Below are 54,443 nucleotides of genomic sequence, written 5' to 3'. Positions count from 1 at the left end.
GTAGAAGGTGCCCTTCCCATCATCGCGGCTGGGCTGAGCTGCGGCGATGGGCGCCGAACTGGTGAGTCGTCTCACAAAACCGTACGACCGATCGGTCTTTTTAATAGCCTGGCTCCATGACCGGAACGGACGGGCGGCTGGCCCGCGGCGAGCGCACCCGCACCACGGTGCTCGACGCCGCCGTGGCGCTGGCCAGCGAGGCAGGGCTCGACGGCCTGTCCCTGGGCCAGCTCGCCGACCGGTTGCACGTCAGCAAGTCAGGGCTCTTCGCGCACTGGTCCTCCAAGGAGGAACTGCAGCTCGCCGCGATCGAGCACGCCCGCGACCAGTGGGCCCGCCGTGTCGTCGGCCCGGCCCTGGACCGACCGCGCGGCCTGCGCCGCCTGTTCGCGCTGCACGAGTCGCGCCTGGCCTTCTACAGCGAGCGGGTCCTCCCCGGCGGCTGCTTCTTCGCCATCGCCGAGTTCGAGTCCACCGGCCGCACCGGCACGGTGCCCGACCGGCTCGCCGAGGTGCTCGCCGAGTGGATCACGCTGCTGGAGCGGCTCGTCACCGAGGCCGTCGAGCTGGGCGAGCTGCCCGCCGACACGGTGCCCCGGCGGCTGGCCTTCGAGGTCGACGCGGCCGGGGTCGCGGCGCTGCTGCACTCGCGCCTGCTGGCCCGCAGCCTCGACGACGCCCGCCAGGCCGTGCTCGCCCGCCTGCGCGGCCTCGCCACCGACCCCGACCTGCTGCCGTACGACTGAAAGGCCCCAGATGACCACCGCCACGCTCGACACCACCACCGGCACGGTCCGCCGGGCCGTCGTCCATATCGACGACCTCGACATCGTCGGCATCATGCACAACGCCCGCTACGCGCTGATCCTGGAGCGGGCCATGTCGGAGTTCTGGGCCGAGCACGGCTACGGCTTCCGCGACGGCGTGCCGAGCAGCCCCGACATGATCGCCGCGGTGCGCGAGTTCACCATCACCTACCACGCACCGGTACGCGGCACCGGCCCGATCCTGGTCCACTTCTGGCTGGACTCGATGGGCGAGACCAGCGCCGTCTACGGCTTCCGCTTCCTGTCCGAGGACGGCGGCACCGTCTTCGCCGACGGCCGCCGGGTCATGGTCAAGATGGATCGCACCGGCCGCCCCGCGCCGTGGACCCCGCAGGGCCGCGAGATCGCGAGCAGCCTGCTGCGCTGAGTTCCGGGGAGGGGCGGCGCGGGCGGCCCGCTTGCTGCGATCATTGCCGCGTGCGCCTCCCCTCGGCTGTACCCGCGCTGCTCGCTGCAGTCTTCCTAGTGGCCGCATGCGGTGCAGAAACGGACAAACCTGCCTTCGTGGCCGCATCCCCGAGCAGTGCCCCCGCATCGGCCACGCCGGCTCCGTCGGTGACGCCGAGCCCGTCCGCGTCACCGAGCGCTCGGCCGGGACGGCCCGGCCAGACCAAGCCCGGCCTGCTGCCGCCGGTGGTGAACCACGGGCCGCGCACCGGTGACCTCGTCGCGCTCACCTTCGACGCGGACATGACCGACAGCATGCTCGCCCAGCTCAAGAGCGGCCGCGTCAAGTCGTACGCGAACGTCCGGATCATCGAGATGCTGGAGCACGACAAGATCCCGGCCACCTTCTTCCTGACGGGCAAGTGGGTCCAGCGCTACCCCGAGCTGACCGAACGCCTCGCCCGCAACCCGCGCTTCGAACTGGCCAACCACACCTACGGCCACCAGGCCTTCACCGCCGACTGCTACACCTTGCCGCGCATCCCCGCGGCCGCGATGACCGAGGACGTCGCGAAGACCTTCAAAATCATCGAGCGGTACGGCGGACGCCAGACCCGCTACTTCCGCTTCCCCGGCCTGTGCCACGACCGGGCGGCGCTGCGCGCCATGTCCCCGCTCGGCCTGACCGTCGTCGACGGCGATGTCGTCAGCGGCGACCCGTTCGCCACCGACTGGCGGCCGATCGTGAACGCCGTGCTCAAGAAGGTCAAGCCCGGCTCCGTGATCATCCTGCACGTCACCGAGGCCAACGCCCGGTTCACCGACGAGGCCCTGCCGCACATCCTCAAGGGCCTGGCCGAGCGCGGCCTCAAGCCGGCCACCCTGTCCGAGGTGCTCGCCGGCTGACCTGGACGGGGGACCACACCGGCGATCGATGTCCCGTACGCTCCGGCCACCACTCGTGATCGGAGCAGCCCATGACCCGCGCCGTCTTCCGGATCGGCGTATGCGCCGCAGCCCTCAGCGCGATCGCCGCTCTGGGCGCCGCGTGCTCGCCGTCCGTGGCAGAACCGTCGGTCGCGGCCTCGCCGTCGCCGTCCGCTCGCCACGTGGCACTGCCCCTCGACCTGGACGGCAAGCGGATGATGCTCGTCGCCGACAAGGAGGACTGGGGCAAGGACCTGCAGGCTGCGCTCGCACGCACCTTCCCGGAGGCCGAGTCCGCCGTCGGGGCGGCGTACAAGATCGTCGGCGGTAAGGAGACCGTGCTGGCCGGGGTGGTGGCGACGCAGGTCGCGGACCGGCAGGCAGCCCTCGTCACCGCGCTCGAATCGCTGCGTCCCGTCGCCGGCCTGCGCAATCCCGGGCTGACCGTGGGCCGGACGGTCAGCGTCGACGCCGTCGGACCGGCCGCCGAGATCGAATGCGGCCTGGCCGACGGCGGCGGCGCCGACTTCCCGGTGTGCGCCTGGGCCACGGACACCGTCCTCGGCGTCGTGGTGTTCACGTACAAGAAGCCGGCCGCGCAGATCGAGGCGGAGTTCCACCGCATCCGGGCGGCCCTGGAGGCTTCGGTGGCCTGACGGCCGCCCCCACGAGTCCGCGCGGATGTCGTAGCGTCCCCCCATGGGGGCGTCGAGGTGGCTGCGCGGAGGTCTGGGTGTCCTGGCCGGACTGTCACCGGCGCTGGTGATGTTCCTGGTGGACCGGTCGCAGTTCGGCAACTGCGCACAGGCCTGGTATCTCAGCGCCGCGTTCCTCGGCGTCGTCCCGTGGTTCATCGTCTTCCTGGGCAGCGTGTCCACGCTCTTCGAGACGGACTCGCCGAAGTCCCGCGACGTGGCGCTCGGCGCGCTCGTCGGCGTACTCCTCCTGGCAGCCGCGTTCGCGACCGGCTTCGCCACCGACACCGCCCCGCCCGGCGTGCCCACCACGCCCTACTGCCACGACAACTCCACCCCGGCGGGCCGGTGACCATCCTGGCGTTCGGCCCATGCGCTTGCGGATCACCTGGTGGACCGTGCTTTCCTCGTAGCTGAAGTTCCCCCGTGACGGACAGGAGACCGACGTGGCCGAGACGACGGTGGCCGAGGTGATGGCCGAGCTGGCGGCGCTCGAAGACCCCAAGGCACGCCAGGTGAACGAGAAGCACGGCGACGACCACGGCGTGAACCTCGGCAAGCTGCGCGACCTCGCGAAGCGGCTGAAGACGCAGCAGGAGCTCTCCCGGCGGCTCTGGGACACCGGCGACACCGCGGCGCGGCTGGTGGCGCTCCTGATCTGCCGCCCGAAGGCGTTCGAGCGTGCCGACCTGGACGCCATGCTGCGCGAGGCGCGCACCCCGAAGGTACACGACTGGCTCGTCAACTACGTCGTGAAGAAGAGCCCGCACGCCGAAGAGCTGCGGGCGGCCTGGTTCGCCGACCCGGATCCCGTGGTCGCCAGCGCCGGCTGGGCGCTGACCACCGATCGCGTGGCGAAGAAGCCCGAAGGACTCGACCTGCCGGGGCTGCTCGACACCATCGAGGCGGAGATGAAGGACGCCCCGGACCGCCTGCAGTGGGCGATGAACCACTGCCTGGCCCAGATCGGCATCGAGCACCCCGAGCACCGCGCCCGCGCGCTCGACATCGGCGAGCGCCTGGAGGTCCTCAAGGACTACCCGACCCCGCCGAACTGCACGTCCCCGTTCGCCCCCAGCTGGATCAACGAGATGGTGCGCCGGCAGCAGGACAGGTAGGGCAGGCGCCAGGAGCAGCTCAGCAGACTCCTTCGAAGGTCAGCTTGCTGCTGACGGGCTTCGTACGCCACATCGCACGCAGTTGTCGGTACTGGTCGACCTCCGCGCGCGCTTCAGCGAGATCGGCGAGGCGTTCCGGTCCGACGGCGCTGAAGCTGAAGTCCGTGTCCTGGGTGTTCAGCTCGTCCATCCCGGCGAACTCGGCGTGATCGCTGAAGCACATCTCAAGATTGAGTTGCCAGTACACCGGGTACGGGTCATCGGGCCCGTCGGTGGAGACTGCGAACTGTCGCGTGAAGTTCAGCGAGGGCAGGCCGTCGGTCCATTGGTTGCGACCCCACTGAACGATGAAGCCGTCGGCATCGCCATCGGCGTCTGTTCCGCTGACCTCCGTCTGCAGGAATTCGGTGAACGACTGCCAGGCAGCCTCCACGTCGGCGACCGCATCGGGCTCGACGCCGTGCCGCCGCAGCACATCGGCGAACGCGTCGGCGCTGTCACGCCAGAAGAAGGACATGGCAGACCGTACCAATGGGCAGGCAGGCACAGCCGGAGGGAGCGCGTGAAGGGAATCGGACTCACCGGCAGCCTGAGAGTCGGCCAGATCAAGGTCTCTGACCTCGGCCCGTCTGCTGGAACGCGGACCCGAGCGGTCTGGATGACCCCTCCGTCACACAGGCTCGAGGCTGCGGATGGCCTGGCGTTTATCCTGGTGCGACATGTCCTGGGCCGGAGGAGGGTTGCGCGATGACGGTCTTCGTCTGCCTTCGGTGCAGGGAGGTACTCACCGAAGAACTTAGTGAGGTGCCTTTTCAGGAGCTGTCCGAGCCGACAGCACCCTGTGATCTTGAACCGGGGCAAACATGCCCGCCATGGCTAGCACGGGGCATGTTCGCTGTCGATCCGGATCCGTACGGCCCTCCGTTCGTTCCGCACGCCACGAACGATCACTGGCTGATCTCGGCCGGTCCTTCGTGCACAGTTTTGATCAACCCTGACGATCTGCTGGTGCGGCGCGCGCATCCTGATGTTCTTCGCCGGGTCGGCTGTTGCGGCCCCTCCGGCATCGACGGTCCTAACCTCGTCTGCGGCTGCGGGGCTGAAATCGCGACGGAAGTCGCGGACTGCTGGACCGGCCAGGTGATCCGCTTGGAGCCGGCGGCTGTCATGAGGCCGTCGTAGTTCCCGCGCTGCCATCGGACTGCGATCTCGCACGCTGGTGCTTGGCGCCATCCGACGAGCGGGCACCGTCGCGTGCCCACGTTCACCCTGATCCATGGTGGCTCATGGCGCGGTCGCGGGCGGAGCCGTGACGAGGCAGTGGCCCTGGATGGCCTGCTAGATCATCGTGGATGCTGGAGCAAACGAAAGCCCAGGCGCGGAATCGCTTCCGACCTGGGCATCCTCGTGTGGAGCGGGTGAAGGGAATCGAACCCTCACTGTCAGCTTGGGAAGCTGATGTTCTGCCATTGAACTACACCCGCGAGCGGCCACCACTGTACCTGACGTCACGGGTCGCGTGCACGTAGGTAACCGCGGCAGTTCGCCACGGCTTTCGCCTACGCGGCCACGAGCTGCAGGAACGGTTTGCGGGGCCGGCGTTCGTGCGCCGGCCCGCTCCTGCCCGCCGCCGGGTCGCGCCAGGTGTGCGGGTGTGCGCCCGCCTCGTGCCGGTGCAGCAGCGCCGACTCGACGGTGAGTTCGTAGAGCCGCCAGTCGAGGGTGGGCGCGGCCCGGTGACTACGGGCGAGGTGCTCGACGGTGGCGATGCTGGTGACGGGGTGGGCGCGGCCGCTGACGTACGCCTCGACGTCGCTGTCCTCGGCGGGGAAGGCGTGCAGGGCGTAGCGCCCGTCGCGTTCGAGGTCGCGCCGCTTCGGTGAGTCGATCACGAAGCAGTAGAGACCCTCGTCGGTGACGATGGGGGAGACGGGGTGCACCCGTGGCCCGCCGTCGGCCCGTACGGTCGCCAGGTAGCCCATGCCCGGCCCGTACTGGTGCAGCAGGGCACGGATCGACGAGGCCAGCCACGGTGTGGCGGCGGCGAATTCGGTCCAGGTTGCCATGGGGTGGACTTTATCGAACACATGTTCTAGTGCGCCATCGAGACACGCGGTGCGTCCCCTATCGAGTGATCGATGCCGGAAGAAGCCCTCGTGGCCTGCGTGGGAGTGCAGAATTCCGGCCGTTCGGGTGGGCCGCGGCGGCGAAGGGGCATGCCGGGGACGGTAGGCTCGCCTGCGTGTTGCTTTCCGACCGGGACCTGGTGGCCGAGATCAAGTCCGGCCAGCTGCAGCTGGAGCCGTTCGAGCCGAGCCTGGTGCAGCCGTCGAGCATCGACGTCCGGCTGGACCGCCTGTTCCGGGTGTTCAACAACCACCTGTACACGCACATCGACCCGGCCGAGCAGCAGGACGAGCTGACGACGATGGTCGAGGTGCAGGACGGGCAGCCGTTCGTGCTGCACCCGGGCGAGTTCGTGCTCGCCTCCACGCTCGAGGTGGTCACCCTCGGCAACCAGCTCGCGGCGCGGCTGGAGGGCAAGTCGAGCCTGGGCCGGCTGGGCCTGCTGACGCACTCGACGGCGGGCTTCATCGACCCGGGTTTCTCCGGGCACGTGACGCTGGAGCTGTCCAATGTGGCGACGCTGCCGATCCGGCTCTGGCCGGGCATGAAGATCGGCCAGCTGTGCGTGCTGCGGCTGTCGTCGGAGGCCGAGCACCCGTACGGCTCCAGCGTGAACGGCTCGCGGTATCAGGGCCAGCGCGGCCCGACGGCGTCGCGCTCGTATCTCAACTGGCGCACCTGGCCGACCGCCTGAGGGCCGACGCGCCTGCGTTCGGCGGAGATCCGGCGCACGCTGCCTGTTTCCAAAACCAGCCAAACAGTTTCTGAAAAATCGTGAAAGAGCGTCTCGTCCGACCGTACAGAATGCGGTCCGCCGACGAGACAATCTGAGCGGTGTGGCGGAGTTGATCAGGCATGCTGGTTGCCGTACGCATTCCACTTGCCCTGTCGGGCGGCCGCCCGCTAAGCCCTGGATTCCGCGCCGGACTCGGCGCGGCCTTCGTGCTGCTCTTCTTGATCAGCGCGGTGGAGCTGGCAGACGGCCGCGAGGCGCGCTTCGTCGGCCTGATGGCGACCGTGCCCTTCCTCGCCGCGGTGTTCGCGCCGTGGCAGGCGGTGCTGCTCGCGGGCGGTGTCGCGACGGCGGTCGGCACGGTCTTCGCCTTCTTCGGCATGAGCCAGGACGATCTGTCGGCGTTCATCAACGTGATCGGCATCGGTCTGGCGACGGGCATCGCGGCGCTGGTGGCGGTGGTCCGGCAGCGGCAGGCCGAGCGCATCGCCGAGCTGGCCAAGCTCGCCACCATCGCCCAGCAGGCGGTGCTGCGCCCACTGGGCCCGAAGGTGGGCACGCTGGCGGTGGCGGGCCGGTACATCTCCGCGACCGCCGCGGCCGACATCGGCGGCGACCTGTACGAGGCGCTGGACACCCCGTACGGCGTGCGTATGATCATCGGTGATGTGCGGGGCAAGGGCCTGGACGCGGTCCGTACGGCGAGCATCGTGCTGGGCTCGTACCGCCATGTCGCCTTCGAGCGGGCCGACCTGCGCGCCATCGTCGCCGACCTGGACCGGGCCGTGGCCCGCAGCGTGGGCGACGAGGACTTCGTCACCGCGTGCCTGGTCGAGGAGCGCGGCGGCACGCTGACGATCGTCAACTGCGGCCACCCCGCGCCGATCCTGATCCGGCGCGGCGAGGTGATCACCCTTGATCCGCCCTCGCCGGCGCCGCCGCTGGGGTTCATGCCGGTGGTGCGCAGCCGCGTGGAGCGGCTGGAGCCCGGCGACCGGCTGCTGCTGCTGACCGACGGCCTGGCCGAGGCGCGGCGCGACGGCGAGTTCTTCCCGATCACCGAGCGGGCCTGGAAGCTGCTCGGCCACGGCACCGTCGGCGACGGCCTGGCCTCGGTCGAGTCGGCGCTGCTGGAATGGGTGCACAACCGGCTCGACGACGACATCGCGCTGATCCTGATGGAGTACGCGGGCCCGTCCCAGCCCACCCTGTCCCCGGTGCCGAGCTGGGAACTGGGCGCGACGAACTAGGCGACCGAGGTCGTGCGGTTGCGGCGCACCGTCAGCGTCAGCGAGGGCAGCGCGCTCGGGGCCCGGTGGCGGCCGATGTAGCGGACCGGGTAGCGCGGCTCGAACATCAGCTTGCGCAGGTTCTCGATCATTTTCTTCCTCCCCTGTGGCGGGCGGGGCGAGGGTGCCCGCGCGTCACCCGGAAGAACGACGTCGATGCGCAAAGGTTGCGGCACCCCGGCGTGGTGCCTTGCTTGTGTCCGTTTTATTCACTATGTCCGCAAGGCGCCGGGCGGATAACTGGTGAAGTTTCACCTGGTTGTGATGTGAACTTCTCGGCAGTTCGCTTGCCGATGGTTACTGACGAGTAATACAGTCGTACTTACTGGTCGGTAACTGAATGCGCTGAGGGCGGGAAGAATGAGCCACTACCAGAGCAACTTGCGGGATCTTGAGTTCAACCTGTTCGAGGTCTTCGACACGCCCTTCGGCGAGGGACCCTTCACCGAGGTCGACGCGGACACCGCGCGCAGCGTGCTGAGCGAGATCGACCGCATGGCGCGCGTCGACCTGGCCGCTAGCTACGCCGACGCCGACCGCAACCCGCCGGTGTACGACCCGGCGAACTACACCGTGACCATGCCGGAGAGCTTCAAGCAGTCCTTCCAGACCTGGATGGACTCGGAGTTCTGGCGCCTGGACCTGCCGCCCGCCCTCGGTGGCAGCTCCGCCCCGCGCACCCTGACCTGGGCCTTCGCCGAGCTGGTGCTGGGCTCGAACGCGCCGGTCTGGATGTTCGGCTCCGGCCCCTCGTTCGCGCACGTGCTCTTCCTGGAGGGCACCGACGAGCAGAAGAAGTGGGCCGAGCTGTTCGTCGACAAGAAGTGGGGCTCGACGATGGTGCTCACCGAGCCCGACGCGGGCTCGGACGTGGGCGCGGGCCGCACCAAGGCGGTCAAGCAGGAGGACGGCTCCTGGCACATCGAGGGCGTGAAGCGCTTCATCACCTCGGCCGAGCACGACATGTCCGACAACATCATCCACTACGTGCTGGCCCGTCCCGAGGGCGGCGCTGCGGGCACCAAGGGCCTGTCGCTGTTCGTGGTGCCGAAGTTCCACTTCGACGCCGAGACGGGCGAGCTGGGCGAGCGCAACGGCGTCTTCGTCACCAACGTCGAGCACAAGATGGGCATCAAGGTCTCCACGACCTGCGAGACCACCTTCGGCGGGCACGGCGTGCCGGCCAAGGGCTGGCTGGTCGGCGAGGTGCACGAGGGCATCCGGCAGATGTTCCTCATCATCGAGAACGCCCGGATGATGGTCGGCACCAAGGCCATCGCGACGCTGTCGACCGGCTACCTCAACGCGCTGTCCTACGCCAAGGAGCGCGTGCAGGGCGCCGACCTGCTGCAGATGACGGACAAGAGCGCGCCGCGCGTCGCCATCACCCACCACCCGGACGTACGCCGCTCGCTGCTGCTGCAGAAGTCGTACGCCGAGGGCCTGCGCGCGCTGGTCGCGTACACGGCGTACTGGCAGGACCGGGTGTCGATCGCGACCGCCGCCGGGGACGAGAAGGCCGCCAAGCGGGCCTCGAAGATCAACGACTTCCTGCTGCCGCTGGTCAAGGGCTGCGGCTCCGAGCGTGCGTTCGAGCTGCTCGGCTCCGAGTCGCTGCAGATCTTCGGCGGTTCGGGCTTCCTGCAGGACTACCCGCTGGAGCAGTACGTCCGCGACGCGAAGATCGACTCGCTGTACGAGGGCACCACCGCGATTCAGAGCCTCGACCTGGTCTTCCGCAAGATCGTGCGGGACAACGGCCGGGCCCTGATGTCGGTCGCCGGGGAGATCCAGGAGTTCCTCACCAACGAGGCCGGCAACGGCCAGCTCAAGGAGGAGCGCGCGTCGCTGGCCGCCGCCCTCGGCGACGTGCAGGCGATGCTCGGCACGTTCACCGGCTGGCTGGCCGAGTCGCAGGGCGACGACCCGCGGGCGCTGTACAAGGTCGGCCTGCACTCGCGCCGCCTGCTGCTCGCCATCGGCGACCTGGTCGTCGGCTGGCTGCTGCTGCGCCGCGCCGAGGTCGCGCTGCGCAAGCTGTCCGGTGAGCCCGGCACCGACCAGGCGTTCTACACCGGTGTCGTGGCCACCGCGCGCTTCTTCTCGCGCGAGGTGCTGCCGCGGCTGGGCTCCGACCGGCGCATCGTCGAGCTGGCCACGCTCGACGCCATGGACCTGGACGAGGCCTCCTTCTGACCCCACGGGGTGCGGCCCCGGCCGCGCCCCGCACCCATCCCACGAATAGGTGAACGGCGTCCCCTCCGCACGCAGGGGGCGCCGTTCCCGTCTGCGCCGGTCAGCCGGGTGCCCGGGTGGTTATCGCCGAAGTTGGGATGCGCAACCGCGCCGCTTGCGGCAAGCTGAGCTCATGGCCCCGCTGTCCGGCGCCGGAACGCGCCCACGCACTCTGGTGCTGCTGCGTCACGCCAAGGCCGACCGCCCTGCGGGCCTGGCCGACACCGACCGCCCGCTGACCGACCGCGGCCACGCCGACGCGGCCGCGGCCGGGGCCTGGATGGTCAACCACGGCTACGTGCCCGACCTGGTGCTCTGCTCACCGGCCAGGCGCACCCGCCAGACCTGGCACTCGGTCGCGGTCGCGCTGGCCGGCGCCGGGTCGCCGGTGGTCCGCTACGAGCGCCGGCTGTACGAAGGCTCGCCCGACGAGCTGCTCGCCCTCATCCGGGAAGTGGAACCCGAGTTCCGCACGGTCCTGGTCATCGGGCACAACCCGACCATCTCCCAGCTCTCCGCACAGCTCGACGCGGGCGGTGGCGAGGTCGACTCCGACGGCCTGCGCACCTGCGGCATAGCCGTCCACCAACCCGAAACCGACTGGCCCGACACCGACACCGCCAAACTCGTCGCCGCCCACACCGCCCGCGCCTGACCCGACCTCCACCCCGGCGCCGACCCCCACCCCGCGCGCAACTCTTAAGGAGTCGCGGTGTTCGGGGGTCGTCAAGGCCGCGACTCCTTAAGAGTTGCGGCAGGTGAGGGGGTCAGGCGAAGAGGGCGAAGTAGATGGCGATGTGGTGGGAGATGGCGGCCAGCAGGGTGCAGGCGTGGAAGAACTCGTGGTGGCCGAAGACCTCGGGCCACGGGTTGGGGCGGCGCAGCGCGTAGAAGACCGCGCCGACGCTGTAGGCCAGGCCGCCGACCAGCAGGAGGACCAGGGCGGTGACGCCGCCGTTGCGCAGGATGTCGGGCAGCACGGCGACGGCGACCCAGCCCAGGGCGAGGTAGAGCGGGGCGGAGACCCAGCGCGGCGCGTGCGGCCAGATCAGCGACATGGCCGCCCCGCCCAGCGCGCCCGCCCAGACCAGTGCCAGCAGCAGCGCGGCCTTCCCGGACGGCAGCAGGAGCAGGCAGAACGGGGTGTACGTGCCCGCGATGAAGACGAAGATCATGGCGTGGTCGAGCCGCCGCATGAGCTGGTAGCCGCGCTCGCTCCAGACCCGCCGGTGGTAGAGCCCGCTGACGCCGAACAGCCCGCACACGGTGAGGCTGTAGACCGCCACGCTGGTCACGGGTGTGCCGCCGGGCCGGAACGCGGCGATGGACACCAGCACGACGCCGCAGACCAGGGCGACGAAGAAGGCGTACGCGTGCAGCCAGCCGCGCATCCGGGGCTTGCCGATGTCGACGGGGCGCAGACGTCGCGGGGCGGCCGTGTCGGTCATGCCCCTAGGCTACGGCACCGTAGGTTACTGGCGCGTAGCCCAAGCGGGTGAGGCCGGTAACATCTGCGTCGTGCTGGTCAGGAAGTACGGCTGGGACTCGCTGCTGCTGGAGGTCGACGACCCGGCGGCGTGGTTCCGCGCGCTGCGCGCCGCCCGCGAGCGCGGCGAGCTGACCTGCGAGGAGATCGTGCCCGCGGCGCGCACCGTGCTGCTGCGCGGGGTGCGGGGCGAGCCGCGCTGGACGGATCTCGCACCCGAGGCCGCACCGCCCCCGCCACCGTCCCGGGTGGACGTGCCGGTGCACTGGGACGGGCCCGACCGCGACACCGTGGCAGCGGCGTGGCGGGCCGACCCGGCGCAGGTGCTCCGGGAGACCGGGTTCACGGTCGCGTTCTGCGGGTTCGCGCCCGGGTTCGGCTATCTGACCGGGCTGCCGGAGTGCCGGTGGCTGCCCCGGCTGGCCAGCCCGCGGGCCCGGGTGCCGGCCGGATCGGTGGCGCTCGCGGGGCCGTACGCCGGAATCTATCCGCGCAGCTCGCCCGGCGGCTGGCAGCTGGTCGGCCGCACCGAGCTGGTCCTGTTCGACCTCGACCGCGATCCGCCCGCGCTGCTCACGCCGGGCACCCTGGTGAGGTTCGTCGATGCTTGAGGTGCTGAGGCCAGGTCCGCTGGCCACGGTGCAGGACCTGGGCCGGGCCGGCTACGCCGAACTCGGGGTGTCCCGGTCAGGCGCGCTCGACCCGGCGGCGCTGCGGCTGGCCAACCGGCTCGTCGGCAATCCCGAGAGCTGCGCCGGGATCGAATTCACCTACGGCGGCGGGGTCCTGCGGGCGCACGTGTCCGTCTGGTGCGCGCTTACCGGCGCGCCCGCCCCGGTGACGGTCGACGGCCGCCCGACGCCCTACGGGGTCGCCTTCGGGCTGTCCGCAGGCTCGTGCGTCGAGATCGGACCGCCGCGTCACGGTATCCGCAGTTACCTCGCCGTGTCGGGCGGCATCGCGGTTCCGGGGGTGCTCGGCTCGCGCAGCACCGACACGCTTTCCGGCATCGGCCCCGAACCGCTGCACGCGGGCCAGACGCTTCCCGTCGGCCAGGCGGGCCCCGGCGTCGAGCGAGCGCCGGCCGGTGTGCCGTCCGGCCAGGCAGCAGGGCGTGGCGCACCGGGCTCGGCCGTGGCCGGCGGCGCGGGACCGCTCGCGGTCGACTTCGTGCCGGTGTCCGCGCCCGCGGACGAGATCCGGTTGCGGGTGCGGCTCGGGCCACGTGACGACTGGTTCGCCGACCCTGGTGAGCTGCTGCGCAACGGGTACACGGTGGGCCAGGGTGACCGGATCGGGGTGCGGCTGGACGGGCCGCCGCTGACCCGGGCGGTGACCGGGGAACTGCCCAGCGAAGGGCTGCTCGCCGGGGCGATCCAGGTGCCCGGCGACGGCCGGCCGCTGGTGTTCCTCGCCGACCACCCGACCACCGGCGGCTACCCGGTCGTCGGGGTGGTGCACCCCGCCGATCTCGGGCTGCTCGCGCAGGCGCGTCCAGGCACTACTGTGTTCCTCTATGGATCTCAACGCTGATCTCGGTGAGGGTTTCGGCCGCTGGGAACTCGGTGACGACGAGGCCCTGCTCGACCTGGTGACCAGTGCCAACGTCGCCTGCGGCTTCCACGCCGGGGACGCGGCGACCATGCGCCGCACCTGCCAGCTGGCCGCCCGGCAGGGCGTCGCGGTGGGCGCGCAGGTCGGCTACCGCGACCTGGCCGGCTTCGGCCGCAGATTCATCGAGTACGACCTCGACCAGCTCCGCGACGAGATCATCTACCAGGTCGGGGCGCTGCAGGCGCTGGCCGCGGCCGAGGGCGCCCGGGTGCGTTACCTCAAACCCCACGGCGCGCTCTACCACGCGACCGCGCACATCGACGCGATCGTCGAGGCCGCGCAGGCGACCGGCCTGCCGGTGCTGTGCGCGCCCGGCTCGCCGCTGGCCACCGCGGCCGGGGACGCGGTCGTGCCGGTGTACGCGGAGGGCTTCGCCGACCGCGCCTACCGGGCCGACGGCACCCTGCTCCCGCGCAGCAAGCCCGGCGCGGTCATCACCGACCAGGAGGAGGTGGTGGCCCGCGCCCTGCTGATGGCGGTCGACCAGCGGGTCATCGCCCTCGACGGCACCGTGCTCCCGCACGCCGTCGACTCCATCTGCCTGCACGGCGACACCCCCGGCGCGGTCGCCCTGGCCCGCGCCGTCCGCGAGGCCCTCCAATACGCAGACGTGCGCCTCCGGCCCTTCCTGCCCTAGGCGTCGAGGCCGCGGAGGATCAGGGGGAGGCGGTCGGGGGCGTCGGGGGTGATGACGACGGGGACGCCCCAGTCCTGGCGGGTGAGGTGGCAGGCCGGGAACTCGGCGTCGGCGTCGCAGGTCGCGGCCTGGGCCACGACCTGGAGCACGCCCTGCGGCACGGCCGGGTTGAGGACCAGCTTGCGGGACAGGTCGGTGGTCACCCCGGCGCCCTCCAGCAGCAGCTCGGCGGGGGAGGCGGACACCTCCAGCCTGGTCGGGTCGCCGAAGCTGCGGTCCAGCTTCTGGCCCGGCGCGGGGGTGAAGATGACGTCCAGCGTGACCGTGCCCGGGGCCAGCGGCGACGGCGGCCGCTCGACCTTGTGCCGCCCGCCGTCGACCACGCCGGCCGCCGCGGGGGCGAGCCGGACCAGCCGGTGCGCGGCCGACTCGACCACGATCACGTTGCCGGCCGCGTCGAGCACGACGTCGCTGGGCTCGGCCAGGCCGCTGTCGACGGTGGACACCGTGCCGTCCTGCCAGCGCCGGACCGCGCCGTTGTACGTGTCCGCGATCAGCACCGAGCCGTCGGGCAGCGCGCACACGCCGAGCGGGTGCTGCAGCAGTGCCTGGTCGGCCGGTCCGTCCACGTGCCCGAAGTCGAACAGGCCCTGCCCGACGGCGGTGTGCAGCTGCCCGTCCTCGATCCAGCGCAGCGCGCTGGTCTCCGAGTCGGCCAGCCACAGCCTGCGGCCGTCGGGCGAGGTGGACAGGCCGGACGGCTGGGCCATCCACACCTGGTCCAGCGCGCCGTCGCGCAGCGCCTCGACGGTGGTGCCCGCGTACAGGCCGACGGTCCGCTTCACCGGGTCGAACCACCACAGCGTGTGCGTGCCCGCCATGGCGACGATCACCTTGCCGTCGTACCAGGCGACGTCCCACGGCGACGACAGGTCCATGGACCGGGCGTCGTGGGCGTGGTCGTCCAGGCTGGAGCGCCACTGCCGACCGGTGCCGGCCACGGTCGTCACGGCCAGGTCGCTCAGGCGTACGCCACGCAGCAGGTGGTTCACCGTGTCCGCGACGACGACGTCGTAGCCGACGCGCGCCGCGATGTCGGCGGGCAGCAGGCACAGGCCCTGCGGCTCGGAGAAGCTCGCCTCGGCCGGGCCGCCGTCGGCACGCCCGCGCCCGCCCGTGCCGACGCGGCGCAGCACCGCCGACAGGTCCTGGTCGAGGACGGCGAGGCTGTGCCGGGCCGAGTCGGAGACGAGCACGGTGCCGTCGGGCAGCGGCAGCGCCTTGCCCGGGAAGCGCAGCAGGGTGTCGCTGGGCGGCGGGGGCACGAACGGGCCGTCGCCGCGGTGCAGCGTGCCCTTCGCCTCGTGTACGGCGATCAGCTCGTCCAGCAGGCGGCGCAGCCCTTCGGCGTGGCCCTCGCCGGCCATGTTCGCCACCACGTAACCCTCGGGGTCGATCACCGAGAGCGTCGGCCAGGCCTTGGCGGCGTACTGCTGCCACATGTCCATGTCCGGGTCGTCGAGCACCGGGTGGTCCACGCCGTACCGCTCCACCGCGGCGGCCAGCGCGTCCGCGTCCCGCTCGTGCTCGAACTTCGGCGAGTGCACCCCGATGATCACCAGCACGTCGGCGTACTTCTCCTCGAGCGGGCGCAGCTCGTCGAGCACGTGCAGGCAGTTGATGCAGCAGAAGGTCCAGAAGTCCAGGATCACGATGCGGCCGCGCAGGTCGGCCAGCTTGAGGTCCTTGCCGCCGGTGTTCAACCAGCCTCGTCCGCGCAGCTCCGGCGCCCGTACCCGCATACCGCCATTCTGCCCGATCATGGGGCGGCCGACGCAGGGGCGGGGTGGTGACGTGCCCTACCGCCGCGCGGTCAGGCCGGAGCGGGCTCCAGCACGCCCGGCGCGGTGGTGGCGGTCCGGCCGTCCTGCTCCGGCGTGATCAGCTTGTGCAGCGACAGGGCCACCAGCGACGCGGCGATCGTGCCCGCGGCGACCAGGACGATCCACACGCCGCCGAGCCCTGCACCGAGCAGCGGCCCGGCGCTGACCGGGGCGACGATCGCGGACATGCCCCACACCATCGAGGAGAGCGCGTTGTAGCGGCCGCGCAGCTCGTCCGTGGCGAGCACGTTGACCAGGGCGGGGCTCACCGGGGAGAGCATCGTCTCGCCGACCGCGAAGATCGCGCCGAACAGGATCACGATCGCGGCGCTGAGGACCACGTTGCTGCCGTCGATGTAGCCGGCCAGGCCGAGCACCAGCCACGCCGTGCCGAACACGCCGCCGACCGCGGCCAGCGCCCGGCTGCGGCTGCGGCCCTGCAGCTTCTTGATGACCAGCAGCTGCGCCAGCACGATGACGACCGTGTTGGCGGTGAACGAGTACCCGATGATCTGCGGGGTGACCCCCGCGATCTTGGTCGCGAAGCCGGTGAAGCCGACCTCCAGCTGGGCGTAGCCGGACACGGTCAGCAGCACACTGAAGATCATCAGGCGGCGGAAGGGCTTGTGCCGCAGCACCTCGGCGTATCCCCGCTTGCGGCCGCTCTCGGTCACGGTCGGCGTCTCGACCAGCCGCCGGCCCACCTTCGGCATGGACAGCAGGATCAGGAACGGCCCCGCGTAGCAGAACATGTCGAGCACGTAGATCAGCTGGAAGGTGCCCGGCCGGGCGGTGTCCACGATGCTGCCCGCGGTCGCCGAGCCGATGCCGATGCCCAGGTTGAGCAGGGCGAACTGGAGGCCGAAGACCCGCTGCCGCTCCTGCTCGCCGGTGATCGAGGTGAAGACCGTGTTCATGCCGGCCCAGATCGTCGACGCGCCCAGGCCGCTCAGCGTCAGCGCCACCGCCGCCTGCCAGGTGGTGCCGACCAGGGCCAGCGAGCCGACGCCGACCGCCTCGATGAGCAGCGCGGGCATGACCACCCGGCGCGCGCCGAACCGGTCGATCAGCGAGCCCGACAGCGGCGCGACCGCGAGGGTGAGCAGGCCGAACCAGCCGATGAGCAGGCCGACCGTGGTGCCGGAGAGGTGCCGCACCTCGGTCAGGTAGATGAACAGGAACGGCAGCGTCAGCCCTCGGCCCAGCGCGGAGAAGAGGGTGCCGACGAGCATCCGGCGTGCTTCGGGCCTCGCGGGCAGGGCGTCGCGCAACATGCGGCCAGTGTGCTGTGCGGGTGTGACGCCGGGCGAACGAAATAGAAGGCCCTGTGGTCAGTGCCACAGGGCCTTTCGCTCGTTACGGGTACGCCGTCGTCACGGGGTCGGCGTGGCCGCGGGCTCCGACGGAGCCGTGGACGGCTGGCCGCCCTCGGCGGAGTTCGGCGCCAGGCACAGCACCTTGCTGTCGACGGTGACGTGCGGCTGCGTCTTGTCGCACTCGTCCTTGCTGCCGGCGACCGAGACGACCTTGTACGTCTGCGGCTCCGTGCACGCGGCCGCGACGGCCACGTCGCCCGACTGCTTGAGGCAGTCGCCGACCCCGAACGCCGGAGCCGGGTCCTCGCCGCCGAGCAGCTTCTGCGCGCCGATCAGGACACCGAAGGCGAGCGCCAGCAGCAGTGCGCAGCCGACCACCACCATGACGATCACGCGGCCGGTGCGGACCGGCTTGATCTCCAGGGCGCCGGTGCCGGTCTCCTCGGGCTTGAACTTGTCGAACTTCGACTGGTCCTGCGCCAGCGGCGGCGGCGAGTCCATCGGCGGGCGCTGCCCGGGCACGATGCCCGCACCGGGCGGGGGACCGGCCGGCCGGGCCGGCGGCTGCATCGGGGCACGCTGCGGCGGGCCGGGCGGGGTCGAGGGCGGGTTGCCGTACACCGAGGGCGGCGGGCCGGCCGGAGCAGGCGGGGCGGCCGGGGGCGCCGCAGCGGCCGCCGGAGGAGCTCCGGCGGGCTGGAGCAGGTCACCGAACGCGTGCTGGCGGGGCTGGCGCTGGGCCAGCGGGGAAGCGCCACCCTGCGGCGCGGCCTGCTCGGGAGCGGGCGGAGCGGGCTGCTCGGCCGGGCGGGCCGGCGCACCGTACACCGTGGACGAGCGGGCGATCGGCGGGGCGGCCTGCTGCTCGGCCGGAACGGGCTGGGCACTGGGCACGGTCACCCTGGCGGTGGCCCGCGCGGGTCCGGCTGCGGGCTGCGCCGGCGGCGGGGGAGGCGGTGACACCGGCGCGGCGGCCGGAGCCTCCTCGGCGGGCGCGGACACGGCGGCAGAGCCGTACACCCGGCCCTGGGGCTTGGGCATCGCGGCGGAAACGTCCTCGGCGGGGCTCACCCGGCTCGCGGTCGGCACCGAGACCGAGGCGACCCCGGCCGAGGCGCGCGCGACCGACGGCGGCGGCGTGACCGGGATGGCGGGCGGCGTGCTGACCGGCGTCGTCGGCGCGGGCGGCGAGCTGACCGGACCGGCGCTCGGCGGCGGGCTCACCGGGGCAGCGGCCGCGACGGGCTCGTACGCGGGAGCCGCCGGTGCGGGCTCGTACGACGGTGCGGGCTCGTAGGACGACGCGGGTTCGTACGACGGCGCGGGTTCGTAGGACGAAGCCGGTTCGTACGACGGCGACGGCGCGGGCTCGTAGGACGAGGCAGGCTCGTACGACGGCGACGGCGCGGGCTCGTAGGACGAGGCAGGCTCGTACGACGGCGACGGCGCGGGCTCGTAAGACGAGGCGGACTCGTGCGACGGCGACGGCTCGTACGACGGCGACGGCTCGTAGGACGAAGCCGGTTCGTACGACGGCGACGGCGCGGGCTCGTACGACGAGGTCGGCGTGTACGGCGCGGGCTCGTACGGCGGCGGGGCCGGCTCGTACGCGGGCGGCGGCTCGTAGGCCGGTGCCGCCGGGGCCTCCGGCTCGGGGTCCATCAGCGCGGCGACTGCGGGCGGCGGGGTCCACGGGCCGGCCGGTGCGCTGGGCTTGGGCGACTCGCCCGCGGCGAACGCGGCCCAGGAGCCCGACGCGGTGGCGGGCTCGGCCGGGGCCGGTTCGAAGGCGGGCGCGGCCGGCGGCTGCTCCTGCGGCTTGCTGAAGTCGGAGTAGTCGGGCCAGGCCGGCTCAGCGGCGGGCGCGGCGGCGGCCGACTGCCAGGGCTGCTCGGCGGGGGCGGGCTCGGCCTGCCACGGCTGCTCGGCGGCGGGCGTGGACCAGTCCTGCGCCGCGGCCCACTCCGGCTGCGCCTGCGGCGTCGACCAGTCGGGTTCCGCGGGGGGCGTCGAGGTGACGAAGGGCTCGTGCGCCGCGAACGACGACGACATCTCGTGGCGTACGCCGGGGATCGGCACGACGGCCGGGGCCGGCACGTACGGCGCTCCGTCGCCGGCCGGCGCGGCGGCCGCGGGCTCGGCCGGGAAGCCGCTGAACGCGGGCGGGGCCTGGTCGGCGACCGAGTCCGGCGGGAACGACTCCTCCGGCGCGCTGCCGTACGGGGTGAACACCGGGAACTCGTCGGGTGCCGGCGGCGCCTCGAACAGGCCGAATCCGCTCTTGCGCTCGGCTGCGTCAGCCGGCGGCCAGCCGGGCTGCTGCGGTGCCTCGGACGTCATACGCGCACGCCTCCTTCTCTCTCGCCAGCCCTGGAGACGCCGCGCGGAAACAACGCAGGGGTCATGAGCCGAGGGGTGGCGGCCGTGCCCACCGTACCGGTACTCCCGCGCGACCGGAATACGGGAGGTGGGTTCACATCGCTTGGCCAGTCACGGCCGGGAACACATTGCGGCCCCTGTCGCCGGATGGCGCGACAGGGGCCGCAACGCTCTTGGAGGAGGAGAAAAGTTTCAGTGCAGGCGGACGAACACGGCTGCCATGGGGTCACCGAGTTCCGCGGCGCGGCGACGCTGCGCGCGCTCGGCGTGGGTGCGCTCGAGGTGGATCTGCTCGGCGCTGCGGCTCCGCGTCCGCATCTTCTTCATGATGCTCATACCAACTATTACATCGTATGGAGCCCTGCTAACTCCAACGATTATTCGGTGAGCTGCGCCACCAGCCGACGATTCGTAGGTGAACACCTCATGTTCGCGGGGTGATCGCCGCCAGCAGCTCGGGTTGCCGGTGGTCGAGGATGTCACCGGCGGTGAGCAGGCCGAGCCAGATCGCGCCGGCCGCGTACGCCAGCCCGACCGGCAGCGCGAGCACCGCCCCGACCGACCCGCCGAGCAGCACCAGCAGCAGCACCGGCAGCGCCAGCACCATGCCCGCGAGCCACGCCGCCATGGCCAGGAAACTCTTCGCCACGCCGGTGCCCGTGTTGATCGCGAACGGGTTCTGGTTCTCCGGCAGGGAGTACGCCGCCCACACCGACACGTGCATCGCGCAGGCCAGCCCGGTGCCGTACGCGGCGAACAGGGTGCCGACCATGACCGGGAGCAGCAGCAGGTCCCCGCGCAGCACCGCGTTGAGCACGGCGAGGCCGAGCAGCAGCGGCACGATGTACCAGGAGTACGCCACCGTCCTGGCCCGCAGCTCCAGCCGGCCCGGCACCCCGGACACCACGTGCATCGCGTACGCCGTGCCGTCGTAGCCGAACTGGTTCGCGATGCCGAGCCCGGCCAGCGCGCCGACCAGCACCATGGAGCCGCCGTTCACACCCTGCGCGACGGCGTTGCCGCCGGCGCCCGGGCCGAGGTTCATGACCACCGGCAGGAACACCCCGATCACCGCGAACGTGATCAGGCTGGCCCGCCGCCGCACGTCGCGCACCCAGTAGCGCAGCTCACGGACCACCATCGCGCCGTACGCGGTGCGCGGCTGCCGGGCCCGCCCGAAGAACCGGGCGACCGGGGCGCCGGTGGCCGCCCGCACCCGGACCTCGCCACCCCCGGCCGTGCCGACCATCGCCGACTCCAGCGACCGCGACCACCACCACGCCAGCAGCAGGATCGTCACCACGGTGACGGCCAGCCGCACGGCGACCGCCGCCCAGCGCCCCTGCACCGCGTCGAGGCCCACCACGTACGGTGCCGCCAGCGGGGTCCAGCCGAGCACGTCGGCGAGGGCGGCCAGGCGCTGCGTGCCGACCTGCTGCGCCCCCGAGGTGAGCAGGAACTGCAGCGGTCCCAGCGACGCGGCGAGCACCGCGAGCACCACCGCGGCCAGGTCGCGGGTCCGTCGCGACCGCAGCGCACGGGAGAACCCGCTGGTCACGGCCCGGCTCACCACCACACACAGCAGCAGCCCGAGCAGCACGCCGACGGCGGCGACCACGGCCGGCAGCGGGCCCCCGGCGATGCCCGCGCCGATGGCCAGGCCGGAGGTCGCCAGCAGGGTGCCGAACGCGGGCACCCCCAGCAGCGCCGCGATCAGCAGCCCGCGCAGCAGCACGGTCCGGGGCAGCGGCAGCATTGCGAAGCGGCCGGGTTCCAGGGTCTCGTCGACGCCGAACCAGACCAGCGGCATCAGGATCCAGCCGAGCACCAGCGCGGTCCCGCCGAACGCGGGGATCACCGCTGCCCAGTCCGGCCCGTCGGGCAGGTACGGGACCAGGAAGAACAGCGCCGCCATCGATCCGTAGCCCAGCGCGCAGAGCAGGCCGATCACGAACAGCGCGATCTTGCCGGGGCGGCCGCGGAAGCCGTTGCGCAGCACCCGCAGCTTCAGGCGGGCGAAGGTCAGAGCCATGACAGCTCCGAGCCGGTCGAGGTGCGCCCGCCGACCACCGCGACGAACGCCTCCTCCAGGGAGCGCCCGTCGCGTACCGCGTCGAGGGTGCCGACGGTGCTGATCCGGCCGTTCGCCATGATCGCGACGTGGGTGCACAGCCGCTCCACCACCTCCAGGACGTGGCTGGAGAAGATGACGGTGCCGCCGCCGGCGACGTAGCGGGTGAGGATGTCGCGGATGGCCGCGCCGCTGACCGGGTCGACGGCTTCGAACGGTTCGTCGAGCACCAGCAGCCGGGGCGCGTGCAGCAGCGCGCAGGCCAGCGCGATCTTCTTCTTCATGCCGGCCGAGTAGTCGATGACCAGGGTGCGCCCGGCATCGGTCAGCGCCAGCACGTCCAGCAGCTCGGTGACCCGGGCGTCGATGACGTCGGGCGCCATGCCACGCAGCAGGCCCTGGTACGTGAGCAGCTCGGTGCCGTCGAGCCGGTCGAAGAGGCGTACGCCGTCGGGCATCACGCCGATCAGCGACTTGGCCCGGACCGGGTCCTGCCACACGTCGTGACCGAGCACCAGCGCCCGCCCGGCGTCCGGCCGCAGCAGGCCGACGGCCATGGACAGGGTGGTGGTCTTACCGGCTCCGTTCGGCCCGAGCAGGCCGAAGAACGAGCCCGCCGGCACGGCGAGGTCCACGCCGTCCACGGCGACCTTGGTGTCGAACCTCTTGACGAGCCCCTGCAGGGCGAACGCGCTGTCCTCGATCACGCGTCCGACTGTAGACGCGCGGTGCCTGCCCGTCGCCCCTCGCGAGAGGCGACGGGCAGGCGTGGATCACTTGCTCGCGTTGAGCCGGTCGGACTCGTTGCAGGACTGGCGGGCGGGCAGGATGTACATGTCCTTCAGCTGCTCGGCGGCCTGGGCGCGGCCGAGGTTCCACGAGTACCACTGATCCGGGTCGGCCTTCAGGTCGCGGATCACCCAGCTCAGCGCGCAGCTGCGGTAGGGCTCCGGCAGCTCCGCGAGAGCGGGTACCGCGTCCGGGCCGAGCGCCCGCAGGTACCAGAAGTCGAGCTTCTGGAAGCGCTCGACGTTCTGCTCGGCGATGAAGTGCTCGGGGTTCGCGGCACCCAGGAACAGCAGCAGCCCGGCGAAGCCGGCCACCGCAGCCCGCGGGAACCAGGCGGCCCGCAGCTTCCACCCGGCCAGCGCGATCAGGATGAACACGCCGCCCAGGTAGAGCTCGACCGAGCCGAAGAACAGCCGCTCCCGGGTCCAGCCGTAGGTGTTCTGGTAGAGCCACATGCGCCAGGCCGCGGAGCCGACGATCACCATGCTCAGCAGCACGAGCGCGCCGAGCAGGGTACGCAGCAGGATCCGGTCCTGCCGGGTCTCCTTCACCGCCCAGCGTGACACCAGCCCGATGACGATCAGGGTCAGCAGGGTCACCACGAGCAGCTGGTTGAAGCCCTGCACCGCGTACTCCGAGAAGGTCAGCCCGCTGGTCTTCTGGATGTAGGCCTTGTCGCCGAAGAAGAAGCGCAGCTGCACCACGACGAACGCGCCGAACAGCAGCACCAGGCCGCCCAGCGGCAGCGCCACCTCGATGCGGCCGATGCGCCGCGCCGCGGGCCGCTCCAGCCCGGACAGGTCCGGCGGGGCCAGCACCGTGAAGATCGCACCGGCGGTGATCAGGCCGCCGATCAGCGTGTACAGCACGCCACGGAAGATCGCGCGGGCGTTGAGCTCGGGCAGGATGTCGCCCAGCAGGGTCGCGAACGCGGCGTCAGCCGAGGCGAACAGCGCGCCGAAGACGACCAGCAGCACGAACGTCACGATCAGCGACAGCACCACGCGGCCCGCGGTGCCGCTCCTCTCCCGCGTCTGCTGCCAGGCGCGAGCGCCCCGGCCCAGCCACGGGATGGCCCGGAAGAACGCCAGCGGCACGGCCATCGCGCCGACGACGACGGCTCGCACCGAGTGCCCGCCCGCCACCGCCAGCGAACCGCAGGCGATCGCGCCGAGCACGCAGAAGACGAAGATCCAGCCCAGGTTGCGGAAGGTGCCGACGGACAGCAGCGCCACGGCGAGCACCGCCCAGCCGACCCGGATCCAGCGCTCCAGCGCCGTGTCAGGCTTCGGGCCGAACCGCGCCGCGTGCCAGACCGCGCCCGTCATGACCAGACCCACCAGCAGCCAGCCGATGCCGGGGCGACTCAGTGGCAGCGCGATGGCGGTGGCCAGGCCGCCGACCAGCGCAGCGATCCAGGCGGCAGGGCCGCCGGCGTAGTCCGGACCCTGCCAGCGGGCCTGCAGGAAGCCGGGCGGTGGCGGCGGCAGCGGCGAGAACCGCGCCATCTCGGCCGGGTACGTCTGCGGGGGCACCGCGGTCGCCGCCGCAGCTGCTGGGGCCGGGGTGGCGGCCTTGGCCGGAGCGGCGGTGCTCTCCGCGGCCGTCGCCGGGGCGGGGTCCGGTGCAGTCCACGTTTCGGCAGCCGGTGCCTGCTCGGTCGCCGTGACCTGCGCGTCCGAACTCGCGGACGGGCTCGCCTCCGCGGCCGGTGGCGACGACTCGGGCGGCGATGAGCCGTCAGGCTGCGCTGGGGTGTCCGGAGAGGTGTCTGACATCGTTGGCTCCGACTTCTGCGGGCGACTGATGAGGTATGGACTTCTGGGGCAGGGTGATGCGTACGCGGCAGCCGGTCCCGCCGGGCGGGTCGACGATCGCGATCGTGCCGTGGTGCAGCTCCACCGCCCAGCGGGCGATGGCGAGGCCGAGTCCGGTGCCGCCGTCGGACGACTCGGCGCTCTTGCCCCGGGTGAAACGCTCGAAGACCCGTTCCCGGAGGGCGGGCGCGATGCCCACCCCCTGGTCGAGCACCTCGAAGACGGTCTGCGTGCCGGTCGGGCGGGCGCTGACGGTGACCAGCCCGCCGGCCGGGCTGTGCCGGGCCGCGTTCTCCAGCAGGTTCGCGAAGACCTGGTGCAGCCGCGCCGGGTCGGCGCTGATCGTGTGCGGGATGACGTCGTGCAGCCGGAACCGGGTCGCCGGGGCGTTCAGGCTCGCCTCCTCGACCACCCGGGCCAGGAACTCCGCGACCGGCATCGGCTCCCGGCGCAGCGTCGCCGCGCCCGCGTCGACCTTCGACAGGTCGAGCAGCTCGGTCACCAGGCGGGACAGCCGCTCGGTCTGCGCCAGCGCGGTGCGCAGCGTGACCGGGTCGGGCTCGCTGATGCCGTCGACGATGTTCTCCAGCACCCCGTGCAGCGCGGTGATCGGCGTACGCAGCTCGTGCGACACGTTCGCGATCAGCTCACGCCGCTGCTGGTCGCTGGCCGCGAGGTCGGCGGCCATCAGGTTGAACGCGCGGGCCAGCTCGCCCACCTCGTCCCGGCTGGTGGCGCGCACCCGGCGGCTGTAGTCGCCGCGGGCCATCGCCCGCGCCGCCGCGGTCATCTCGCGCAGCGGCTTGGTCATGCCGTGGGCCAGCACCTGCAGCGTGATCAGCCCGACCAGGGCGGCGGAGATGGCGACCGGCCAGTTGACGAACCCGAGCCGGCCCCAGAACACCAGCAGGCCGGTCGCGCCGGAGATGCCGAGCAGGATGGCCAGCTTCAGCTTGATCGACCGGAACGGGTCGAGCGGGCGGGGCAGTCGGTCCAGCACCCGGTTGGACAGCACGATCAGCGGACCCAGCACCCGGTACATGGGGTGGGTGAGCCAGTCGAGGACGCGTTCGATCACTGAGTTTCGGCTTCCAGGGCGTATCCGACACCGTGCACCGTGCGAATCAGGTCGGCACCCAGCTTGCGGCGCAGCGCCTTGATGTGGGAATCGACCGTGCGGGTGCCGTAGCCCTCGGCCCAGCCCCAGATCTCGGCCAGCAGCCGCTCCCGCGGCAGCACCGACCGGTGCCGCTCGGCGAGGTACACCAGCAGGTCGTACTCGGTCGGGGTCAGGTGCGCCTCGGCCCCGTCCCGGCGCACCCGGCGCTCGGAACGGATGATCTCCAGGGGACCCAGCTTGATCGGCGCGTCCGGCGCGGTGGACCGGTCGGCCCGGCGCAGCAGCGCGTGCACCCGGGCGGCGAGCACCCGCATCGAGAACGGCTTGGTGAGGTAGTCGTCCGCGCCCACGGCCAGCCCGACCAGCAGGTCGTTCTCGTCGTCGCGGGCGGTCAGCATGAGCACCGGCACCGGCCGCTGCGCCTGCACCCGGCGGCAGACCTCCAGCCCGTCGAAGCCCGGCAGCATCAGATCCAGCACGATCAGATCCGGCTTCAGCCGCCCCGCGGCCTCCACGGCAGCGGGCCCCGTCCCGGCGTGCGCCACCGCGAAACCCTCGGCCCGCAACCGGGCGATCACCGACCCGGCGATGGTGGGATCGTCCTCCACCACCAGGACCCGACGTTCACTCATGACCAGGGACTGTAGCGGCCACCTGTGCTCAACCTCAGTCCCAGTTGTGAAGGACTTGTGCGCGGGACCGGTTCGAGCGCATCGCCGCGGTCGCATAGCGTCGCTCATTTGACCTGGGGAAGCTTCCTCACCGCAGATTCGTGCTGCACTCTGGAGATGTCACACAGGCACCGATAGAGAGGACGGGTGACAACGATGACCCATCCGCTGCTCCGGCCTCAGCCGCTGCGCGCCTGGCAGTTCGAGGATCTCCTCGACACTCCCGACGACGGCTACCGGTACGAGATCCTTGACGGGAGCCTGATCGTGACTCCGGCACCCCCCATGCCGCACTTCACCACGCTTTACCGGCTACGCCGCGCATTGGAGAAGCAAGCTCCGCCAAACATCGTGGTCGGAGAGAACCTGGGTGTGCTGAGGCATGACGGGACGTCCTACTTCATTCCCGACGTCGTTGTCTTCGACGCGAATCTGCTCGGCACAACAGTGACAGCACTGCCGCCGGCCGCGGCGAAACTCGTGATCGAGGTCGTTTCCCCCAGCAACCCGAGCAACGATCTTGTGATCAAGCGCCACGGCTACGCCACGCTCGGGGTGATCGAGTATTGGATCGTTGACCCTCGGGCGGAGGAGGTTCTGGTGCTGACAAAGCCTGGCTCGGGTGGCTACCTCGTCGAGGAGAAGCGCACCGACTCGATGAGCGGGACCGCGCCGTTCCCGTACCAGCTGGATCTGACCGAGATCTTCGCCTGAACAGCGAGACGGCCAGGCCGCCCGCAGGCTGCCCGGCCGTCTCTCAGGTCTTCGTCAGTACGCGCCCTTGCGCTGGAGCACGACACCGACGGTGCGCCACAGGATGCTCAGGTCGTACGCCAGGGACCAGTTGTCGACGTAGTAGAGGTCCAGCCGGACCGCCTCGTCCCAGCTCAGGTCGGAGCGGCCGGAGACCTGCCACAGGCCGGTCATGCCGGGCCGCACCAGCAGCCGGCGGCGCACGTCGCCGAGGTAGTCGCCGTCGTCAGCGGGCAGCGGACGCGGCCCGACCAGCGACATCTCGCCCTTGAGCACGTTGATCAGCTGGGGCAGCTCGTCGATCGAGCTGGCCCGCAGGAAGCGCCCGACCGGGGTGACCCGCGGATCGTCGCGGATCTTGAAGAGCATGCCGTCGCCCTCGTTCTGGGCTTCGAGCTTGCTCTTGCGCTCCTCGGCGTCGGTGTACATGGTGCGGAACTTCCACACCTTGAACACCCGGCCCTCGTGGCCGACCCGCAGCTGCCGGAAGAACGCCGGGCCGCGATCGGTGATCGAGATGGCCAGCGAGATCACCAGCAGCAGCGGGGCGAGCAGCACCAGGCCGAAGAAGGCGGCGATCCGATCCAGCAGGTTCTTGGCCAGCCAGGCCATGCCGGAGAGCTTCGGCTCCTCGACGTGCAGCAGCGGCAGGCCCTCGATCGGGCGGATGTGCACCCGGGGCCCGGCGATGTCGGTGAGTTGCGGCGCGACCACCAGGTCGATGCCGGTGCCCTCCAGCTGCCAGGCGAGGCGGCGCAGCTCGTCGGGTTCCGCGCCGGCCGAGCCGCACACCGCGATGGTGTCGGCGCGCAGCTCGTGCACGAGGTCGACGAGGTCGCGCCCGTAGTGCACCGGCACCGGGGCCTGCGCGCGGCGCGAGGCCGGCAGGTGCTCGGACAGGTGGATGGCAACGGGCACCAGCCCGGCCTTCGGGTTGCGCGAGACGACCTTGTACACGAACAGCGTCTCCGGCAGTGAGCCGATCAGCAGCATCCGGTACGTGGCCAGCCTGCCCCGGCGGCGCACGACGTACAGCGCGCGGCGGGCCAGCAGGCGCATGCCGAAGATGTACGCCATCGCGGCGATGATCACGAAGCCGACGGTGCCGCGGGACAGGCCCTCGTCCTGGCCGGCCTTCTGGAAACCGAAGGCGAGGAAGGACACGGTCGCCGCGACCGCGATGGTCGCGCGGAAGACCCGCTTGAACTCGTCGGTGCCCAGACCGATCACGCGCCGGTCGTACGCGCCGTTGCCCCAGAGCAGCAGCAACCAGATCAACGGCATGATGCCGTACGCGACCAGCTGGAACTGCACGATCTGGTCGAAACCAGAAGTGACCCGGTTGATCGAGAACTGCGAGATCGCGGTCCAGCTCGCCGCCATGGCGCAGAGCAGGTCACCGATGACCAGGCAGAGGATGTACGGCCGGTGCCAGCGGGCGCGGCGCGCGGTGCCCCGCGCGAACGCGTTGCGGGCGACGCCGTTGGTCTTCGGCACTGGGGGCAACTCGTATCGGTCGGCTACGTAATCCGGGACGTTCGACCGCTTGGGCACGGTGGTCGGGTGCTTCAGGCTCGTCGTCACCTCACCTGGGTCCTCCCGTGCGTCACGTTCCTGCCCGGTGGCGCCGGCAGGTGCTGCAGCCCTGCGGTCGGAACGTGCGGCAGGACGGGTGTCGCCCACAACGTTCAGTCTCGCATGGTTTGTCCGGGGTTAGCGGAGACACCGTGTTGCCGATGCGTCCGAACACCCCAGGACCGGGACACTATACGAACTGGGCTGTGCGTGACACTAGCGCAGGAGTTTGGAAAGTCGGCGGTCTGCGAGCGGTTTTCCACCGGTTTGGCAGGTAGGGCAGTACTGCAGGCTGGAATCGGCGAACGACACCTCACGCACCGTATCGCCGCAGACCGGGCACGGCTGCCCGGTTCGCCCGTGTACCCGCAGGCCGGCCCGCTTCTCCGACTTCAGCGTGGCCGCCTTCTGTCCGACCGAGCGCTCCAGCGCCTCCGTCAGCACCTGCTGGATCGCGCTGTGCAGGCTCTCCAGCTGCTCGGGCGTCAGCCGGTCCGCCCGCGCGTACGGCGACAGCCGCGCCACGTGCAGGATCTCGTCGGAGTACGCGTTGCCGATCCCCGAGAGCACCTGCTGGTCCCGCAGCACCCCCTTGATCTGGGAGTTGAGGGGGCGCAGCAGCTCGGTCAGCCCGGCCAGGTCCAGGCCCAGCGCGTCCGGCCCGAGCCGGGCGATGCCGGGCACCTGGTTCACGTCGGTCACCAGATACGCGGAGAGCTTCTTGCGGGTGCCGGCCTCGGTCAGGTCGAAGCCCGACCCGTCGTCCAGGCGCACCCGCAGCGCGATCGGCCCGCTGCCCGGCTTGAGCAGGGTGTCCGGCAGCGCGTCGCGGTAGTGCAGCCAGCCCGCGCGGGCCAGGTGGATCACCAGGTGCAGGTCCCCGAGCTCGATGTCGAGAAACTTGCCGTGCCGGCCGGCGCCGGTGATCGTCAGCCCGCGGGTCGCGGACAGGGGCGGGTCGAACGTCTTCAGGGCGCTGATCGCAGACACGTCGACCCGCTCGACGCGCCGGCCGACCGCTCGCTCACGCAGGTACGCGGCGAGCGCCTCCACCTCGGGCAACTCGGGCACGGGGCTAACGCTACCGTTCTATGGTCAGCCGAGCAGAGAGCAGGAAACCGTTGAAGGTCGTCGTCGCCCACAATCGGTACCGCTCCGAGCTGCCCTCGGGCGAGAACATCATCGTCGACCTGGAGATGGCGCAGCTGGAGGCGGCCGGGGTCACCGTGCTGCCGTTCCTGCGCAGCTCGGACGACATCCCGTCGCTGTCGGCCGCGCAGAAGGCGCTGCTGCCGATCTCCCCGATCTGGGCCCCGGCGGCGCAGAAGGACCTGGCCCGGCTGCTGCGGGCGGAGCGCCCGGACGTGCTGCACCTGCACAACCCGTACCCGCTGCTCTCGCCCTGGGTGGTGCGCACCGCGCACGCGCACGGCGTGCCGGTGGTGCAGACCGTGCACAACTACCGCCAGGTGTGCGCGCCCGGCCTGTACTTCCGCGACGGCCACGCCTGCCACGAGTGCCGGGGCAAGGCGTTCGCGCTGCCCGCGATCAAGCACAAGTGCTACCGCGGCTCCACCGCGCAGAGCGCGATCATGGCGACCACGCTGGCGGTGCACCGGTCGACCTGGCGCTCGGTGGACCGGTACATCGCGCTGACCGAGGCCATCGCCGGGCACCTGCGCGACTACGGCATCACCGACGCCCAGATCACGGTCAAGCCGAACGCGGTCGAGGACCCGGGCCCGCCGCCGATCACCGCGGGGGACGGGCTGCTCTTCGCCGCCCGGCTGTCCCCCGAGAAGGGGCTCGGCCTGCTGCTCGACGCGTGGCGGCGGCACCCGGACGGGTCGCTGGGCCGCCTGCGCATCGCCGGTGACGGCGAGCTGCGCGGCCTGGCCGAGCAGGTGGCCGCGGAGCGGGCCGACGTCGAATACCTCGGCCCGATGGACCGCATGGGGGTACGTGCCGCGCTGCGTACCTCGGCGATGGTGGCCGTGCCGTCGACCTGGCACGACGTGCTGCCGACCGCGATCATCGAGGCGCTGGCCAACGGCCGGCCGGTGCTCGGCACCAACCTCGGCGGCATCCCGTACCTGATCGACACGGCCGGGTTCGCGGTCCCGCCGACCGTCGACGACTGGGCCGCCGCCCTGCCCGACGCTCTCAAGGCCGCCCCCACCCTCACCGACGTGGCCCGCCGCCGCTACCTCGACACCTTCCACCCCGACGTCGTCACCAGCCAGCTCCTCGCGGTCTACGAGTCGCTCGCGCACCGTCGCTCATGATCGTCGGACTTGCCTGGCACATGTGCGAATGCGGGCGCAAGACACGCACAGGTGCCAGGCAACTCGAACGATCAAGGCTGAGGTTCTTAGAGGTGTGGTTCTAAGAACTATGGTTCTAACGAGTCAGCCGCGGAGTGCCGTACGAGCCGTGAAGGTGATGCTGGCCAGGAGGAAGCCGAAGTTGACCACGGTGAACGCGGCCACGAACCAGATCGTCAGCGCCGGGGCGAGGGTCAGCACCAGGCCGGCCACGAAGATGACCGCGCCGTAGTCGCGGATGAGTTTCACGATGCGCACCGGCAGCGATGTCGAGGTCATCATCGAGTTCGCGTCGCCCTGGCTGGCGAGCACGCTGGTCACGAGGTTGACCATCCAGGAGCCGGCGAACAGCGCGCCCAGCCACAGCGGCGGCCGGGCCACCGCCACCAGGGCGGTGACCAGCAGGATCTGCGACGCCACGTCGCACAGGATGTCGATCCGGGCACCGGCCGGGCTGCGCTGGTCGGTCACCCGGGCGAGCTGCCCGTCGGCGCAGTCCAGCGAGTACGCCACCTGCCAGCCGACCAGGGCGAGCAGCCCGTACAGCGGGGTGATCGCGGCGGTGCCGTCCTGGGCGCGCAGCACCAGGACCACCGACACGGCGATGCCGATGACCAGGTTGAGCAGGGTGAGGTGGGTCGGCTTGAGCCCGGTACGGGCCGCGACCAGCGCGAACACCGCGCCGAGGCGCTGGCTGAACGCCTCGGAGAACAGTCCGCCGCCCCGGTTCACCGCGTAGAAGTCGGCGACCCGGGGCGGGGGTGTGGTCAGCGTGTCAGTGGACGGCATCCGCGTAGTCTGCCACCCGCTCGGCCAGCTCGTCGCGGCTGAGGTCGAGATGTTCGAGGATGGTGTACCGGTCGGGCCGGGTCCGCGGGGCGAACTCGACCGCGGCGACGAACTCCTCGTCGCTGATCCCGAGGTCGGCCGGCGTACGCGGCAGCCCGTGCCGCTTCAGGCACGCGCTGAGCTGGGCGAACCGGGCCTCGTGCACCTTGTCCACGGACGCCCGCAGGTAGGTGCAGAACAGCGCGCCGACACCGCACTGCTCGCCGTGCGCCGCGGTGCCCGGCCGGAGGATGTCCAGCGCGTGTGAGATCTCGTGGCAGCCGCCGCTGGACGGGCGCGAGGTGCCGCAGATGGCCATGGCCAGACCGGTCGTGATCAGGGCCTCGGCGAGCAGCGTCACGAAGACGTCGTCGGTGGCGTCGCCCGGGTGGTTGATCACCGCCTCGGCTCCGGAGCGGGCCATCGCCACCGCGAGCCCGTCGACGGGCTCGCCGCGTACCCGGTGCGCCAGCTCCCAGTCGGCGATGGCGCTGACGTTGCTCAGCGTCTCGCCGATGCCGGAGCGGGTCTGCCGGTCCGGCCCCGCCTCGACGAAGTCGAGGTCCACGACCACGGCCAGCGGGATGTGCACGCCGTAGGACGGCCGTCCGCCGTCGTGGTCGAGGGTGGCGATGGGGGAGGCGATGCCGTCGTTGGCGAGGCTGGTCGCCACGCTGACCATCGGTATGCCGTACCGCGAGGCCGCGTACTTCGTGGTGTCGATGGTCCGGCCGCCGCCGATGCCCACCACCGCGTCGTAGTTGCGCCCGCGCAGTCGCTGCCCGAGGTCGAGCGCCGATTCGAGGGTGCCGCCCTCGATGTTGATGAACTCGGCTCGGTCCAGCGAGGGGCCGATCAGGTCGACGATCCGCTCGCCCTGGCCGGGGCCGACCACGACCGCGACGTCGCCGCCGGCCGAGATGCGCCGGTCGGCCAGCAGCGAGGCCAGGCCCGCGACGGCGCCCCGCCGGACGTCGATGCTCAGCGGGGTCTGCACCGAACGGGTCAGTAGTGGCATGCGATCTCCCGCGCGCGGGCCAGGTCGTCGTGGTTGTCGACCTCGACCCAGGCGATCTGCCCGATCGACGCGCCCCGGATGACGCCGCCCCGGTTCGCCAGCTCCTGGTAGCCGTCCTCGTAGTAGAGGTTGGGGTCCCGCTCGAAGGTGGTCCGCAGCGCGTCGGCCAGCGCCACGGCGGCCTCGGGGCGGATCAGCGTCGCGCCGATGTACTCGCCGTGCGCGGTGGCCGGGTCCATCAGCTTGGTGATCTTCTCCAGGCGGCCGTCCGCGGTGAAGATCGCCTTCATCTCCTCGTCGGCGAGCGTCTTGTGGTCGTCGAGCGCCAGCACGATGCCCGCGTCGGCGTGCTCGGCGGCCTCCGCGGCGGCCAGCAGGGTGTGCTCGACCGAGACCGGGTGCACGGTGTCGCCGTTGACCAGCAGCACGCCCCGGGCGAAGTGCTCGCGCGCGAGCCAGAGGGAGTACGCGTTGTTCCACTCCTCGGCCTTGTCGTTGTGCACGAGCGTGAGGGTGACGCCGTACTTCTCCTCCAGGGCCGCCTGGCGGGCTTCGACGGCCTCGGCGCGGTAGCCCACCACGACCACGATCTCGGTGAGCCCGACCTTCGCCAGATTGCGCAGCGCGATGTCGAAGATCGTCGTTTCGCCGTCCACCGGCACCAGGGCCTTGGGCAGCGTGTCGGTGTAGGGGCGCAGCCGGCGTCCAGCGCCCGCGGCCAGCACCATCCCGATCATCAGTGGCTCCTTCGAGGGGGGTATGGAGGTGTTGCGTCGCTGGTGAAGGCTACTGCACCCGAGCGTGGCGGCCGAGCCAGCACAAGCCGCGACCTATAACAAGTCTTGTGAGTTGCCCTCAACCTCGCCCAAGATGTCCGTACGGTGCGTTTCAATGGGGTTGCGTTCCGAAGGGGTGATTGCATATGGCTAACGCTGCACAGGCGCAGCACGCGATGCACGTTCGTGAGGCGATGAGCAAGCCGGTCCTGATGGTCGGTCCGCAGCACACATTGCGCCAGGCGGCCCAGTTGATGGCGATGCGCCGGGTGGGCTCCGCGATCGTGATAGACCCGGACGGCGAGGGCCTGGGCATCATGACCGAGCGCGACGTCCTCAACGCCATCGGCTCGGGCCTCGACCCGGATGTGGAGCAGTGCGCCAACCACATCACCTGGGACGTCGTCTACGCCGCGCCGCACTGGAGCCTTGAAGAGGCCGCCATGGCGATGGCCCGGGGCGGGTTCCGCCACCTGGTCGTGCTCGACGGCGACGAGGTGCTCGGCATCATCTCGGTGCGCGACCTGATGCGTGTCTGGGCGCTGCGCCGCGCCGAGGCCGCCGCCTCCGTCTGACCGCCTTTGACGATCTTGCGGGGAACCGCGGGTGACGCACGCCTGTTTCCGGCGTTCGGCCCCGGTTCCCGCAAGGTTCGTCGTGATCAAGGCGGATGACACGAAGGGGCGGGTGGAGCGTTCTCGCATTTCGGGCGCACTAACCTGTTCAACATGACCGCCGAGCAGCTCATCTCGTTCGCCCGGGGCGCTCCGAGCCTCGACATCGTCGATGTCGAAGGGCTCAGCGCCGCGGCTGTCCGCGCCTTCGCCAACGACCCGGCCGGCCTCACCGCGTACGGCAACTCCTACGGCTACGGCCCGCTCCGCAAGTGGATCGCGGCCAAGCACGGGGTGTCCGCCGACCAGGTGCTGATCACCAACGGGTCCCTGCAGGCCGACGCGTTCCTCTTCAATCACCTCGTACAGCCCGGTGACCACGTCGTGGTGGAGAAGCCGACCTACGACCGGACCCTGCTGAACCTGAAGAACCTCGGCGCGGTCGTGCACCAGGTCACGCTGCACCCGGACGGCATCGACACCGCGGAGCTGCGCGCGCTGCTGGAGTCGGGCGTGCGGCCGAAGCTCGCGCACATCATCCCGAACTACCAGAACCCGGCGGGCGTGACTCTGTCCGAGGCCAAGCGGCACGAGCTGCTCGCGCTGGCGCAGGAGTACGGCTTCACGATCTTCGAGGACGACCCGTACGTCGACATCCGCTTCCGCGGCGAGGCGCTGCCGACGATGCTGTCGCTGGACAACGCGGGTGTCGTGGTGCACGCCAGCTCCTTCACCAAGACCGTCTGCCCGGGTGTCCGGGTCGGTTACCTGGTCGGTGACAAGGGCCTGATCGACGCGATCGCGGGCAAGGCCACGAACCTGTACATCTCGGCGGGCCAGGTCGCGCAGGGCATCGTGTACGAGTTCTGCGCCTCCGGCGACATCGAGCGTTCGGTGGCCACGGTCAGCGCCGCGCTGGCCGAGCGGGCCACCGTGCTGGCGGAGTCGCTGCGCAAGCGGATCGACGGGGTCTCGTTCACCGAGCCCGACGGCGGCTACTTCCTCTGGATCGAGCTGCCCGCCGACGTACACGTCGACAAGCTGCTGCCGGCCGCCGCCGAGCGCGGCGTGGCCGTGGTGAAGGGTTCGGACTTCCTGCTGGAAGGCGGCGAGAACGCGCTGCGGCTCGCGTTCAGCGCGGTCACCGTGGACCAGATCGACGAGGGTGTACGCCGGCTCGCCGAGGCCATCGACGCCGTTCGCGGTTGATCCCCCGGTTCGGATATCCGACGGCTATTCTGTCGTATTTCTGACAGTCGGATCGGGCACGGGTGGGGTTCCCCTCGCGAGGTTACGAGGATCACAATGCGTCGGGCGCCTGTCGCCGACCGAGGATCGAGACCTCGTGGCGCGTGGGGCCCCCGCCCGCATTGCCCCCGCCCCCAATGAAAAAGGAGCGTCACCCACCCCCCACCCCGGGTGGCGTTCCGGCGCCGGGTGGACCGAGCCGCATTCCCCCCGATAGCGGCACGTGGTCCACCCGGCGCCTCTTTGTCTCCCGCCGCGCCGAGTCCACTCACGATCACGGGAGTCCGTGCCGGTCCGGCCGCCCAAGTAGCCTGTCTGAGGAGTCTCCGGCGGTCGGCGACCCGGCGAAGGAGGCGATCGTGGTTGACGACATCCGAGACGACAACGGCCGACGATCCGCCAATCCGTACGTCCGCGGCGATCGCCTGACCCGCGCCATCACCGCCCCCGCCCGTGCGATGGGCCGGCTGGTCGGGCTGAGCGGCGAGGCCGAGGCCGGCCAGGTGCCGGCGCAGCCTGGTGAGCGCGCCGACGCGATCGTGGACTGCGCCATCTACCTCGACGGCATCCGCCAGCCGTCGACCGGCGACTACCGCGCGGCGCTGGCACAGGCGCGCCGGCAGCGGGGCGCGTTCGTCTGGCTGGGCCTGCACGCTCCGGGTGAGCAGCAGATGGCCGGCATCGCCGAGGCGTTCGACCTGCACGAGCTGGCGGTGGAGGACGTCATCAGCGCCGGCCAGCGGCCCAAGCTGGAGCAGTTCGGGGACGTGCACTTCCTGGTCATGCGCGCCGCGCGTTACGTCGAGCACCAGGAGCTGACCGAGCACTCCGAGGTGGTGGAGACCGGGCAGATCATGCTCTTCATCGGGCCCGACTTCGTGATCTCCGTACGCCACGGCGAGGCCTGCCGGCTCAAGCCGGTGCGCGAGCACCTGGAAGCCCGGCCCGAGCTGCTCAAGCAGGGACCGTGGGCGGTGGCGTACGGGGTGCTCGACCACGTGGTCGACCTCTTCGTGGAGGCCGCCGACGGCATCAGCCAGGACGTCGACCTGATCGAGGAGAGCGTCTTCGCGCGCGACTCCAGCGGCCGGATGCAGCGCATCTACCAGCTCAAGCGGGAACTGGTCGAGTTCAAGCGCGCGGTGCTGCCCCTGCAGCGGCCGCTGCAGCTGCTGATCGGCGACACCCCCGAGATCTCCAAGGAGTTGCGCAAGTACTTCCGGGACGTGCAGGACCACCTGGCACGTGTGGTGGATCAGGTGGGCGGCTTCGACGACCTGCTGATCTCGATCATGCAGGCACGGCTGGCGCAGGTGACCGTCGACCAGAACAACGACATGCGCAAGGTCGCCGCCTGGGCGAGTATCGCCGCCGTCTGGACCGCCATCGCCGGCATCTACGGCATGAACTTCGACTTCATGCCCGAGACCCACTGGAAATACGGCTACCCCATGGTCCTGACCGTGATGCTGGGCCTCTCCTTCGCCATCTACCGCATGCTCCGCCGCTCCGGCTGGCTCTGAACCCAAAGGAAGGGCACCTTCTTAACGGAATACGTAGAAGAAGGTGCCCTTGTTAACGCTGAGGTCGCGGCAGCTGGTTACATGCGGCCGTTCTTCGACCCGCTGGACGAGTACTTCGACGTGAAACTGTCGGTGGCGTCGTTGGCCGCCTCGGCCGCGTCGCCGATCTTCGACTTCATGGTGTCGCGGCCGCCGCGGACCGAGGACGCCGCCTCGTGCAGCTTGTCGGCCGTCTTGTCCATCGCCTTGCTGGTGTGGTGCGTGGCCTTGTCGAGCACCGTGTCGGCCTTGCCGGCGGCCTTGTCCGTCATCGACTTGGTCTCGGAGCGCATCGACTCCAGGGCCTGGCTCGGGTCGTACTCCGACCACTGCTGCTGGCGGCGGCGCTTCATGACCAGCGCACCGGCGATGCCGACGGCCGCGCCCGCGGCGAGCAGCCCGATCAGCATCCCCGTGTTCCCACTGCGTGCCACGTGGCTCCCCTTCTTGTGCTTGCGCGCCTTGGCGTTGGCCTTCTTGCCGGCGGCGATGGCGTCGGCGGCGCCCTCCCGGTACGCCGCGGCGAGCGGCGCGAGTGCGGACACCGTCGAGTCCATGCCGCGCGAGGTGACCCGGCGCATGCGTCCGGTGGTCGGGCCGAACGACGCCCCGACCCCGCTGGCGGCATGGGTCGCCGCCTGCAGGAAATGGTCCCAGCTCTGGCCCATTTCCTCGCGCATCAGCTCCCCGCGCGTCTTCTTGTGAAATCCGAGCATCTTCCCCCGCCTTCCTGCCCGGCGCCCCCGCGCCGGACAGCCGATCGCTTCGGGCGCCCCCGCGCCCGTGCGGTGGTATCGCAGGGCGCGCCGTCATGGCGAAAGCGCGCCCCGTTCATGTCCCTGACTGCCATCCTGCCTCGCCGGACGCCATCGCACACCCGGAACGGGCACATGGGAGAATCTGTCGGTAACCAACCACTCGAATATCAGGAGTCAGCCGTGGCCGACGCCCGTTTCGCCGTCCTGCACACCAGTGCCGGTCCCATCCGCCTGGAGCTCTTCCCGAACCACGCCCCGAAGACCGTGAAGAACTTCGTGGAGCTGGCCGAGGGCACCAGGGCCGGGGCGACCGACCCGCGGACCGGCCAGCCGATCACCGGCCCGTACTACGACGGCACGCCGTTCCACCGTGTGATCGACGGATTCATGATCCAGACTGGTGACCCGACCGGCACCGGTCGCGGTGGCCCGGGATACACCTTCGACGACGAGTTCCACCCGGAGCTCAGCTTCAGCGAGCCCTACCTGCTGGCCATGGCGAACGCCGGCCCGAAGACCAACGGGTCGCAGTTCTTCATCACCACCGGGGCGACGAACTGGCTGAACTTCAAGCACACCATCTTCGGCAAGGTCGCGGACGCGGACTCGCAGAAGGTCGTCGACGCCATCTCCAGCACGCCGACCGACGCCGGTGACCGGCCCCGCGACGCGATCGTCATCGAGCGAATCGACATCGAGCGCTAGTCTCGCATTCATGACGTCTCCCGCACCCCAAGGTGGCCTGCCGCCCGTACCGAGCTGCTACCGCCACCCGGGGCGGGAGACGTACCTCAAGTGCAGCAGATGTGAGCGGCCCATCTGCCCGGATTGCATGATTCCGGCGTCGGTGGGCCACCACTGCCCCGAGTGCGTGGCCGAGGGCCGGCGTACGCAGCGCCCGGCCCTCACCCACTTCGGCGGCTCCCAGCTGGGCATGCACGGCTACGTGGTCAAGACGCTGATCGGCCTCAACCTGGCCGTGTTCGTGGTCGGCATCCTGCTGGCGGGCATGGACGCGGTCTTCGTCGGCGGCCTGTTCACCGACGTCACGGCGATCCACTGGCTCGGCGGCGTGCTCGGCCCCACGGTGACCGTCGCGCCGGACGGCCCCTATCTCGGCGCCGACCCGTCGCTCGGCACGGTCTACACCGGGGTCGACGACGGTGCCTACTACCGCATGTTCACCGCGATGTTCATCCACTACGGCCTGCTGCACCTGGCGCTGAACATGTGGGCGCTGTGGGTGCTCGGCCGCCCGCTGGAGGCCGCGCTCGGCCCCGTGCGCTTCGCCGCCGCGTACCTGATCTGCGGGATCGGCGGCAACGTCGCCGGTTACCTGTTCGGCGGGGGCGGCGTCGGGGCGGGCGCCTCGACCGCGATCTACGGCCTGTTCGCGATCTACTTCTTCGTGCTGAAACGGCTGGGCCGGGACGCGTCCGCGATCATCCCGGTGATCGTGGTGAACGTGGCGATCTCCTTCACGGTGCCGGGCATCGGCATCGCCGGCCACCTCGGCGGGCTCGCCACGGGGGCGATCGTGGGTGCCGGGCTGGCGTACGCGCCGCGGGAGAACCGCACGCTCGTGCAGACCGCCGTGCTGGTGCTGACGTTCCTCGGCCTGATGGGTGTGACCGTGGCCGTTTCGCTGACGCGCTGACCTGGAAGAAGCCGGGCGGCGATCGACCGCATGAGTGACTCGCGTGACGTGTGTCACGCGCAGTCGTTGCTCCTTACATGGACGTCTTCTCGCGTACGTTCCTTCCCGCCACCGGCGAGGCCGGCATCCCCATGGCCACGGTCAGCCGGCATATGCCGATCTTCCGCCGTTGTGTCGAAGCCGGTGACGCCACCGTGCTCGTCGCCCGCGCGCTGCGCCCCGAACGCCCGCTCGGCCGCGAGTTCCTGATGCTGCTGACATACCGCCGCCTGGTCATCACCCAGGAGAGCCGCATCCTGCGCAGGCTGCGCCTGCACCTCAACACCGACCTGCGCCACCTGGCCAACGTCACCTGGCACCCCGACCCGCGCCTGTCGGCCATCGAGTTCGCGGCCACCGCCGTCGACGGCATCCGGGAGCGCTTCTGGATCCACGCGGGACACCCCAAGCAGGTCTGGCACCTCGACGCCCTCTTCTCCCACGTCTTCAAACCCAAGCTCATCGCCCAACGCACCGCCGGCCTCAACACCACCCCCTACGCCTCCTTCACCGACCACCTCGTCGGCGCCTAACCCGCCCCTCTCTCCCCCTTCCCCCGCCAAGATCACGACGATCTTGCGTGAACTGTTGTCGATATGCCCGATAAAGGCGTGTCGCACCCACAGTTCGCGCAAGATCGTCGCCGCGTTGGGTGGGGGTGGGGGTGGGGGTGGGGTAGAGGGTTTGCGGAGGGCTTACGTGGTTCGTACATGGGTCGGACATGATGGCGGCGTGAGTGAGAAGGGGCTGGTGCTCGTTGTTGAGGACGAGCGGCCTATTGCTGATCTGATTCGGCTTTACCTGCAGCGTGACGGGTATGGGGTGCAGGTCGAGGGCGATGGGGCTGCGGGGCTGGCGGCGGCGCGGAGGTTGCGGCCGGCCGCGTGTGTGCTGGACATCGCGCTGCCGTCGATGGACGGGACGGAGATCTGCCGGCGGTTGCGGGCCGAGGACATCTGGGTGCCGATCATCTTTCTCACCGCCCGGGATGACGAGGTTGATCGCATCGTCGGGCTGGAGTTGGGGGCCGACGACTACCTGACCAAGCCGTTCAGCCCTCGGGAGCTGGTGGCGCGGCTCAAGGCGGTGTTGCGGCGGTCCGGCGGGACGCCGGAGCCGGATCGCAGCCGTGTGGTCGGGCCGGTGCGGCTCGACCCGGCGCGGCGCGAGGTCACCGTCGACGGCGTCGCCGTGCAGCTGACCAGCACCGAATTCGATCTGCTGGCGCATCTGATGAGCCGGCCGGGGCGGGTCTACACCCGGGACGAGCTGCTGTCGACCGTCTGGGGGTATGCCGCGCACGGCGGCACGCGCACCGTCGACGTGCACGTGGCCCAGGTGCGGGCGAAGCTCGGGGCGGCCGCGCACGTCGTGCGCACGGTGCGGGGCGTGGGGTACACCGCCGATGCCTGACCGCCGTGCCGACCTCACCGTGCCGATCCGGGTGCTCGCCGCCCCGCCCCGGCCCACCGCCAGCACCACCACGCTGACCACTCGCGCCGTGCTCGCCGGGGTGGTCGTCGCGCTGATCACGCTGGTGGTCACGGGGCTCGTCGCGGTGCCGCTGGCCGCCCGCGCCGCCGAGCAGGCCGCCCGCGACGGGCTCGCCTCGCAGACCGATGTGGTGGCCCAGGTGCTGCGCTCGCGGCGGGCCCCGGCCGCGGACGCCCGGCTGATCGAGCAGCTGCGCAAGCTCGACGGCGACGTGACCGCGTACCTGATCACGTCCGGTGCGGCCGACCGGCCGGGGCTGCCCGCCCGGGTGGTGCAGCAGGTCGCCGACGGCAAGAAGGTCAGCGAGCGGCTGGCGGTGGTCGGCGGCCGGCTCTCCATGGTGGAGGGCCGCTCGCTCGACGGCGGCGACGGCGTGGTGCTGGCCCGGCCCGCCGCCACCGGGGTCAGCCGCCAGGTGCTGCGTTACCTGTGGCTGCCGCTGCTGGCCGGGCTCGGCGCGGGCGTGCTGGCGGGCGTGCTGCTGGGCCGCAGGCTGGCCCGCCCGATCCGCAACGCGGCCACCGCGGCGGCCCGGCTCAGCTCCGGCGACCGGACGGTACGCCTGGCCGCGGAGCCGCCGCAGGAGGTGGAGCGGCTCGCCCACTCGATCAACGAGCTGGCCGAGGCGCTGGCCACCAGCGAGGGACGCCAGCGCGAGTTCCTGCTGTCCATCTCGCACGAGCTGCGCACCCCGCTGACCACCATCAAGGGGTACGCCGAGGCGCTGTCCGACGGCGTCGTCGGCCCCGACGGCGCGCAGGAGGTCGGGCAGACCGTGCTCGCCGAGGCGGAGCGCCTGGACCGGCTCGTCGCGGACCTGCTGTCACTGGCCCGGCTCGACGCCGCCGACTTCGCCGTGCAGCTCACCGACGTCGAGCTGGTGTCGCTGGCGACCTCGGCCGAGCGGGCCTTCGCGCCGCGCGCCGCCCAGGCGGGCGTGCCGGTGCGCGCCGAGGTGCCGGCGGGGGAGGTGTGGGCGCACACCGACCCGCTGCGGCTGCGCCAGATCGTCGACGGCCTGGTCGAGAACGCGCTGCGGGTGGTGCCGCCCGGCCGCCCGATCGTGGTCGCCGTACGCCCGCTGCCGGACCGCACCGCGATCGAGGTCCGCGACGGGGGACCCGGCCTCACCGACGACGACCTCGCCGTCGCCTTCCAGCGAGGCGCGCTGCACCAGCGCTACCAGGGCGTACGCCAGACCGGCAGCGGCCTGGGCCTGGCCCTGGCGGCCGGGCTCGCCCGACGCCTCGGCGGGGCCATCGAGGCCGGTCACGCGGCCGAGGGCGGGGCCCGGTTCACGGTTTACCTGCCCCGAACCTCGGCCTGACCGCGCCCGCGCGGCGGCCCGGCAGGCTGCGGTCATGAGAAGACTCAGCCTGACCGTCGCCCTGGGCCTGTCCGCGCTGCTGGGCCTGACCGCCTGCGCCCCGTCGGACCTGCCGGCGACCGCCACCGAACTGGTCGCCTCGGTCGAGGCCGAGGCGCTCGCCGCGATGGGCGTCGCGCCCGACGACCTCGTCGCCGCCGAGAGCGAACTCGACGCGCTCGTGTCGCCCTCGCCCGGGACCAAGGACAAGCCGGCCGACCGCCTGCAGAACTGGCGCAAGCGCCACGCGCTGCGGGTCGCGCTGCGCCGCGACGTGCAGCACGGCGAGGCCGTCGTGGAGACGAAGAAGGGCCCCGTCACCGTACTCGTCCAGCGGGGCGTGGTCACCGCCGTCGACACGGAGTCGATCACCGTGAAGTCGGCGGACGGATTCACCCTGACCTGGAAGTACGGTGAGAAGCTGCGGGTCGTGGAGAAGCGGGCCACGATCCAGCCCACCGAGCTGAAGGCCGGTGCGCAGGTTGCCCTGGCCGGCCCCAAGGAGGGCGACACGCCGACCGCCCGGCTGATCGTCATTCCGCTCGCCCGCTGAGTCCCGCGTGATGAAGGGCACCTTCCTATACGTATACCGTTAAGAAGGTGCCCTTCCTTTTTGTCGGAGGGCGTTGACCTCGCCTGATGTGCGTGGATCCGGCACAAGGGCTAGACTCGGCCGGTCCAGCACGCGTCAGCAGCGGAGAGCCCTGTGAAGCTATCGATCCTCATGCCGGTCTACAACGAAGAGGCCCGGCTTGGCGAGGCGCTCAAGCAGGCACTCGCGGTCGACTACCCCTGCGAGATCGAGCTCGTCGTGGTCAACGACGGCAGCAAGGACCGCACCGCCGAGATCCTCGGCGACTGCGACGACCCGCGGCTGCAGGCCTTCCACCACGCGAAGAACGCCGGCAAGGGCGCGGCCATCCGCACCGCCGTCGAGTCCGCCACCGGTGACTACATGGTCATCCTGGACGCCGACCTGGAGTACGACCCGCGGGACATCCCCAAGCTGCTCGGCCCGGTGCTCGACGGCCGCGCCAAGGTCGTCTACGGCAACCGCAGCTTCGGCGGGCACGCCGCGTTCTCGTTCTGGTACGTGATGGGCAACAAGGGCGTCACCCTGTTCGCCAACGTGCTGTTCAACTCCTACATCGGCGATCTCGAGACCTGCTTCAAGCTGATGCCGCTGGAGCTCTACCGCTCGCTGAACGTCAAGTCCAAGGGCTTCGGCATGGAGGCGGAGGTCACCGGCAAGCTCCTGCGCCGCAAGAACCGGCCGTACGAGGTGCCGATCAGCTACACCGCCCGCACCCGCGAAGAGGGCAAGAAGATCACCGCGATGGACGGGATCGAGGCCCTGCTGATCCTCATGCGCGAGCGCCTGCGCCCGGTGCCGAAGGCCGCCCAGCAGTAACCAGCAGCACCTTGCCGACGTGCTCGTTGGCCGAGACGGTCCGCTGCGCGGCGGCCGCCTCGGTCAGCGGCAGCACCCGGTCCACCACCGGCCGGATCGCGCCCGACGCCAGCAGCGGCCACACGTCCTGCCGTACCCCCGCCACGATCGCGGCCTTCTCCGCCGCGGGCCGGGAGCGCAGCGCGGTCGCCGTGACGCTCGCCCGCTTGGCCAGCAGGGCACCCAGGTTGATCTCGGCCTTGGCGCCGCCCTGCAGGCCGATCACGACCAGCCGGCCGCCCGTCGCCAGCGCCTGCACGTTGCGCTCCAGGTAGGCCGCGCCGATGATGTCCAGGATCACGTCCGCCCCGACGCCCGAGAAGTCGTCGGCGGTGTAGTCCAGGCACTCGTCCGCGCCCAGCGCCCGCAGCTGCTCGTGCTTGGCCGCCCGTGCCGTGGTCACCACCCGCGCCCCCAGCGCCTTGGCGTACTGGATCGCGAACGTGCCGATCCCGCTGCCACCGCCGTGGATCAGCACCGTCTCCCCGGCCCGCAGCCCGGCGACCATGGTGAGGTTCGACCACACCGTGCACGCCACCTCCGGCAGCCCGCCCGCGGTGACCAGGTCGACCCCGTCCGGCAGCGGCAGCACGTGCGACGCGTCCACCGCCACCAGCTCCGCGTACCCGCCCCCGCCGAGCAGCGCGCACACCTCGTCGCCCGGCCGCCACGGCCCGGCCCCCTGCTCGATCACACCCGAGCACTCCAGGCCCGGGTACGGCGGCGCGCCCGGGGGCGGTGGGTAGACGCCGGCGACCTGCAGCAGGTCGGCCCGGTTGACCGCGGTGGCGGCGATCCGAATCAGCACGGCGCCCTCGCCGGGGACCGGATCGGGGACCTCTGACCAGGCAAGTTCACCCTTGGCGGGGATCGTCATCGCGTGCACCAGACCATCTTGCCCCGAGACCGGTCCGGGCGGGCGCGCGGCGCGTCTGGCACACTGGTCGTCGGCGATACGCCAGGAGGGTTCGCCTAGTGGCCGATGGCGGTGGTCTTGAAAACCACTAAGGCAGCGATGTCTTCAAGGGTTCGAATCCCTTACCCTCCGCCGAGAACCTGCGAAAATAAAGCTCAGGGCGGGTAGGAATCGATCTTCCTACCCGCCCTGAGCTGTCCGGGGCTCCTAGACGGGCTCAAGGACGAAGAACAGGAAACACATGAAGCGCCCGGAGCCCTTGTCGGGGGGAAGCAGCTCTGCCGGAGTGTCCGGAGCAGGGGGCGGCTCGCTGATCGTCTCGATGCGGAACCCGGCAGCGGCGAAAGCGTCCGACATGGCGTGCAGCGGCCTGTGCCACATGGTCAGCCACACGGTCTGGCCGTCCATCACGTAGTCCCAGGAGTACTTCGTGACCGCGAAGTAGTCGGCCTCGGGGTTGTCCATCGCATAGCCGGTGGGGTGCATGGTCGAGAAGATCAGGCGACCGCCTGGCTTCAGCACGCGACGCAGCTCGGTGAGCGGGCCAGACCAGTCCTCCAGGTAGTGCAGGACCAGGGACGCCACGACGACGTCGTACTCGGCATCGGCGAACGGCAGCGGCTCGCTCAAATCCGCCACGTGCAGGTCGGCGTCCTCGCCGAGCCGCCGGCGGGCCAGGTCGACCATGGCCGCGCTCCTGTCGAAGCCGGTGACCACGGCTCCTTTGTCGCGCAGCGCAGCCGTCAGCGGGCCGGAACCGCACCCGGCGTCGAGGATCCGGCGGCCCGAGACGTCGCCGGCGAGGCTGAGCACCGCGGGTCGCTCGTAGTAGGCGTTGAAGAGGCCGGACTCGTTCGACGCCGCGTAGGCGGCGGCAAAGTCGTCATAGTCGGTTGCTGTCACAGTGACCCCGTTTCCGTGAGAGACAAGGGTGCCTGTTTACCAAATCCGCGTGGGCGAGACGACGAGCCCCGGCTCTCCGGTCGTGCGGGCGAATCTCACCCGGTGCCGCCGAAGCCGCGGAAGGTGCGGTCCGGGGCCGCGGCGGCGGACCGGGACCAGTCGGTGAAGTCCATGTTCCCCAGTTCCAGATTGACGTGCAGGCCGTGCGACTCCCGGGGCAGGATGCGGAACTCGCGGCCGAACTCGGTCACCTCCTGGGCGTACTCGGGGTCCGAGTCCAGCGTGGCCACCGCCAGCAGCGGGCGCTCGGGATCGACCATGGTCACCTTGTCGGCCACGAAGACGACCGTCAGCGGGGTCTCGTCGCCGAGCAGCGCCAGCACGTCGTCGGCCGTGGCGCCGTCCCACGAGGGGTCGTCCACCAGATACTTCGGCATGTCGTCGACGTCCCAGTTCTCCCCGTCCCAGCCGTCCGGCAGGTCGTTCAGCTTGTTTACCATGTCCTGCCAGGCGGCCCCGTCGGAGTAGTCCGTGCGAACGAACACCGGGTGGAACTCGTTGCGGTCATCGAAGTCGGGCGGTAGCGATCTCATGCGTATGACAACGCGCGCTGCCTAGAAATCGTTCAGCCCGCCGGCTCTCGGCGTTCGCTCGGGCCTGGAGCCTCGTCGCCCCGGATGCGGGCGTGCAGGTGCATGTCGTGGCGGCCGTCGGAGTGCACGGCGTCGCTGCGCTTGGTGCCCTCCAGGGCGAAGCCGGCCTTGACCGCGACCCGGCAGGAGGCTTCGTTGCGGGTCGAGTGGTCCAGGTGCAGCCGGTGGAAGCCGGCCTCGCCGAGCGCCCATCCGCTCAGGGCGGTCAGGGCGCGGGAGGCCACGCCCGCCCCGCGGGCGGCCGGGAGCACCCAGTAGGCGCAGCCCGCGACGCCGTCGTCGAGATTCACCGACCCGATGGCCAGGCGCCCCAGCACCTCGCCGCCATCGCGGGTGACGGCCCAGCTCGCGCCGGTCTCCTGGGCCCAGGCCTGCCGGTACTGGTCGAACCATTCCCGGACCTGGCCTTCGGAGCGGGGCTGGCGGGTGTGCCAGTGCTGGATGGCGGGGTCCTGGTAAGCGCCGAGGAAGGCAGCGGCGTCCGCGTTCTCCCAGGGCCGCAGGAGCAGGCCGCCCGGGGCGGCGAGCAGCGGTTGCGGGTGGGCGGCGAGGGTTCCGGCGGGGATGGCGGGCGGGGTGGTGATCGTCCTCACGCCCCATCCTTTCGCGACGGCGTCGGCCCGTGTCAAGCGGGAGCCCCACCCCGCAGCGGCGGGGTGGGGCCGGCCCTTACATTGAGGAGGTGCGGCCCTCGGACCCAGGATGTTCGAGGGCCGCACCCGTTTCAGGCCGTCACACCGCGGCGAGCCGGCACGCCACGTCGGCTGTGGCCGGCGGGACGCTCAGCAGGGTGAGCTGCGTGGTGCAGACGGTGTACGACAGGTCGCCCAGGGTGCAGGCGAGCCCGAACTCGACCCCGCCGAACCCCTGCGCCGCCAGGTAGGCGCTGCAGTCGCCGGGGGTGGCGTGGGCCGGGGTGGCTGCGATCGCCGATGCTCCCGCGAACGCGACGGTGGCCGCGCCGATGACGGCGAGCCGCTTGCCGATGCCAAGCTTGCGCATCGTGACACCTCCATGACTAGGAGTGATAGGAGATGCCAACATATCGATTCGTTCGGAACGGCGATAGCTCCCGTCACCCCTTCGGATACGGAGTGAATCACCGGGGGAGAGCCGAAGATGACAGCTCACGCTGTTCATCTACATAGGAATCGAAGTCGTGCCGTGGTCATGGCGCACGGCGGAGCCGACTCGTGAGGCGGTGCGGCGGTCAGCGCAGGCAGCAGCCGGAGCAGACCTTCGGTTGCGGCAGGGTGAACGCCAGGCAGCAGGTGCGGCGATGGACCTCGGGCTCGCCGCCGTCGCCCACGCTGATGTCGACCAGGTCGCCGAGATCCAGCGCGTCGAGCAGCTGCTGCGCGGTGCTCGCCGCGGTCGAGCCGGGCAGGGCGGGCGCGCTGCGCAGCACCGCGTACGCGATGCCGGAGGCGACGGAGCCGAGCAGGGTGCGCCGGCCGACCTTGACCTCGGCGCGGATGCGCTCGGACAGCAGGTCGAGGTGCTGGTCGAGCAGGCTGGTGCGCAGCGTCTTGAGCAGCAGCGTCTCGTCGGGCACCACGGTGATGCCGGGCATGCCGGCGTGTGCCAGCGGGTCGTCGGGCAGCACCGCGACCTGGGGCGCGCGCAGGCCGACCTGCACCAGGGCCGCGCCCGGCTCGTCGCCCCCGAAGCGCAGCAGGGTGCGGTCGCTCTCGATGATCGGCACGCGGCGGGCGGCGGCCCAGCTGAGCACGGCCGGCATGGCGACCCAGTAGGTGTACGACTTCCAGGCGAGCGTCGCGGCGGCGTGCGGGGCCGCGCCCCAGCGCCGGACGGCGGTGTCGAACAGGGCGGGCAGCGCGGAACCGTCGAGCAACCGGGAGGCGGGTGTCCAGCCTTCGTCGTCGGTCACCAGCAGCGGGTCGGCGAGCCCGTGCACCGCGGAGAACCCAATGCGACGGCGAGTCGCACTGAGCGTGACGGTCAGGGGGCGCAGGGCGTCGGTCAGGACGAGAGGCGTGAGCGTACGCACTCGATCCTCACCGATCCTCTCCTGCACATGCACCAGCCAACACGGGGTTGACCTCACTGTACCGCGATAAGGCTAGGCTAACCAGACCAGGGTCAGTTTACTCACGCTGTGTCACTTCTGCGTCGGTTATGCGGACTCCCGCACCGCCTGGCCACTTGATCGCCTGTCAAGGTTTTTGTCAGGTAATCAGCAGTTCTCATTAACTGGTCCTCTGGCCACGAAGAATGAGGATTCACGACGAGCGGAGGAGGGGGCGAGGTGTGGCATGACCGAGCGGAGCGGGGCAGGGTCATGAGCGTTTCGCCGGTGGAACGTGCCGTCGAGGCGTTCGCCGCCGAGCTCGGCCGGTGGCGGATAGACCGCGGCATGACCAAGAAGCAGCTCGCAAGCAGGATGGGGTTCGATCCCTCGTACATCAGCCACATCGAGGGCCGAAGACATCGGCCGACCGAGGACTTCGCCCGCCGGGCCGAGGCCGTGCTCAACGCCGGCGGCGCGATCTGGCGGCGCTTCCAGGAGTACGAGGAGGCCAGGCAGGCCCGCGGACCGGCCACCCTGCTCACCAGGGAGCCCGCGGTGCCCACCCAGTGGCTGCCACCCGGCACGGGACTCGTCGTCGAGCTGGAGGAAGCCCAGCTGACCTACGTGGACGGCGACTACCACGTCATCGTGCGCCGCGCCCTCTACAACGCGGGCAACGAGCCGGTGACGCGCTACCTGATCCGGGTGGCGGTGGACCGCTATCCCGGCCAGCCGCAGCGCTCCAACGCCCACCACCGGGCGTACCCGCTCGGGCTGGACGAGCTGCACCTGGTGGCGTTCTGCGGCGAGCCCGGCGCGGCCGAGCCCATGGTGTGGCGGGCCAAGCAGGACCGCGACGCGTTCAAGGAGATCTGGCTGCTGTTCGAGAACGCCGACGGCCGCTTCCCGCTCTACCCGGGCGAGCGGACCACCGTGGAGTACCGCTACCGCGTCGACGAGCTGAAGTGGGGCACCTGGTTCGAGCGGGCGGTCCGGCTGCCCACGCGGCGGCTGGTGGTGCAGATGCGCTTCCCGGCCATGCTCGACCCGCAGGTGTGGGGCGTCGAGACGTCCATGGCGGCCGAGGAGGCCCCGCTGCGCACCCCGATCGTGCGCGAGCTGGAGGGCGACCGGGCCGTGTTCACCTGGCGCACCGAGGACCCGTCGCTGAACGCCCGGTTCCAGCTGCAGTGGCGCTTCCGCGCCGTCACCTCGGCCCCGCCCGTGGTCGCGGCGCACTGAGAAACGAAGAGGCCCGCCGGTCAGGCGGGCCTCCGCTCACGTACGCGGGCGCTCAGTGCTCGCTGAAGGCGTCGTACCGGATGCGGGTCTGCGGCACCTTCAGTTGCGACAGCGCGCGCAGCGTGCCGCGGACCATGTTCGGCGAGCCGGAGACGAAGAAGTCGTGCTCCATCCACGGGCCGAACCTCGCCAGCGCGTCGGCCACCGAGCCCTCCTCGCCGCCCCAGCCCGGGTCGTCGCTGCACACCGGCACGATGGACAGCCACGGGTAGGCGGCCGCCAGCTCCTGCAGCGAGGCCAGGTCGTACAGGTCGTCGCGGTTGCGGGCCCCGAAGAAGACGTGCACCCAGCGGGTGCGGTTGAACGTGGTCAGGTCCTCCAGCAGCGCCTTGATGGGGGACAGGCCGGTGCCGCCGGCGACGAAGACGATGTCGCGGGTCGACCGCCGGTCCAGCACCATCGAGCCCATCGGGGCGGCCAGCCGCACCAGGTCGCCGGCCTGCACCCGGCGCACCAGCGCGCCGGAGACCCAGCCCGCGCCCAGCGCCCGGACGTGGAAGTCCATCGTGTTGTCGGTGCGCGGCGCGTTGGCGACCGAGTAGGTGCGCCACACCCGCGGGTGGAACTTGGGCACCTCGACCGACAGGTACTGCCCCGCGCGGTACTCCAGCTGCTGGAACGGGCGCACGGTCAGCATCGCGATGTCGCTGGAGCGGCGCTCGTGCGAGACGACCTCCGCGTGCCACCAGGCCGGGTTGCTGTCGGCCGAGGCGCCCGCGAGCATCTTGCGCGCGATGACGTCGTACGCGTCCCGCCAGGCCTGGTCGTACTCGTAGGACCACTCGGGGCCCGCGAACGTGCGCATGGCCTCCAGCAGCGCCGCGCCGACCACCTCGTAGTGCTCGGGCACCACCTGGAATTTGCGGTGGTCCCGGCCGAGCGAGCGCAGATACTCGTCGAACCGGTCGGGATCGTCGACGGACTGCACGGCGGTCACGATCGCCCCCAGCAGCCGGGCGCGCTGCACGTCCATCGTCACCGGGAACATGTCCCGCACGCCCGGATTGTTGAGGAAGATCCGCGCGTAGAAGTAGCCGGCCACTTTGTCCTGTTGTTCCTCGACAAGTGTCCAGCTCTCTTTCAACAGCCGCTGAAGGTCGCTCACGTTCATAACGATGTCAACGCAGCGCGTTCGACCGTCGCACAGACTGTGCGACCCTGTTGTGTCATGGCTGCTGAAGAGCTCGTCCGGGGGATCTCCACCCCCACCCGCCCGGTCCTGCGCAACGAGGTCTGGTTGCTGCTCGGCGTCTCCCTCGGGCACTCCGCGGTGTGGTCGGGGCTGTCCCTCGTCGACAGACTGACCCGCCGGGTACCGCTGAACCAGCAGGCCTCCGAACTCAACGTCGCCCGCACCCCGGACCGTCCCTGGCTCGATCTGGCGTTCCAGCTCGCGGGTATCTTCTTCGCGCTGGTCCCGGCCCTGTTCGCGGCCCACCTGCTCAACCGCGGTCCCGGCTGGGACGGCCGCTTCGGGGCGCGCGGCCTGCTCGGACTCGACGGGACCCGCCGCGGCTTCGACGCCGGCTCCGGAGCGCTGCTGGCCGCCGTGATCGGCATCCCCGGGCTGGCCCTCTACGTGGCCGCGCGGGAGCTGGGCCTGAACACCACGGTCGTCGCCGAGGGCCTCGGGGAGGTGTGGTGGGCGCTGCCGGTGCTGCTGCTGGCCGCGGTGCAGAACGCGATCCTGGAGGAGGTGGTGGTCGTCGGCTACCTGATCACCCGGTTGCGCCAGCTGTCCTGGGGCGTGCCCGCGGTGATCGCGGCCAGCGCGCTGCTGCGCGGCGCGTACCACCTCTACCAGGGCTTCGGCGGGTTCGTCGGCAACGCGATCATGGGTGTGGTGTTCGCCCTGTTCTTCCTGCGCTACCGGCGCACCGGGCCGCTGATCGTCGCGCACTCCCTGCTCGACATCGTCGCCTTCGTCGGATACGCCCTGCTCGCCAGGCATCTCGACTGGATCTGAGCGATCTTCGCCGGTTCGGGGTAAGCATGGTGGCATGCGGACACTCGCGACCGTGCTCGCCCCGGTGCTGTCCGGCGCGGCCTACCTGCTGCTGATCCCGTGGGACCTGCGCAACCGGCCGGAGCATCCCGGCGAGCTGATCGAGACGACGCCGGTGCGCACCTGGGCGGTGGTGGTGTTCACGCTGGTGCTGCTGGCGCTGGGACTGTGGCTCGGCCGGTCGGGCGTGCCACCCTGGCAGTCGATGCCGCTGGCCGCCGGGGTGCCCTCGGTGCTGCTGCTGGTTTCGTACCTGACGCACCGTGCCCCGGACGCGAACCCGTGGCCGTTGGCGTGGGTCTGCTTCACCGTGCTGATGGCGGGCGGGGTGCTGCTCGCCGCGCTGGCCGGGCGGTACACCGCGCGATGACGAAGGCGGGGCCGGGACGTCTCCGTCCCGGCCCCGCCGTCATCGCAGGTGGTGCGCTCAGCTGAGCACGAACACCGTGTTGCCGCCCGCCGGGACGGAGACCGGGGTCGCGGTCGCCCGATCGGCGCCGCCCCACCAGGTCCAACCGTCGCTGCCGATCCAGCGGATCTTCACCGTCTGCGGGCCGAGCACCCGGAACGTCGCCCCCTCGGCGAAGTTCTGCTCGGTCCAGCCGACGCCGGAGATGTCGCCCGCGGCGGCGTTCTCGACCACGATGAAACCGTTGTCGAGCAGGCCCGGGATCTTGACGGTGATCAGGTTGCCCCGAGTCATCTTGTAGTCGTAGGTGGTGGTCTGGCCGGCCGTCACCGTGATCCGCTCGGAGATGAACCGGTTGCCGGTGCCGCCGCTCCACTGCGGAGCGTGGTCCAGCGCCTTGAACAGCAGCGGCCACTGGTACGGCCCGAGGAAGCCGATGGTGTACCGGCCGTCGGAGTCGAGCTCGACCGAGCCGAGCCCGCCGCCGATGTTGAAGGCCTCGTCGAGCACCCGGACCGAACCGTACTGGACGGAACCGGTCTTGGTGGTCACCTTGCCCGTGATCGTCCCGGCCTTGTCCATCTTGATGGTGGGCGCGGTGAAGGTCTGACCCGCGGTGAGGGTGAAGTCACGCGCCTGGCCCTGCAGGCCGGTGCCGCCGTTGGCGCCGAGCCACTGTGCGCCGTAGCCGGGAGCTTCGGCCGGGAAGGCGAACAGCTGCACCTTGCCCGGGTCCTCGGTCAGGGTGACCTTGCCGTCGGCCCCGGTCAGGTCGCCGCAACCGTCCGGCAGCGTCGGGTGGGCCGGCACGATCGTGATGACGCAGACGCCGGCCAGCGGCTGGCCGGTCGCCTTGTCCACGACCTTGGCGATCAGCTTGGCCTGCGGGGTCAGCAGGAGCGTGATCGAGGACTGCTGGCCCGCGGTGATGGTGACCGGGACGTCCGCCGACGCGTAGCCGGCGGCCCACGAGCGCACCAGGTAGTCCCCGGCCCGCAGGTCGGCGATGGTGGCCACGCCGTTGTCGGTGTCCGCCGAGTGGATGCCGACGTACACCGAGAACGTGTCGATGGTGGCTCCGGTGAGCGCGTTCTTGGCCGTCACCCGCAGGCTGCCGCTGGGCAGCTTGACGTCGTCGACCACGATGTTCTGGCCGGCCGTGACGGTGACCCGGTCGGCGGCGCCGAAGCTGGTCTTGCCGTGCGCCCACTGGTCGACGCCGTTCCCGCCGTCGAACCGCACCACGAACTGGGCGGCGGGCAGCTCGGGGAACGAGTAGCCGCCGTCGGCGTCCGTGGTCGTCGAGGCGTCCAGCCAGTTGCCGTCGGCGTACTGCAGGCCGACCTGCACGTCGGCCAGGCCGTTGCCGCCCGCCTCGGTGAAGTGCCCGGAGATCGAGCCGGTCGGCAGCAGCTGCTGGTTCACCGTGCGCACGCTGCCGGCCGTCACCGCGACGGCCCCGGCGGCCTGCTCGGTCCACACGTTCGGGTACCACTGCTGCAGGCCGGACTCGCGGGTCACGCGCACCCGCCAGTCGCCGACGAACACGCCGTCGATGAGGTACGCGCCGTCGGCGTCGGTGTACGTGTGCGGGCCGTAGTTGCCGTCGGTCCCGAACAGCTGGACCTCGGCGTTCGCGGCGGGCCCGCCGTCAGCGGCGGTGATCCGGCCGGCGATGCCGCCGGTCGGCAGTTTGGTGTCGTTCACGGTGACCGTCTGGCCGACGGCGACGTCGAAGAACGTGGCGTCGCCGTTGTCGCGCTTGCCGTACGCCCACTGGGAGGTGCCGTTGCCGAACTGGAACTGCACCTGGTAGCGGCCGGCGTGCACGCCGAGCGTGTAGTTGCCGTCCGAGGTCCAGACGGACGAGCTCAGGCCGGTCTCGCTCTGCGCGGTGACCCACGCGCTGAGCCCGTTGCCGTCGGCGTCGACCATGCGGCCGGTGATGCTGCCGTGCGGGAGCAGCGCCTCGTCGGCCGTGGTGACGCCCCCGGCGGTGACCGGGATCTGGGCCGCCTCGTCCCAGCTGCGGGCGTTGTGGGCGTACTGCTCCGGGTGGCCCGCGGCCTGGAACTGGACTACGTACGGGCCGGGCACCAGCCCGGTGATCTCGTACCGTCCGGTCGCGTCGGTGGTGGCCACGCCCCATCCGTCGCCCGAGGCGTAGACCTGGGCGTCGGCGACGGGCTGGCCGTTGTAGGTGAGGTGTCCGGTGATGGTGCCGGTGTCCGGGTCGGCGTGGGCAGGCGCGGACAACCCCATGGTGGCGATCGTCGCGGCGAGCAGCACGAGTCCGACCCGGCGCAGTGGTGTCCTGCGCATGTGGTCCTCGACTGGTGAGAAGGAGGGGATGAACACAGCGCGGGGAAGTCCCCGTGCGCGACACGGTATCCGTTTTGCTCAAGGCCGTGGGGGCACGGTATTCTTCTGCGTCGGTGGTCATCGGGGAAACCCGCGGACCGCCAAGGAGGCTTCGCCTAGTTCGGTCTATGGCGCCGCACTGCTAATGCGGTTGGGGTCTTAAAGCCCCTCCCGGGTTCGAATCCCGGAGCCTCCGCGCAGGACCACCTGAACGACCGGGAATCCGGCCGTGTATGCTGATCCCGCACCAAGCGCCCGTAGCTCAACGGATAGAGCATC

Annotated in this window: 55 protein-coding genes, 3 tRNA genes and 1 pseudogene; 31 read left to right on the top strand and 28 right to left on the bottom strand. The window is 71.1% G+C overall.

All coding sequences use genetic code 11. The annotated features are described in order from the left end of the window. Window positions 1-116: 116 nt before the first annotated feature. The 6 genes from Cco03nite_RS10950 to Cco03nite_RS10925 all read left to right on the top strand — a co-directional run bounded on the left by Cco03nite_RS10950 (window position 117) and on the right by Cco03nite_RS10925 (window position 3,954). Complete coding sequence (locus Cco03nite_RS10950; protein WP_203691897.1) at window positions 117-746, top strand: TetR family transcriptional regulator C-terminal domain-containing protein; 630 nt, start codon at window positions 117-119, stop codon at window positions 744-746. A 10-nt stretch (window positions 747-756) separates the two neighbouring features. After that, entirely contained in the window at window positions 757-1,194 is a 438-nt protein-coding gene (locus Cco03nite_RS10945) for an acyl-CoA thioesterase (RefSeq protein ID WP_203691895.1), read from the top strand. Window positions 1,195-1,331: 137 nt separating this feature from the next. After that, window positions 1,332-2,120: a polysaccharide deacetylase family protein gene (locus Cco03nite_RS10940; protein ID WP_239167287.1), complete on the top strand. Its 789-nt coding sequence runs from the start codon at window positions 1,332-1,334 to the stop codon at window positions 2,118-2,120. Between the two features lie 71 nt (window positions 2,121-2,191). Further along, complete coding sequence (locus Cco03nite_RS10935; RefSeq protein ID WP_203691893.1) at window positions 2,192-2,797, top strand: hypothetical protein; 606 nt, start codon at window positions 2,192-2,194, stop codon at window positions 2,795-2,797. Window positions 2,798-2,840: 43 nt separating this feature from the next. Beyond that, window positions 2,841-3,188, top strand: a complete 348-nt coding sequence (locus tag Cco03nite_RS10930) for a hypothetical protein (protein WP_203691892.1) — start codon at window positions 2,841-2,843, stop codon at window positions 3,186-3,188. Window positions 3,189-3,282: 94 nt separating this feature from the next. Then, entirely contained in the window at window positions 3,283-3,954 is a 672-nt protein-coding gene (locus Cco03nite_RS10925) for a DNA alkylation repair protein (protein ID WP_203691890.1), read from the top strand. A gap of 19 nt (window positions 3,955-3,973) precedes the next feature. Here Cco03nite_RS10925 and Cco03nite_RS10920 read toward each other — a convergent pair whose 3' ends face one another. Next, window positions 3,974-4,471 carry a hypothetical protein gene (locus Cco03nite_RS10920; RefSeq protein ID WP_203691888.1) on the bottom strand — a complete coding sequence of 166 codons (498 nt, stop codon included), beginning with the start codon at window positions 4,469-4,471 and terminating at the stop codon, window positions 3,974-3,976. Window positions 4,472-4,842: 371 nt separating this feature from the next. Here Cco03nite_RS10920 and Cco03nite_RS10915 point away from each other — a divergent pair, with 371 nt between their 5' ends. Next, window positions 4,843-5,136 (top strand): hypothetical protein, encoded by a 294-nt coding sequence (locus Cco03nite_RS10915; RefSeq protein ID WP_203691886.1) that lies wholly within the window; start codon window positions 4,843-4,845, stop codon window positions 5,134-5,136. A gap of 228 nt (window positions 5,137-5,364) precedes the next feature. Here the strand turns inward: Cco03nite_RS10915 and Cco03nite_RS10910 are convergent. Together Cco03nite_RS10910 and Cco03nite_RS10905 are read right to left on the bottom strand one after the other, a co-directional pair. Then, window positions 5,365-5,438 (bottom strand) — tRNA-Gly (locus Cco03nite_RS10910). Window positions 5,439-5,513: 75 nt separating this feature from the next. After that, complete coding sequence (locus Cco03nite_RS10905; protein WP_239167286.1) at window positions 5,514-6,020, bottom strand: pyridoxamine 5'-phosphate oxidase family protein; 507 nt, start codon at window positions 6,018-6,020, stop codon at window positions 5,514-5,516. A 176-nt stretch (window positions 6,021-6,196) separates the two neighbouring features. Here Cco03nite_RS10905 and dcd point away from each other — a divergent pair, with 176 nt between their 5' ends. Then, on the top strand, window positions 6,197-6,775 hold the full coding sequence (dcd, locus tag Cco03nite_RS10900) for a dCTP deaminase (protein ID WP_203691884.1): 579 nt from the start codon (window positions 6,197-6,199) through the stop codon (window positions 6,773-6,775). 161 nt (window positions 6,776-6,936) lie between these two features. Next, entirely contained in the window at window positions 6,937-8,064 is a 1,128-nt protein-coding gene (locus Cco03nite_RS10895; RefSeq protein WP_203691882.1) for a PP2C family protein-serine/threonine phosphatase, read from the top strand. Here the strand turns inward: Cco03nite_RS10895 and Cco03nite_RS42825 are convergent. Next, window positions 8,061-8,195 carry a hypothetical protein gene (locus tag Cco03nite_RS42825; RefSeq protein ID WP_275412031.1) on the bottom strand — a complete coding sequence of 45 codons (135 nt, stop codon included), beginning with the start codon at window positions 8,193-8,195 and terminating at the stop codon, window positions 8,061-8,063. The genes Cco03nite_RS10895 and Cco03nite_RS42825 overlap by 4 nt on opposite strands. 268 nt (window positions 8,196-8,463) lie before the next feature. On the opposite strand from Cco03nite_RS42825, the gene Cco03nite_RS10890 reads away from it, so the two are divergent. Further along, a complete protein-coding gene (locus Cco03nite_RS10890; protein WP_203691880.1) occupies window positions 8,464-10,299 on the top strand; it encodes an acyl-CoA dehydrogenase in 1,836 nt (611 codons plus the stop codon). A gap of 181 nt (window positions 10,300-10,480) precedes the next feature. Then, complete coding sequence (locus Cco03nite_RS10885; RefSeq protein ID WP_203692010.1) at window positions 10,481-10,993, top strand: SixA phosphatase family protein; 513 nt, start codon at window positions 10,481-10,483, stop codon at window positions 10,991-10,993. 112 nt (window positions 10,994-11,105) lie between these two features. Here the strand turns inward: Cco03nite_RS10885 and trhA are convergent, their stop codons facing one another. Continuing rightward, window positions 11,106-11,786: a PAQR family membrane homeostasis protein TrhA gene (gene trhA, locus Cco03nite_RS10880; protein WP_203691878.1), complete on the bottom strand. Its 681-nt coding sequence runs from the start codon at window positions 11,784-11,786 to the stop codon at window positions 11,106-11,108. A 70-nt stretch (window positions 11,787-11,856) separates the two neighbouring features. Here trhA and Cco03nite_RS10875 point away from each other — a divergent pair, with 70 nt between their 5' ends. Genes Cco03nite_RS10875 through Cco03nite_RS10865 form a run of 3 tightly spaced genes read left to right on the top strand, consistent with a single transcriptional unit; the run spans window position 11,857 to window position 14,075 of the window. Continuing rightward, on the top strand, window positions 11,857-12,435 hold the full coding sequence (locus Cco03nite_RS10875) for a 5-oxoprolinase subunit B family protein (protein WP_275412030.1): 579 nt from the start codon (window positions 11,857-11,859) through the stop codon (window positions 12,433-12,435). Then, window positions 12,428-13,357, top strand: coding sequence for a 5-oxoprolinase subunit C family protein (locus Cco03nite_RS10870; RefSeq protein ID WP_203691874.1), 930 nt, complete (start codon window positions 12,428-12,430; stop codon window positions 13,355-13,357). The genes Cco03nite_RS10875 and Cco03nite_RS10870 overlap by 8 nt, the downstream gene beginning before the upstream one ends. Beyond that, window positions 13,341-14,075 carry a LamB/YcsF family protein gene (locus Cco03nite_RS10865; RefSeq protein ID WP_203691872.1) on the top strand — a complete coding sequence of 245 codons (735 nt, stop codon included), beginning with the start codon at window positions 13,341-13,343 and terminating at the stop codon, window positions 14,073-14,075. The genes Cco03nite_RS10870 and Cco03nite_RS10865 overlap by 17 nt, the downstream gene beginning before the upstream one ends. On the opposite strand, the gene Cco03nite_RS10860 is transcribed toward Cco03nite_RS10865, so the two are convergent. The 9 genes from Cco03nite_RS10860 to Cco03nite_RS10825 form a co-directional block, all read right to left on the bottom strand. Next, window positions 14,072-15,877 carry an NHL domain-containing thioredoxin family protein gene (locus Cco03nite_RS10860; RefSeq protein WP_203691870.1) on the bottom strand — a complete coding sequence of 602 codons (1,806 nt, stop codon included), beginning with the start codon at window positions 15,875-15,877 and terminating at the stop codon, window positions 14,072-14,074. The two genes, Cco03nite_RS10865 and Cco03nite_RS10860, sit on opposite strands and share 4 nt — an antisense overlap. A gap of 71 nt (window positions 15,878-15,948) precedes the next feature. Continuing rightward, on the bottom strand, window positions 15,949-17,232 hold the full coding sequence (locus Cco03nite_RS10855; protein WP_203691868.1) for an MFS transporter: 1,284 nt from the start codon (window positions 17,230-17,232) through the stop codon (window positions 15,949-15,951). A gap of 99 nt (window positions 17,233-17,331) precedes the next feature. Beyond that, complete coding sequence (locus tag Cco03nite_RS42820) at window positions 17,332-19,614, bottom strand: hypothetical protein (protein WP_203691866.1); 2,283 nt, start codon at window positions 19,612-19,614, stop codon at window positions 17,332-17,334. A 231-nt stretch (window positions 19,615-19,845) separates the two neighbouring features. Continuing rightward, window positions 19,846-19,971, bottom strand: coding sequence for a hypothetical protein (locus tag Cco03nite_RS42815; protein WP_269059019.1), 126 nt, complete (start codon window positions 19,969-19,971; stop codon window positions 19,846-19,848). A gap of 106 nt (window positions 19,972-20,077) precedes the next feature. After that, window positions 20,078-21,685 (bottom strand): ABC transporter permease, encoded by a 1,608-nt coding sequence (locus Cco03nite_RS10845; RefSeq protein WP_203691864.1) that lies wholly within the window; start codon window positions 21,683-21,685, stop codon window positions 20,078-20,080. Continuing rightward, complete coding sequence (locus tag Cco03nite_RS10840) at window positions 21,676-22,431, bottom strand: ABC transporter ATP-binding protein (protein ID WP_203691862.1); 756 nt, start codon at window positions 22,429-22,431, stop codon at window positions 21,676-21,678. Before Cco03nite_RS10840 ends, Cco03nite_RS10845 begins: the two co-directional genes overlap by 10 nt. Window positions 22,432-22,497: 66 nt before the next feature. Beyond that, window positions 22,498-24,291 (bottom strand): DUF4153 domain-containing protein, encoded by a 1,794-nt coding sequence (locus Cco03nite_RS10835; RefSeq protein WP_203691860.1) that lies wholly within the window; start codon window positions 24,289-24,291, stop codon window positions 22,498-22,500. Then, window positions 24,254-25,408 (bottom strand): sensor histidine kinase, encoded by a 1,155-nt coding sequence (locus tag Cco03nite_RS10830; RefSeq protein ID WP_239167284.1) that lies wholly within the window; start codon window positions 25,406-25,408, stop codon window positions 24,254-24,256. The genes Cco03nite_RS10835 and Cco03nite_RS10830 overlap by 38 nt, the downstream gene beginning before the upstream one ends. Next, window positions 25,405-26,082, bottom strand: coding sequence for a response regulator transcription factor (locus tag Cco03nite_RS10825; RefSeq protein ID WP_203691858.1), 678 nt, complete (start codon window positions 26,080-26,082; stop codon window positions 25,405-25,407). The genes Cco03nite_RS10830 and Cco03nite_RS10825 overlap by 4 nt, the downstream gene beginning before the upstream one ends. Window positions 26,083-26,277: 195 nt before the next feature. On the opposite strand from Cco03nite_RS10825, the gene Cco03nite_RS10820 reads away from it, so the two are divergent. Further along, a complete protein-coding gene (locus Cco03nite_RS10820; protein ID WP_203691856.1) occupies window positions 26,278-26,835 on the top strand; it encodes a Uma2 family endonuclease in 558 nt (185 codons plus the stop codon). Window positions 26,836-26,889: 54 nt separating this feature from the next. Here the strand turns inward: Cco03nite_RS10820 and Cco03nite_RS10815 are convergent, their stop codons facing one another. Together Cco03nite_RS10815 and Cco03nite_RS10810 are read right to left on the bottom strand one after the other, a co-directional pair. Further along, window positions 26,890-28,458 carry a sugar transferase gene (locus Cco03nite_RS10815; RefSeq protein ID WP_203691854.1) on the bottom strand — a complete coding sequence of 523 codons (1,569 nt, stop codon included), beginning with the start codon at window positions 28,456-28,458 and terminating at the stop codon, window positions 26,890-26,892. Between the two features lie 207 nt (window positions 28,459-28,665). Beyond that, entirely contained in the window at window positions 28,666-29,520 is an 855-nt protein-coding gene (locus tag Cco03nite_RS10810; RefSeq protein WP_203691852.1) for an Fpg/Nei family DNA glycosylase, read from the bottom strand. A 50-nt stretch (window positions 29,521-29,570) separates the two neighbouring features. Between Cco03nite_RS10810 and Cco03nite_RS10805 the strand changes: the two genes are divergently transcribed. Continuing rightward, window positions 29,571-30,734 carry a glycosyltransferase family 4 protein gene (locus tag Cco03nite_RS10805; protein ID WP_203691850.1) on the top strand — a complete coding sequence of 388 codons (1,164 nt, stop codon included), beginning with the start codon at window positions 29,571-29,573 and terminating at the stop codon, window positions 30,732-30,734. A gap of 123 nt (window positions 30,735-30,857) precedes the next feature. On the opposite strand, the gene Cco03nite_RS10800 is transcribed toward Cco03nite_RS10805, so the two are convergent. The 3 genes from Cco03nite_RS10800 to Cco03nite_RS10790 are packed head-to-tail and all read right to left on the bottom strand — an operon-like array spanning window position 30,858 to window position 33,356. Next, window positions 30,858-31,562: a CDP-alcohol phosphatidyltransferase family protein gene (locus tag Cco03nite_RS10800; protein WP_203691848.1), complete on the bottom strand. Its 705-nt coding sequence runs from the start codon at window positions 31,560-31,562 to the stop codon at window positions 30,858-30,860. Next, window positions 31,549-32,619 carry an iron-containing alcohol dehydrogenase family protein gene (locus Cco03nite_RS10795; protein WP_203691846.1) on the bottom strand — a complete coding sequence of 357 codons (1,071 nt, stop codon included), beginning with the start codon at window positions 32,617-32,619 and terminating at the stop codon, window positions 31,549-31,551. The genes Cco03nite_RS10800 and Cco03nite_RS10795 overlap by 14 nt, the downstream gene beginning before the upstream one ends. Continuing rightward, on the bottom strand, window positions 32,607-33,356 hold the full coding sequence (locus Cco03nite_RS10790) for a phosphocholine cytidylyltransferase family protein (RefSeq protein ID WP_203691844.1): 750 nt from the start codon (window positions 33,354-33,356) through the stop codon (window positions 32,607-32,609). Before Cco03nite_RS10790 ends, Cco03nite_RS10795 begins: the two co-directional genes overlap by 13 nt. Window positions 33,357-33,571: 215 nt before the next feature. Between Cco03nite_RS10790 and Cco03nite_RS10785 the strand changes: the two genes are divergently transcribed. The 3 genes from Cco03nite_RS10785 to corA all read left to right on the top strand — a co-directional run bounded on the left by Cco03nite_RS10785 (window position 33,572) and on the right by corA (window position 36,780). Beyond that, window positions 33,572-33,970 (top strand): CBS domain-containing protein, encoded by a 399-nt coding sequence (locus Cco03nite_RS10785; protein ID WP_120321578.1) that lies wholly within the window; start codon window positions 33,572-33,574, stop codon window positions 33,968-33,970. A 153-nt stretch (window positions 33,971-34,123) separates the two neighbouring features. Next, window positions 34,124-35,218 (top strand): aminotransferase-like domain-containing protein, encoded by a 1,095-nt coding sequence (locus tag Cco03nite_RS10780; RefSeq protein ID WP_203691842.1) that lies wholly within the window; start codon window positions 34,124-34,126, stop codon window positions 35,216-35,218. A 497-nt stretch (window positions 35,219-35,715) separates the two neighbouring features. Next, window positions 35,716-36,780 (top strand): magnesium/cobalt transporter CorA, encoded by a 1,065-nt coding sequence (corA, locus tag Cco03nite_RS10775; RefSeq protein WP_239167294.1) that lies wholly within the window; start codon window positions 35,716-35,718, stop codon window positions 36,778-36,780. 77 nt (window positions 36,781-36,857) lie between these two features. Here corA and Cco03nite_RS10770 read toward each other — a convergent pair whose 3' ends face one another. Continuing rightward, entirely contained in the window at window positions 36,858-37,535 is a 678-nt protein-coding gene (locus tag Cco03nite_RS10770) for a hypothetical protein (protein WP_203691837.1), read from the bottom strand. Window positions 37,536-37,757: 222 nt separating this feature from the next. Between Cco03nite_RS10770 and Cco03nite_RS10765 the strand changes: the two genes are divergently transcribed. The 7 genes from Cco03nite_RS10765 to Cco03nite_RS10735 all read left to right on the top strand — a co-directional run bounded on the left by Cco03nite_RS10765 (window position 37,758) and on the right by Cco03nite_RS10735 (window position 43,544). Continuing rightward, window positions 37,758-38,282, top strand: coding sequence for a peptidylprolyl isomerase (locus tag Cco03nite_RS10765; RefSeq protein ID WP_275412029.1), 525 nt, complete (start codon window positions 37,758-37,760; stop codon window positions 38,280-38,282). Window positions 38,283-38,292: 10 nt separating this feature from the next. Further along, a complete protein-coding gene (locus Cco03nite_RS10760) occupies window positions 38,293-39,234 on the top strand; it encodes a rhomboid family intramembrane serine protease (RefSeq protein ID WP_203691833.1) in 942 nt (313 codons plus the stop codon). A gap of 77 nt (window positions 39,235-39,311) precedes the next feature. Next, window positions 39,312-39,806, top strand: a complete 495-nt coding sequence (locus Cco03nite_RS10755) for a hypothetical protein (RefSeq protein WP_239167283.1) — start codon at window positions 39,312-39,314, stop codon at window positions 39,804-39,806. Window positions 39,807-40,005: 199 nt separating this feature from the next. Continuing rightward, the gene (locus tag Cco03nite_RS10750) at window positions 40,006-40,686 is read left to right on the top strand and encodes a response regulator transcription factor (RefSeq protein WP_203691831.1); all 681 of its coding nucleotides are present in this window, start codon (window positions 40,006-40,008) and stop codon (window positions 40,684-40,686) included. Next, the gene (locus Cco03nite_RS10745; protein ID WP_203691829.1) at window positions 40,679-42,094 is read left to right on the top strand and encodes a sensor histidine kinase; all 1,416 of its coding nucleotides are present in this window, start codon (window positions 40,679-40,681) and stop codon (window positions 42,092-42,094) included. The genes Cco03nite_RS10750 and Cco03nite_RS10745 overlap by 8 nt, the downstream gene beginning before the upstream one ends. 34 nt (window positions 42,095-42,128) lie before the next feature. Continuing rightward, window positions 42,129-42,686, top strand: coding sequence for a hypothetical protein (locus Cco03nite_RS10740; RefSeq protein ID WP_203691827.1), 558 nt, complete (start codon window positions 42,129-42,131; stop codon window positions 42,684-42,686). A 153-nt stretch (window positions 42,687-42,839) separates the two neighbouring features. Beyond that, a complete protein-coding gene (locus Cco03nite_RS10735; RefSeq protein WP_203691825.1) occupies window positions 42,840-43,544 on the top strand; it encodes a glycosyltransferase family 2 protein in 705 nt (234 codons plus the stop codon). Here the strand turns inward: Cco03nite_RS10735 and Cco03nite_RS10730 are convergent. After that, complete coding sequence (locus tag Cco03nite_RS10730; RefSeq protein ID WP_373314226.1) at window positions 43,498-44,469, bottom strand: NAD(P)H-quinone oxidoreductase; 972 nt, start codon at window positions 44,467-44,469, stop codon at window positions 43,498-43,500. The two genes, Cco03nite_RS10735 and Cco03nite_RS10730, sit on opposite strands and share 47 nt — an antisense overlap. 75 nt (window positions 44,470-44,544) lie before the next feature. Between Cco03nite_RS10730 and Cco03nite_RS10725 the strand changes: the two genes are divergently transcribed. Next, window positions 44,545-44,631, top strand: a tRNA-Ser gene (locus Cco03nite_RS10725). A gap of 75 nt (window positions 44,632-44,706) precedes the next feature. On the opposite strand, the gene Cco03nite_RS10720 is transcribed toward Cco03nite_RS10725, so the two are convergent. The 5 genes from Cco03nite_RS10720 to Cco03nite_RS10700 all read right to left on the bottom strand — a co-directional run bounded on the left by Cco03nite_RS10720 (window position 44,707) and on the right by Cco03nite_RS10700 (window position 48,042). Then, window positions 44,707-45,402, bottom strand: a complete 696-nt coding sequence (locus tag Cco03nite_RS10720; RefSeq protein ID WP_203691821.1) for a class I SAM-dependent methyltransferase — start codon at window positions 45,400-45,402, stop codon at window positions 44,707-44,709. 95 nt (window positions 45,403-45,497) lie between these two features. Further along, window positions 45,498-45,995, bottom strand: a complete 498-nt coding sequence (locus Cco03nite_RS10715) for a DUF6924 domain-containing protein (protein WP_203691819.1) — start codon at window positions 45,993-45,995, stop codon at window positions 45,498-45,500. Between the two features lie 32 nt (window positions 45,996-46,027). Beyond that, window positions 46,028-46,648, bottom strand: coding sequence for a GNAT family N-acetyltransferase (locus Cco03nite_RS10710; protein ID WP_203691817.1), 621 nt, complete (start codon window positions 46,646-46,648; stop codon window positions 46,028-46,030). Window positions 46,649-46,787: 139 nt separating this feature from the next. Further along, a complete protein-coding gene (locus Cco03nite_RS10705) occupies window positions 46,788-47,057 on the bottom strand; it encodes a hypothetical protein (protein WP_203691815.1) in 270 nt (89 codons plus the stop codon). A 208-nt stretch (window positions 47,058-47,265) separates the two neighbouring features. Continuing rightward, window positions 47,266-48,042 (bottom strand): (2Fe-2S)-binding protein, encoded by a 777-nt coding sequence (locus Cco03nite_RS10700; protein WP_203692008.1) that lies wholly within the window; start codon window positions 48,040-48,042, stop codon window positions 47,266-47,268. Between the two features lie 315 nt (window positions 48,043-48,357). Between Cco03nite_RS10700 and Cco03nite_RS10695 the strand changes: the two are divergent. Further along, window positions 48,358-49,311 (top strand): annotated as a pseudogene (locus tag Cco03nite_RS10695) (helix-turn-helix domain-containing protein); the annotation flags it as partial. A 70-nt stretch (window positions 49,312-49,381) separates the two neighbouring features. Here Cco03nite_RS10695 and Cco03nite_RS10690 read toward each other — a convergent pair. Next, a complete protein-coding gene (locus Cco03nite_RS10690) occupies window positions 49,382-50,494 on the bottom strand; it encodes a globin domain-containing protein (RefSeq protein WP_203691811.1) in 1,113 nt (370 codons plus the stop codon). A 63-nt stretch (window positions 50,495-50,557) separates the two neighbouring features. Here Cco03nite_RS10690 and Cco03nite_RS10685 point away from each other — a divergent pair, with 63 nt between their 5' ends. Next, window positions 50,558-51,355 carry a CPBP family intramembrane glutamic endopeptidase gene (locus Cco03nite_RS10685; RefSeq protein ID WP_203691809.1) on the top strand — a complete coding sequence of 266 codons (798 nt, stop codon included), beginning with the start codon at window positions 50,558-50,560 and terminating at the stop codon, window positions 51,353-51,355. 34 nt (window positions 51,356-51,389) lie between these two features. Continuing rightward, a complete protein-coding gene (locus Cco03nite_RS10680) occupies window positions 51,390-51,764 on the top strand; it encodes a hypothetical protein (protein WP_203691807.1) in 375 nt (124 codons plus the stop codon). Window positions 51,765-51,821: 57 nt separating this feature from the next. On the opposite strand, the gene Cco03nite_RS10675 is transcribed toward Cco03nite_RS10680, so the two are convergent. Further along, window positions 51,822-54,125: a carboxypeptidase-like regulatory domain-containing protein gene (locus Cco03nite_RS10675; protein WP_203691805.1), complete on the bottom strand. Its 2,304-nt coding sequence runs from the start codon at window positions 54,123-54,125 to the stop codon at window positions 51,822-51,824. 144 nt (window positions 54,126-54,269) lie between these two features. Between Cco03nite_RS10675 and Cco03nite_RS10670 the strand changes: the two genes are divergently transcribed. Continuing rightward, window positions 54,270-54,360 (top strand) — tRNA-Ser (locus Cco03nite_RS10670). Window positions 54,361-54,443: the final 83 nt, after the last annotated feature.

Source organism: Catellatospora coxensis, assembly GCF_016862635.1.
GTDB lineage: Bacteria > Actinomycetota > Actinomycetes > Mycobacteriales > Micromonosporaceae > Catellatospora > Catellatospora coxensis.
This window is presented reverse-complemented; position numbering and strand designations above follow the sequence as displayed.

Excerpts from the sequence above, each read along its gene's own strand:
- Cco03nite_RS10920 (WP_203691888.1), bottom strand. The coding sequence starts at position 4,471 with ATGTCCTTCTTCTGGCGTGACAGCGCCGACGCGTTCGCCGATGTGCTG.
- Cco03nite_RS10895 (WP_203691882.1), top strand. The coding sequence starts at position 6,937 with ATGCTGGTTGCCGTACGCATTCCACTTGCCCTGTCGGGCGGCCGCCCG.
- Cco03nite_RS10675 (WP_203691805.1), bottom strand. The coding sequence starts at position 54,125 with ATGCGCAGGACACCACTGCGCCGGGTCGGACTCGTGCTGCTCGCCGCG.
- Cco03nite_RS10745 (WP_203691829.1), top strand. The coding sequence starts at position 40,679 with ATGCCTGACCGCCGTGCCGACCTCACCGTGCCGATCCGGGTGCTCGCC.
- Cco03nite_RS10845 (WP_203691864.1), bottom strand. The coding sequence starts at position 21,685 with ATGGCTCTGACCTTCGCCCGCCTGAAGCTGCGGGTGCTGCGCAACGGC.
- Cco03nite_RS10760 (WP_203691833.1), top strand. The coding sequence starts at position 38,293 with ATGACGTCTCCCGCACCCCAAGGTGGCCTGCCGCCCGTACCGAGCTGC.
- Cco03nite_RS10915 (WP_203691886.1), top strand. The coding sequence starts at position 4,843 with ATGTTCGCTGTCGATCCGGATCCGTACGGCCCTCCGTTCGTTCCGCAC.
- Cco03nite_RS42825 (WP_275412031.1), bottom strand. The coding sequence starts at position 8,195 with ATGATCGAGAACCTGCGCAAGCTGATGTTCGAGCCGCGCTACCCGGTC.
- Cco03nite_RS10790 (WP_203691844.1), bottom strand. The coding sequence starts at position 33,356 with ATGATCGGGATGGTGCTGGCCGCGGGCGCTGGACGCCGGCTGCGCCCC.
- Cco03nite_RS10705 (WP_203691815.1), bottom strand. The coding sequence starts at position 47,057 with ATGCGCAAGCTTGGCATCGGCAAGCGGCTCGCCGTCATCGGCGCGGCC.
- Cco03nite_RS10930 (WP_203691892.1), top strand. The coding sequence starts at position 2,841 with ATGGGGGCGTCGAGGTGGCTGCGCGGAGGTCTGGGTGTCCTGGCCGGA.
- corA (WP_239167294.1), top strand. The coding sequence starts at position 35,716 with ATGGGCCGGCTGGTCGGGCTGAGCGGCGAGGCCGAGGCCGGCCAGGTG.
- Cco03nite_RS10685 (WP_203691809.1), top strand. The coding sequence starts at position 50,558 with ATGGCTGCTGAAGAGCTCGTCCGGGGGATCTCCACCCCCACCCGCCCG.
- Cco03nite_RS10860 (WP_203691870.1), bottom strand. The coding sequence starts at position 15,877 with ATGCGGGTACGGGCGCCGGAGCTGCGCGGACGAGGCTGGTTGAACACC.
- trhA (WP_203691878.1), bottom strand. The coding sequence starts at position 11,786 with ATGACCGACACGGCCGCCCCGCGACGTCTGCGCCCCGTCGACATCGGC.
- Cco03nite_RS42815 (WP_269059019.1), bottom strand. The coding sequence starts at position 19,971 with ATGCGGACGCGGAGCCGCAGCGCCGAGCAGATCCACCTCGAGCGCACC.
- Cco03nite_RS10740 (WP_203691827.1), top strand. The coding sequence starts at position 42,129 with ATGAGAAGACTCAGCCTGACCGTCGCCCTGGGCCTGTCCGCGCTGCTG.
- Cco03nite_RS10800 (WP_203691848.1), bottom strand. The coding sequence starts at position 31,562 with ATGCCGTCCACTGACACGCTGACCACACCCCCGCCCCGGGTCGCCGAC.
- Cco03nite_RS10855 (WP_203691868.1), bottom strand. The coding sequence starts at position 17,232 with ATGTTGCGCGACGCCCTGCCCGCGAGGCCCGAAGCACGCCGGATGCTC.
- Cco03nite_RS10715 (WP_203691819.1), bottom strand. The coding sequence starts at position 45,995 with ATGAGATCGCTACCGCCCGACTTCGATGACCGCAACGAGTTCCACCCG.
- Cco03nite_RS10945 (WP_203691895.1), top strand. The coding sequence starts at position 757 with ATGACCACCGCCACGCTCGACACCACCACCGGCACGGTCCGCCGGGCC.
- Cco03nite_RS10820 (WP_203691856.1), top strand. The coding sequence starts at position 26,278 with ATGACCCATCCGCTGCTCCGGCCTCAGCCGCTGCGCGCCTGGCAGTTC.
- Cco03nite_RS10770 (WP_203691837.1), bottom strand. The coding sequence starts at position 37,535 with ATGCTCGGATTTCACAAGAAGACGCGCGGGGAGCTGATGCGCGAGGAA.
- Cco03nite_RS10935 (WP_203691893.1), top strand. The coding sequence starts at position 2,192 with ATGACCCGCGCCGTCTTCCGGATCGGCGTATGCGCCGCAGCCCTCAGC.
- Cco03nite_RS10835 (WP_203691860.1), bottom strand. The coding sequence starts at position 24,291 with ATGTCAGACACCTCTCCGGACACCCCAGCGCAGCCTGACGGCTCATCG.
- Cco03nite_RS10785 (WP_120321578.1), top strand. The coding sequence starts at position 33,572 with ATGCACGTTCGTGAGGCGATGAGCAAGCCGGTCCTGATGGTCGGTCCG.
- Cco03nite_RS10755 (WP_239167283.1), top strand. The coding sequence starts at position 39,312 with ATGGACGTCTTCTCGCGTACGTTCCTTCCCGCCACCGGCGAGGCCGGC.
- Cco03nite_RS10865 (WP_203691872.1), top strand. The coding sequence starts at position 13,341 with ATGGATCTCAACGCTGATCTCGGTGAGGGTTTCGGCCGCTGGGAACTC.
- Cco03nite_RS42820 (WP_203691866.1), bottom strand. The coding sequence starts at position 19,614 with ATGACGTCCGAGGCACCGCAGCAGCCCGGCTGGCCGCCGGCTGACGCA.
- Cco03nite_RS10780 (WP_203691842.1), top strand. The coding sequence starts at position 34,124 with ATGACCGCCGAGCAGCTCATCTCGTTCGCCCGGGGCGCTCCGAGCCTC.
- Cco03nite_RS10905 (WP_239167286.1), bottom strand. The coding sequence starts at position 6,020 with ATGGCAACCTGGACCGAATTCGCCGCCGCCACACCGTGGCTGGCCTCG.
- Cco03nite_RS10950 (WP_203691897.1), top strand. The coding sequence starts at position 117 with ATGACCGGAACGGACGGGCGGCTGGCCCGCGGCGAGCGCACCCGCACC.
- Cco03nite_RS10870 (WP_203691874.1), top strand. The coding sequence starts at position 12,428 with ATGCTTGAGGTGCTGAGGCCAGGTCCGCTGGCCACGGTGCAGGACCTG.
- Cco03nite_RS10825 (WP_203691858.1), bottom strand. The coding sequence starts at position 26,082 with ATGAGTGAACGTCGGGTCCTGGTGGTGGAGGACGATCCCACCATCGCC.
- Cco03nite_RS10890 (WP_203691880.1), top strand. The coding sequence starts at position 8,464 with ATGAGCCACTACCAGAGCAACTTGCGGGATCTTGAGTTCAACCTGTTC.
- Cco03nite_RS10680 (WP_203691807.1), top strand. The coding sequence starts at position 51,390 with ATGCGGACACTCGCGACCGTGCTCGCCCCGGTGCTGTCCGGCGCGGCC.
- Cco03nite_RS10795 (WP_203691846.1), bottom strand. The coding sequence starts at position 32,619 with ATGCCACTACTGACCCGTTCGGTGCAGACCCCGCTGAGCATCGACGTC.